The sequence below is a fragment of the Lentibacillus salicampi genome (genome assembly GCF_004565465.1).
GTDB classification, from domain to species: Bacteria; Bacillota; Bacilli; order Bacillales; family Amphibacillaceae; genus Lentibacillus; species Lentibacillus salicampi.
Genome location: NZ_SRHY01000025.1, coordinates 1 through 47536 on the forward strand (window position 1 = coordinate 1; position 47536 = coordinate 47536).

Annotated in this window: 47 protein-coding genes, 2 tRNA genes and 2 other annotated features; of the genes, 23 read left to right on the forward strand and 26 right to left on the reverse strand. The window is 42.2% G+C overall.

Annotated elements, in window-relative coordinates; translation table 11 throughout:
• On the reverse strand, nucleotides 1-1012 hold a 1012-nt coding region (locus E4U82_RS13000), incomplete at its 3' end, for an IS110 family RNA-guided transposase (RefSeq protein ID WP_135110602.1).
• A 309-nt stretch (nucleotides 1013-1321) separates the two neighbouring features.
• On the opposite strand from E4U82_RS13000, the gene E4U82_RS13005 reads away from it, so the two are divergent.
• The 4 genes from E4U82_RS13005 (at nucleotide 1322) to E4U82_RS13020 (ending at nucleotide 3999) form a co-directional block, all read left to right on the forward strand.
• On the forward strand, nucleotides 1322-1810 hold the full coding sequence (locus E4U82_RS13005) for a DUF1189 family protein (protein ID WP_135110603.1): 489 nt from the start codon (nucleotides 1322-1324) through the stop codon (nucleotides 1808-1810).
• 11 nt (nucleotides 1811-1821) lie between these two features.
• Complete coding sequence (modA, locus tag E4U82_RS13010; protein WP_135110604.1) at nucleotides 1822-2613, forward strand: molybdate ABC transporter substrate-binding protein; 792 nt, start codon at nucleotides 1822-1824, stop codon at nucleotides 2611-2613.
• Nucleotides 2614-2688: 75 nt separating this feature from the next.
• Nucleotides 2689-3366 carry a molybdate ABC transporter permease subunit gene (modB, locus tag E4U82_RS13015; RefSeq protein WP_135110605.1) on the forward strand — a complete coding sequence of 226 codons (678 nt, stop codon included), beginning with the start codon at nucleotides 2689-2691 and terminating at the stop codon, nucleotides 3364-3366.
• Nucleotides 3367-3381: 15 nt separating this feature from the next.
• Nucleotides 3382-3999, forward strand: coding sequence for an ATP-binding cassette domain-containing protein (locus E4U82_RS13020; protein WP_135110606.1), 618 nt, complete (start codon nucleotides 3382-3384; stop codon nucleotides 3997-3999).
• Nucleotides 4000-4046: 47 nt separating this feature from the next.
• Here E4U82_RS13020 and rpsR read toward each other — a convergent pair whose 3' ends face one another.
• The 7 genes from rpsR to E4U82_RS13055 all read right to left on the reverse strand — a co-directional run bounded on the left by rpsR (nucleotide 4047) and on the right by E4U82_RS13055 (nucleotide 9145).
• Complete coding sequence (gene rpsR / locus E4U82_RS13025; protein WP_209300574.1) at nucleotides 4047-4277, reverse strand: 30S ribosomal protein S18; 231 nt, start codon at nucleotides 4275-4277, stop codon at nucleotides 4047-4049.
• Nucleotides 4278-4382: 105 nt separating this feature from the next.
• Nucleotides 4383-4871 (reverse strand): single-stranded DNA-binding protein, encoded by a 489-nt coding sequence (gene ssb, locus E4U82_RS13030; RefSeq protein ID WP_135110608.1) that lies wholly within the window; start codon nucleotides 4869-4871, stop codon nucleotides 4383-4385.
• A 17-nt stretch (nucleotides 4872-4888) separates the two neighbouring features.
• A complete protein-coding gene (gene rpsF / locus E4U82_RS13035) occupies nucleotides 4889-5179 on the reverse strand; it encodes a 30S ribosomal protein S6 (RefSeq protein ID WP_135110609.1) in 291 nt (96 codons plus the stop codon).
• A gap of 238 nt (nucleotides 5180-5417) precedes the next feature.
• Nucleotides 5418-6518: a redox-regulated ATPase YchF gene (gene ychF / locus E4U82_RS13040; protein ID WP_135110610.1), complete on the reverse strand. Its 1101-nt coding sequence runs from the start codon at nucleotides 6516-6518 to the stop codon at nucleotides 5418-5420.
• Nucleotides 6519-6733: 215 nt separating this feature from the next.
• Nucleotides 6734-6931 carry a DUF951 domain-containing protein gene (locus tag E4U82_RS13045; RefSeq protein ID WP_135110611.1) on the reverse strand — a complete coding sequence of 66 codons (198 nt, stop codon included), beginning with the start codon at nucleotides 6929-6931 and terminating at the stop codon, nucleotides 6734-6736.
• Nucleotides 6932-6945: 14 nt separating this feature from the next.
• Nucleotides 6946-7851, reverse strand: a complete 906-nt coding sequence (locus tag E4U82_RS13050; protein ID WP_135110612.1) for a mechanosensitive ion channel family protein — start codon at nucleotides 7849-7851, stop codon at nucleotides 6946-6948.
• Between the two features lie 268 nt (nucleotides 7852-8119).
• Entirely contained in the window at nucleotides 8120-9145 is a 1026-nt protein-coding gene (locus E4U82_RS13055; RefSeq protein WP_135110613.1) for a YkvI family membrane protein, read from the reverse strand.
• Between the two features lie 85 nt (nucleotides 9146-9230).
• Here E4U82_RS13055 and yyaC point away from each other — a divergent pair, with 85 nt between their 5' ends.
• On the forward strand, nucleotides 9231-9854 hold the full coding sequence (gene yyaC, locus E4U82_RS13060) for a spore protease YyaC (RefSeq protein ID WP_135110614.1): 624 nt from the start codon (nucleotides 9231-9233) through the stop codon (nucleotides 9852-9854).
• A gap of 41 nt (nucleotides 9855-9895) precedes the next feature.
• On the opposite strand, the gene E4U82_RS13065 is transcribed toward yyaC, so the two are convergent.
• From E4U82_RS13065 to rpmH, 12 genes are all read right to left on the reverse strand, one after another.
• A complete protein-coding gene (locus E4U82_RS13065; protein WP_135110615.1) occupies nucleotides 9896-10600 on the reverse strand; it encodes a DUF554 domain-containing protein in 705 nt (234 codons plus the stop codon).
• 23 nt (nucleotides 10601-10623) lie between these two features.
• Entirely contained in the window at nucleotides 10624-11778 is a 1155-nt protein-coding gene (locus E4U82_RS13070) for an aminotransferase class V-fold PLP-dependent enzyme (RefSeq protein WP_135110616.1), read from the reverse strand.
• Nucleotides 11779-11942: 164 nt separating this feature from the next.
• Nucleotides 11943-12788 (reverse strand): ParB/RepB/Spo0J family partition protein, encoded by an 846-nt coding sequence (locus tag E4U82_RS13075; RefSeq protein WP_135110617.1) that lies wholly within the window; start codon nucleotides 12786-12788, stop codon nucleotides 11943-11945.
• Nucleotides 12769-13542, reverse strand: coding sequence for a ParA family protein (locus tag E4U82_RS13080; protein WP_135110618.1), 774 nt, complete (start codon nucleotides 13540-13542; stop codon nucleotides 12769-12771). The genes E4U82_RS13075 and E4U82_RS13080 overlap by 20 nt, the downstream gene beginning before the upstream one ends.
• Before the next feature lie 203 nt (nucleotides 13543-13745).
• Nucleotides 13746-14606: a nucleoid occlusion protein gene (gene noc, locus E4U82_RS13085; RefSeq protein ID WP_135110619.1), complete on the reverse strand. Its 861-nt coding sequence runs from the start codon at nucleotides 14604-14606 to the stop codon at nucleotides 13746-13748.
• A 267-nt stretch (nucleotides 14607-14873) separates the two neighbouring features.
• Entirely contained in the window at nucleotides 14874-15590 is a 717-nt protein-coding gene (gene rsmG / locus E4U82_RS13090) for a 16S rRNA (guanine(527)-N(7))-methyltransferase RsmG (RefSeq protein WP_135110620.1), read from the reverse strand.
• Between the two features lie 22 nt (nucleotides 15591-15612).
• Nucleotides 15613-17499, reverse strand: a complete 1887-nt coding sequence (mnmG, locus tag E4U82_RS13095; RefSeq protein WP_135110621.1) for a tRNA uridine-5-carboxymethylaminomethyl(34) synthesis enzyme MnmG — start codon at nucleotides 17497-17499, stop codon at nucleotides 15613-15615.
• Between the two features lie 75 nt (nucleotides 17500-17574).
• Nucleotides 17575-18951: a tRNA uridine-5-carboxymethylaminomethyl(34) synthesis GTPase MnmE gene (mnmE, locus tag E4U82_RS13100; RefSeq protein ID WP_135110622.1), complete on the reverse strand. Its 1377-nt coding sequence runs from the start codon at nucleotides 18949-18951 to the stop codon at nucleotides 17575-17577.
• Nucleotides 18952-19869: 918 nt separating this feature from the next.
• Complete coding sequence (jag, locus tag E4U82_RS13105) at nucleotides 19870-20484, reverse strand: RNA-binding cell elongation regulator Jag/EloR (RefSeq protein WP_135110623.1); 615 nt, start codon at nucleotides 20482-20484, stop codon at nucleotides 19870-19872.
• Nucleotides 20481-21245, reverse strand: a complete 765-nt coding sequence (gene spoIIIJ, locus E4U82_RS13110; protein ID WP_135110624.1) for a YidC family membrane integrase SpoIIIJ — start codon at nucleotides 21243-21245, stop codon at nucleotides 20481-20483. The genes jag and spoIIIJ overlap by 4 nt, the downstream gene beginning before the upstream one ends.
• 103 nt (nucleotides 21246-21348) lie before the next feature.
• The gene (rnpA, locus tag E4U82_RS13115) at nucleotides 21349-21693 is read right to left on the reverse strand and encodes a ribonuclease P protein component (protein WP_135110647.1); all 345 of its coding nucleotides are present in this window, start codon (nucleotides 21691-21693) and stop codon (nucleotides 21349-21351) included.
• A gap of 66 nt (nucleotides 21694-21759) precedes the next feature.
• Nucleotides 21760-21894, reverse strand: coding sequence for a 50S ribosomal protein L34 (gene rpmH / locus E4U82_RS13120; RefSeq protein WP_135110625.1), 135 nt, complete (start codon nucleotides 21892-21894; stop codon nucleotides 21760-21762).
• A gap of 561 nt (nucleotides 21895-22455) precedes the next feature.
• Here rpmH and dnaA point away from each other — a divergent pair.
• The 8 genes from dnaA to E4U82_RS13160 all read left to right on the forward strand — a co-directional run bounded on the left by dnaA (nucleotide 22456) and on the right by E4U82_RS13160 (nucleotide 33416).
• Nucleotides 22456-23808: a chromosomal replication initiator protein DnaA gene (dnaA, locus tag E4U82_RS13125; RefSeq protein WP_135110626.1), complete on the forward strand. Its 1353-nt coding sequence runs from the start codon at nucleotides 22456-22458 to the stop codon at nucleotides 23806-23808.
• Nucleotides 23809-23992: 184 nt separating this feature from the next.
• A complete protein-coding gene (gene dnaN, locus E4U82_RS13130) occupies nucleotides 23993-25129 on the forward strand; it encodes a DNA polymerase III subunit beta (RefSeq protein WP_135110627.1) in 1137 nt (378 codons plus the stop codon).
• Between the two features lie 446 nt (nucleotides 25130-25575).
• Nucleotides 25576-25800: a S4 domain-containing protein YaaA gene (yaaA, locus tag E4U82_RS13135; protein ID WP_135110628.1), complete on the forward strand. Its 225-nt coding sequence runs from the start codon at nucleotides 25576-25578 to the stop codon at nucleotides 25798-25800.
• A 15-nt stretch (nucleotides 25801-25815) separates the two neighbouring features.
• On the forward strand, nucleotides 25816-26928 hold the full coding sequence (gene recF, locus E4U82_RS13140; protein ID WP_135110629.1) for a DNA replication/repair protein RecF: 1113 nt from the start codon (nucleotides 25816-25818) through the stop codon (nucleotides 26926-26928).
• 15 nt (nucleotides 26929-26943) lie between these two features.
• Nucleotides 26944-27222 carry an extracellular matrix regulator RemB gene (gene remB / locus E4U82_RS13145; protein ID WP_135110630.1) on the forward strand — a complete coding sequence of 93 codons (279 nt, stop codon included), beginning with the start codon at nucleotides 26944-26946 and terminating at the stop codon, nucleotides 27220-27222.
• A gap of 107 nt (nucleotides 27223-27329) precedes the next feature.
• Entirely contained in the window at nucleotides 27330-29255 is a 1926-nt protein-coding gene (gyrB, locus tag E4U82_RS13150; protein WP_135110631.1) for a DNA topoisomerase (ATP-hydrolyzing) subunit B, read from the forward strand.
• Between the two features lie 162 nt (nucleotides 29256-29417).
• Nucleotides 29418-31910: a DNA gyrase subunit A gene (gene gyrA, locus E4U82_RS13155; protein WP_135110632.1), complete on the forward strand. Its 2493-nt coding sequence runs from the start codon at nucleotides 29418-29420 to the stop codon at nucleotides 31908-31910.
• Between the two features lie 438 nt (nucleotides 31911-32348).
• On the forward strand, nucleotides 32349-33416 hold the full coding sequence (locus E4U82_RS13160) for an HD-GYP domain-containing protein (RefSeq protein WP_135110633.1): 1068 nt from the start codon (nucleotides 32349-32351) through the stop codon (nucleotides 33414-33416).
• Between the two features lie 24 nt (nucleotides 33417-33440).
• On the opposite strand, the gene E4U82_RS13165 is transcribed toward E4U82_RS13160, so the two are convergent.
• Nucleotides 33441-34397: a YaaC family protein gene (locus E4U82_RS13165; RefSeq protein ID WP_135110634.1), complete on the reverse strand. Its 957-nt coding sequence runs from the start codon at nucleotides 34395-34397 to the stop codon at nucleotides 33441-33443.
• A 195-nt stretch (nucleotides 34398-34592) separates the two neighbouring features.
• On the opposite strand from E4U82_RS13165, the gene guaB reads away from it, so the two are divergent.
• The 5 genes from guaB (at nucleotide 34593) to serS (ending at nucleotide 40670) form a co-directional block, all read left to right on the forward strand.
• On the forward strand, nucleotides 34593-36059 hold the full coding sequence (gene guaB / locus E4U82_RS13170) for an IMP dehydrogenase (protein ID WP_135110635.1): 1467 nt from the start codon (nucleotides 34593-34595) through the stop codon (nucleotides 36057-36059).
• 171 nt (nucleotides 36060-36230) lie between these two features.
• Nucleotides 36231-37568 carry a serine hydrolase gene (locus E4U82_RS13175; RefSeq protein ID WP_135110636.1) on the forward strand — a complete coding sequence of 446 codons (1338 nt, stop codon included), beginning with the start codon at nucleotides 36231-36233 and terminating at the stop codon, nucleotides 37566-37568.
• A 30-nt stretch (nucleotides 37569-37598) separates the two neighbouring features.
• Nucleotides 37599-38483 (forward strand): pyridoxal 5'-phosphate synthase lyase subunit PdxS, encoded by an 885-nt coding sequence (gene pdxS, locus E4U82_RS13180; RefSeq protein ID WP_135110637.1) that lies wholly within the window; start codon nucleotides 37599-37601, stop codon nucleotides 38481-38483.
• Nucleotides 38484-38498: 15 nt separating this feature from the next.
• Nucleotides 38499-39092 (forward strand): pyridoxal 5'-phosphate synthase glutaminase subunit PdxT, encoded by a 594-nt coding sequence (gene pdxT, locus E4U82_RS13185; RefSeq protein WP_135110638.1) that lies wholly within the window; start codon nucleotides 38499-38501, stop codon nucleotides 39090-39092.
• Nucleotides 39093-39119: 27 nt separating this feature from the next.
• Nucleotides 39120-39335 (forward strand) — a binding site (T-box leader).
• Nucleotides 39336-39389: 54 nt separating this feature from the next.
• Nucleotides 39390-40670 carry a serine--tRNA ligase gene (gene serS, locus E4U82_RS13190; RefSeq protein WP_135110639.1) on the forward strand — a complete coding sequence of 427 codons (1281 nt, stop codon included), beginning with the start codon at nucleotides 39390-39392 and terminating at the stop codon, nucleotides 40668-40670.
• Nucleotides 40671-40802: 132 nt separating this feature from the next.
• Here serS and E4U82_RS13195 read toward each other — a convergent pair whose 3' ends face one another.
• Nucleotides 40803-41810 (reverse strand): Rpn family recombination-promoting nuclease/putative transposase, encoded by a 1008-nt coding sequence (locus tag E4U82_RS13195; RefSeq protein WP_167751411.1) that lies wholly within the window; start codon nucleotides 41808-41810, stop codon nucleotides 40803-40805.
• A gap of 263 nt (nucleotides 41811-42073) precedes the next feature.
• Here E4U82_RS13195 and E4U82_RS13200 point away from each other — a divergent pair.
• Both E4U82_RS13200 and proC read left to right on the forward strand, forming a co-directional pair.
• Nucleotides 42074-42166 (forward strand) — tRNA-Ser (locus E4U82_RS13200).
• Nucleotides 42167-42334: 168 nt separating this feature from the next.
• Nucleotides 42335-42551: a binding site (T-box leader), on the forward strand.
• Between the two features lie 47 nt (nucleotides 42552-42598).
• Nucleotides 42599-43414 carry a pyrroline-5-carboxylate reductase gene (gene proC / locus E4U82_RS13205; RefSeq protein ID WP_135110641.1) on the forward strand — a complete coding sequence of 272 codons (816 nt, stop codon included), beginning with the start codon at nucleotides 42599-42601 and terminating at the stop codon, nucleotides 43412-43414.
• 528 nt (nucleotides 43415-43942) lie between these two features.
• On the opposite strand, the gene E4U82_RS13210 is transcribed toward proC, so the two are convergent.
• Nucleotides 43943-44626, reverse strand: coding sequence for a deoxynucleoside kinase (locus E4U82_RS13210; RefSeq protein ID WP_135110642.1), 684 nt, complete (start codon nucleotides 44624-44626; stop codon nucleotides 43943-43945).
• Between the two features lie 12 nt (nucleotides 44627-44638).
• Complete coding sequence (locus E4U82_RS13215) at nucleotides 44639-45286, reverse strand: deoxynucleoside kinase (RefSeq protein ID WP_135110643.1); 648 nt, start codon at nucleotides 45284-45286, stop codon at nucleotides 44639-44641.
• Between the two features lie 185 nt (nucleotides 45287-45471).
• On the opposite strand from E4U82_RS13215, the gene E4U82_RS13220 reads away from it, so the two are divergent.
• Nucleotides 45472-45544 (forward strand) — tRNA-Arg (locus tag E4U82_RS13220).
• Nucleotides 45545-45898: 354 nt separating this feature from the next.
• Here the strand turns inward: E4U82_RS13220 and E4U82_RS13225 are convergent.
• Nucleotides 45899-46093, reverse strand: coding sequence for a hypothetical protein (locus E4U82_RS13225; protein WP_135110644.1), 195 nt, complete (start codon nucleotides 46091-46093; stop codon nucleotides 45899-45901).
• The gene (locus E4U82_RS13230) at nucleotides 46077-46697 is read right to left on the reverse strand and encodes a sigma-70 family RNA polymerase sigma factor (protein WP_167751412.1); all 621 of its coding nucleotides are present in this window, start codon (nucleotides 46695-46697) and stop codon (nucleotides 46077-46079) included. The genes E4U82_RS13225 and E4U82_RS13230 overlap by 17 nt, the downstream gene beginning before the upstream one ends.
• 234 nt (nucleotides 46698-46931) lie before the next feature.
• Here E4U82_RS13230 and E4U82_RS20645 point away from each other — a divergent pair, with 234 nt between their 5' ends.
• Entirely contained in the window at nucleotides 46932-47060 is a 129-nt protein-coding gene (locus E4U82_RS20645; RefSeq protein ID WP_167751413.1) for a YvrJ family protein, read from the forward strand.
• Between the two features lie 17 nt (nucleotides 47061-47077).
• Entirely contained in the window at nucleotides 47078-47326 is a 249-nt protein-coding gene (locus tag E4U82_RS13240; RefSeq protein WP_135110646.1) for a hypothetical protein, read from the forward strand.
• The last annotated feature ends 210 nt before the right edge of the window (nucleotides 47327-47536 follow it).

Consider the following 47536-nt stretch of genomic DNA (forward strand, 5'->3'; position numbering starts at 1 on the left):
GACCCTTGAAAATGCCCGACTGGTTCAGCTGAAGATTAAATCCCGCTAATTTAATGATTTGGCGTGGATCTTTATAATTGGATAAATCCCCTACTTCAGCGAAAAATCCGGCAACGGTCAGGACGCCTATCCCTTTTATCGCGATCATTTCACTGGCCCCTGGAACTTGGAGAACAAGTTCTTCCAATCGTGCTTCATGAGCCCTGATACGTTCCTCGATAGCCAAATATTGATCAATTAGGTAGCTGAGTTCCTCGCGCGCCATCGTCAGCCCAACGGTGAGACCTACACTCGTTTCAGCCGCATGCTTAAGTTCCTGAACGCGTTTGATGCCAACCCCGCGTTTCGCCGCCTGTTTTACTTCCACCATTAATGCCTCTTCCGAACAGGAGACGATATCTTCCGGCAGATAGCCTTTTTTCAAAAAGTGAATCGGTGTTTTCTTGGTCCAATCTTTAAAAACAGTTGTAAACTCTGGAAAATAACGATCCAGCGCATTTTGTACTTGTGCTTTAACTGATGACAAATTCTTTTGCATCATGTCGTGAAGTTTCATCCCTTCACGCAATTCAGCATAGATGCCTTCAAGTAAAATTGGCTCATGATAGCGTCCTGCACGTACTACCTGTGCAATCACTTTCGCATCTTTGGTATCATTTTTAGTTGGTGAGTCATCATCCAACTCTTTTGTGCGTTTGACTTTCGTTGGATTAACAACCACAGCGTGTAATTCCAATGCCTTTAAATAGTAAGCCAGATTCAGCCAGTAATGTCCCGTTGGCTCCATCCCAAAAATAAGATTTGGACGATTCGTTTGCTCAGAAAGATTTTGTGTCCAATCCAGCAATTCTTTAAAACCCGTTAGACCATTTTCAAATACCAACCGTTTGGCCAGGTCGCGTCCACGATCATCAATGGCACGCGCAACATGTTTGTGCTTTGCCACATCGATTCCGATGATTAGTGTCTCGTCTGTGATTTGCTCTAAGCGATTATTTTGTGTAAAATCCATTGTAGGAGTCCTCCTTGGTATCTAATTTCGAGGTCATCGCGATGACACTCTCTATCGTACCAAGGGGACTCTATTTTTGTACAACCGATTCTAGCCCCACTTATCCTCAAATTTTTTGATATACAGGAATGCTTTTTATTCCCCGGGAAATATTTCAGGAAATTTGTCGATAATTAAAATTCAGGGAATATTCATAGTCAACAGAGGTTATTAATGGTATTTTAATGATAGGGCATGCATTGATAAATGTGGATCATGCCAGCCTTTGTCATGAAACGATTGGCGATCATATAACCGGAGATGAAACGCGTGATATTTTGGCGGACATTTTTAAACAGCATTCAATTACCGGGCAGACAAGCAGTATTTGGATTAAACCGGGTTGGCATGGACATTACAGTCGTTTATTTGTTTATTCTGCTCTTTTTTGTCTCCCTTCCACCATCGGTTGATCAACTGACGACCGGAGCAGGTACGGAGATGAATTGGCTATTCTTTCTGATTTACTTTTTTATTTTTTATTATTTGCCTTTAATCATTATTATATTTTTACTTATTTCATTTGTGGCGTATGTCGGTACCGGCATTGCCAAATTACTTAAACGCAAGCTCAGGTTTCCGTTGCTATGGAAAATGGTGGCTTACACAACAACAAATCCGTTTTTGTTATATACAATTCTTTCACTCTTTATACCATTTGATGATGTCTTCGTCGGTTTATTTAGCTTGTACGTATTTCTGTCCATGATTAAAATCATTACCGTTTACCCCAGGCGAAAACAAAGAATACAAAAATAGGAGTTTTCCTTATGCGATCGATCACATTTGTTATACTGATACTTGGTGCACTGCTGTTCACTGGCTGCTCAAACCAGGGGAAAACAAACGATACAGAATTAATGATAGCAGCCGCTTCAAGTTTAACCGAAACACTCTCTGAACTTAAAAGTGCATTTGAAGCTGAGCATCCGGAGACCACACTCACATTAAATTACGGCGCCTCAGGCAAGCTTTCCCAACAAATTCGTTCAGGTGCACCGGTCGATGTGTTCCTTTCTGCCGATCAAAAATGGATGGATAGGCTTGCTGATAAGGATATGATTGCAACTGATACACGAACTGATTTTATTCAAAACCGGCTTGTCCTGATATCCAGCCGCGGGAAATCAATCCCGGCCGACCAATTAACTGATTTGCCCAATGTGGATGTGGGGCAAATCGCAATTGGCAATCCGGAGAGCGTGCCGGCAGGTGACTACGCCAAACAAGCATTGCGTGAAGCCGGTGTTTGGCAAGCGCTGCAGGACAAACTGGTTTACACCAGCAATGCACAGCAAACCCTTACATATGTTGAGTCAGGAAATACGGATTTTGGCATTGTTTATAACAGTGATCTGAAGCGCTCTGATCTGGTTAAGAAAATCTTAACGGTTGACGAATCGCTTCATGAACCAATCAAGTATCCGGCAGCTGTGACAGCATCAAGCACATCAAAGGAACAGGCTAAAGCATTTATTCAGTTTTTGCAGACTGACAAGGCGCAATCCATACTGCAGGATAGCGGGTTTATTAGAAAAACTCGGCATTCGCCTCGTCTATAGCGAGTGCCGAAGTTTTTCTTATAAGGTCATCCATAACCTATACTTTCTGACGTTACAGGCTAAAGGGGAAGACAAATGGATTTAACACCTTTACTATTGTCATTGAAAATCGCCGGTATTGCAACGCTCATTGTATTTGTGACGGGCACATTTCTGGCAAGAATCATAACACGGAATGGGTTTCCAGGAAAACGTATCCTCGAATCACTTTTGATGCTGCCACTGGTTTTGCCGCCAACGGTTGTCGGTTTTGGCTTGATCTATTTATTTGGAACCAATGGGCCAATTGGAAAATGGCTCTTGCAGTGGTTCGATGTGCAAATTGTCTTTACATGGACAGGTGCTGTTATAGCAGCTACTGTCGTTGCCTTTCCACTGATGTATCAAAGTGCCACAGCGTCATTTCAAAAATATGATCCGAATATTGAAAATGCCGCATTAACCATGGGCGCATCCAAATGGCGAGTTTTTTGGACCATATCATTTCCGCTTGCATGGCCTGGTTTGCTCGCTGGATTGGTACTAACATTTGCCAGAGCACTAGGTGAGTTCGGTGCCACCCTCATGATCGCCGGCTATATTCCGGACCAGACTGAAACCATTCCGCTGGCTATCTATTTTGCCGTAGAATCGGGCAACAGGGATGCAGCATTATTTTGGGTCATCGGTATCCTGATCATTGGGCTTGTTGCTATTTTATGGCTGAATTGGTGGAGCGAACGGAATATTTTGCGGTTTACAAGAGATAAATGACTGGCGGGATTCATCATGCTATCGGTTAACATACAAAAGAAGTTGACATCATTCATGCTGGACGCCAATTTTAAAGTTGGCGGTGAGATTGCTGTCTTATTGGGTTCATCGGGTTCCGGTAAAACGACCATACTCAATTGCATCACTGGTCTTACCCACCCCGACGCCGGACAAATAACACTAAACGGGCGGCATCTTTATCACGGCAACTCAAAATCAGTTCCCACAGCCAAGCGCCGTATTGGCTATTTGTTTCAGGATTATGCTTTATTCCCGCACATGACAGTTGAAAAAAATATCCGTTATGGCGGGAAAGATGAGCAATTGCTTGACCATCTTGTTCATATGATCGGAATTAGCCATTTACGTAACAGCTATCCTCAGCAAATTTCCGGCGGTGAAAAACAGCGTGTTGCGCTTGTCCGTGCTTTAATGACCAAACCTGAAGCACTGCTCCTGGACGAGCCATTTTCATCGCTGGATCGTGATACAAAAATGGCATGTCACTATGAATTACAACAGCTTCATAAGTCGTGGAACATACCCATTATTCTTGTAACCCATGATCAAGATGAAGCCGAAAAACTTGGCGATCAAATTTTGAGAATCGATAATGGGAAGCTTATGATGTAAAAAACCCGATTAACGCTGATAAAACCGGTTAATCGGGTTTTTCTATTTTATTCCGTGACATATGGCAATAGTGCCATTTGACGTGAAAGTTTGATTGCTTTTGTCAGTTTACGCTGATATTTTGCAGATGTTCCAGTTACACGACGAGGAAGAATTTTTCCACGCTCGGAAATGAACTTTCTCAAAAGATCAACATCTTTATAATCGATGTGGGTTATACCATTTGCTTTGAAATAACACACTTTACGACGTTTTGCACGACCGCGACGAGCTGCCATTAATAACCCTCCTTTTATTGATTAAGAGACAAGAAGTACGGACGTTCGAATCAGAAATCGGTTGGCTCACCAATTTCTGTCCATTCGGTATCCTGTTTCCAACCTCTAAAATGGTAAATCATCGTCTGATATATCAATAGGTTCTCCATTGTCTTTAAATGGATTATTATTGTTTTGATCCGGCTGGTTCTGGTTCTGACTCTGGCTCTGATTCTGATTTTGGCTCGGGTTTGGCTGATATCCTGTAGATGGTTGACTTCTATTTTGTGAAGAACCTTTTGATTCCAGGAACTGAACACTATCTGCAACAATTTCCGTTACAAATGCGGTTCTTCCTTCCTTTGTTTCAAAGGTACGTGTTTGAACACGTCCATCAACACCAACCATACTGCCTTTGCTCATATATTGAGCCAGGTTTTCAGCCTGCCTCCGCCAAACCACACAGTTAATAAAATCTGCATCACGGTTACCCTGCTGATTTGAAAAAGGCCTGTTTACTGCTAAGGTAAAGTTAGCGACTGCCGCGCCATTTGGTGTATAACGCAAATCAGGATCCCTTGTTAATCTGCCAACTAATACGACACGATTTAACATCAGAACCACTCCCTATTTTATTGATCATCTTCTCGAATAGCCATATGACGGATTATATCGTCAGTGAACTTCGCCTGACGGTCAAATTCATTAATGGCTTCTTCATCACCATTGAATTTAATGACAACATAATACCCGTCACGATAGTCATTGATTTCATACGCAAGGCGTCGCTTGCCCATTTCATCAACTTTGTCAATTTCCGCGCCGTTATCTGTTAACACGTTGTTGAAACGCTCAATTAAGCTTGTTTGCGCTTCTTCCTCCATGTTCGGGCGGATGATATACATGATTTCATATTTTCTCATCCGTTACACCTCCTTTTGGTCTTAGCGGCCCTTTTACTGTGAAAAGAGCAAGGAGTAATATTGATTTCATTACTCACAATGGTGTATTATATCAAAATACGCCTGAGAAAACAAGCATTCGAGAGATCCTGATTCGTTAAATGATCCATTCATTCCCTTTTCGGTCTATAAAGTTGATGTCAGCTCAGACCCTTACTTTGCGCCTCTTTATAAATGATCAACCCAGCTGTCATCATACCTAAACATTAAACCGGAAATGGATAACGTCGCCGTCCTGAACAATGTATTCTTTACCTTCCAGGCGAACCTTGCCTTTGTCCCGTGCACCTGCCATTGACCCCGTTTCCATCAAATCCTCATAAGAAACCGTTTCCGCTCGGATAAAGCCACGTTCAAAATCTGTATGGATAATACCTGCTGCCTGTGGTGCTTTTATCCCTTTGCGGAATGTCCATGCACGTACTTCCGGTTCACCGGCTGTGAAGTAAGTTCCCAAACCCAGCAATTGATAGGAAGCCTTGATAAGCTGGTCAAGCCCGGACTCCGCTATCCCTAAGTCTTCCAAAAACATTTCCTTTTCCTCCGGATCCAATTCGGCAATCTCTTCTTCAATCTTAGCGCAGACGACAATCACTTCAGCATTTTCATTAGCAGCGTATTCTCTAACTTCGCGTACTTTTTCGTTTGATTCCGGATCCGTCACATCCTCCTCACTCACGTTGGCAGCGTACAAAGCAGGTTTCGTCGTCAACAAGTGCAAATCTTTTACCATCTTCCATTGATCATCTGAAAAATCGAGCGCTCTTGCTGGTTTCTCTGCCTCCAATCCTTCTTTTAATTTTTCAAGCAGCTGATATTCGGCCACAGCTTCTTTTTCCTTCTGTCTGGCCATTTTTTCAACCCGCTGCAGGCGTTTATCAACGGTTTCCAAGTCTGCCAAAATCAATTCAAGGTTGATCGTCTCAATATCATCGATCGGATTGATTTTACCTGAAACATGCGTGATATTATCATCCTGGAAACAGCGGACTACCTGAACAATTGCATCCACCTGGCGAATATGGGATAAAAATTGGTTGCCCAGTCCTTCCCCTTTACTCGCCCCTTTTACAATTCCAGCGATATCCGTAAATTCAAATGTTGTTGGAATTGTTTTTTTCGGTTTTACCAACTCAGATAATTTATTTAAGCGATCATCAGGAACTTCCACAATACCCACATTCGGATCAATCGTAGCAAACGGATAGTTCGCTGCCTCGGCACCCGCTTGGGTGATGGCATTAAATAATGTTGATTTACCAACATTCGGAAGCCCAACAATTCCTGCTGTTAAAGACATGTCAACTTTCACTCCTTAAGGATTCCATTCATATGAACGTGTCAGTCATTACAATTATAGATAGTAGGCATGAAAATGACAAGTAAACAAAAAGTAAAAACAGGCATTTAACCATACCTGTTTTTACAGATTCCCCCTTTAAAATGACAATTTCCGTTCATGCTACCTCACAAAATGATGATTTAAAGGAGCTACCTAAAATTTTGGACAAATTTTTACCCTTCCGCCTTTGTCAGTATTTTTTTCACCTTTTTTGTAAAATCTTTTCTGGGAATCATAACACTGTGACTGCAGCCCATACATTTTATTCGGATATCCATACCCATACGGATGATTTTCCAGCGATTTTCCCCACAAGGATGAGGCTTTTTCATTTGTACAATATCATTCAGGCCAAATTCCTTATCTGCCATATTGATTTCCTCCCTTACATTTCCCGTTCTGGGTCAATCTGAAGTGAGCTTGGTTCCTGATTTCTTGAATACATAACAAGACGCGGTGCCGGGATTTCAATGCCTTGTTTGTATAGTACTTCCTTAATTTCCTTTCGCATAATACGCGCACCCGCCCACTGATAAACGGGCAATGTTTCCGCTATGAGCCGAACGACATAGTGGGAGGTTTCCAAGGTCTGAACACCAATTATTTCCGGAACACGAACAATTTCCTCATAGTTATCAGGCAGCGTTTGGCAGATATCATTAATAATTTCCTCTGCAGCAGCAATATCACTTTCATATGGGATATTCACATCCACAACTGCAAGTCCGTTATGGGTTGAATAGTTGGTCACCTGGGTAACATTGCCGTTCGGAACGACATGTTGCTCGCCAGTCCAGCTTTGGATTTTCGTTGTCCGCATCCCAATCTCCTCAACGGTTCCTTCCGCGCCTGATGTGAGAATATAATCCCCCACTGAAAATTGGTCCTCAAATATAATGAAAAAACCTGAAATAATATCCCGCACGAGATTCTGGGCACCAAAACCGATGGCAAGACCTGCCACACCGGCACCGGCAAGCAATGCTCCGATTTCAAGACCGAATGCACCATCCAGAATCATTATAAATGCTATAAAATAGACGGTATATTTTAAGGTGTTCTGAATCAGTTTCTTAATCGTGATTTCCCGTCTTTCCGTTATTCGTATCGGTCCTCGTGACCTGCTCTCAAAAAGCCGCCATATAACCTTGTTTCCCACCCGGACAATAATCACGGCAATCAGGAGAATCACAATGGCCTTCAATACCGCCTCACCAATTGTGAGCCAAAGTTTCGGCCCAGTTATATAGGTCCAGAGCTCCATGAATTCATTACTAATAAAATCCACCATCAAAACCTCCGACAATTCAATATAGCTCAATTCCATGAAAATCCATTTTTATCCAGCATTTAAAGATCATGAACCAGCCAAAATACTGGAGTGATGGACCCTAAATGCCCGATCCTGTTCAATTAACATTCAGTGAAGGAAAACACTTCACTGAATAGTGTTCCACTTTATTCTAATTCATGCATTTTTGCCTCATAGATGACGGCATGTTAAATGTATGATAAATAGATTTTACAATATAAGCCCCGTTATGAAAAGAAATGTGCCATCAACTATGCTTGTCTTCTGACTTATTCCACAAAGGGTAAAGAAGTAATCGTGTTAATACATATAAATTTAAAATCCCATATATTGGATATATATAGTTGATCAGCGTCGAAAAGCCCACTGTGGTTAATGGTACCATAGCGATAATGACAACAGTTGCCAGTATCCATACAGGTGCATTCCACCAGCTTTGAATTCTGGAAACAATCCCGAACACACCCGATGCAGCAGTTGTGAAAATAGCAAACCATAATAGAATGGACATAAAAATAAGTATTTCAAAGGGATAATGCTTAAGTATGGCGAATAATGGAATTTCGTATAATAGCAGTTCGTCGGCAATTTGAATTAAACTGCTGTTGTAAATGAATGAAATAATACCCAGTATCAGGCCACTGCCAATTGCCGCAACATAAATTTCCTGTTTCGTCTTCACTTTATTGCCGATTGCACCCAAAACGGCGATTAGCGGCAATATATTTAGTGCGGTAAACGGAAAAGCAGCTGTCCAATTCCGTTGTTCATGCAAATGCGACCATACATTTAGCCCCTGGTCATTCATAAATAATAATAGAATATATAACAGCCCACCGAGCAGTAAGGGGAGCACAAGTTGATTCATCGCGAGTAGCCCGTTGATATCTTTTAAAAACAGGCCAATTAAAGAGACTGTTATGATCACTACACCCCACCAATAGGAAATGTCAAATGCTTGTCCGGTGGCACCGCTCCCTGCAATCATGACAACAGTTGTCGTCGTTAAGTACAAGAATATCATGACATCATATACACCTGTCAGCTTGTCCCCTACAATATCACGAAGCACCGGCAAGTAGTCACTGGATCTTTTCTGATAGCTGACATGCATAATCACATAACAGCATATTGAAAAGAATACGGCAAATAACAAAATAGCAAGTCCGCTTTCATGGCCAAAAAATTGCCATAACTCTCTTCCGGACGCATAACCCGCTCCGATTGTTGTTCCGATAATTAAAAACATCCACTTCAGACCCGCTCGTACCATTACTTCTCCTCCATTGTGTTGATCCACGTATAGTTTGATCATTTTTTCCGTATACTAATACCAATATGTTTGTGGAGGAAAAGCTATGAATCTAATGAACCGTTTCATTACCAAAAATGAAAAACTACAATTAAACTATACAAATCCGGATTTGCCTGGCAAAATGAACGAGCGAATCATGTCCTGGCTGCCGGCAGCACCAAAAGAATATGTGATTGTCTGTGTTGGAACAGACCGGTCGACAGGTGATGCGCTTGGACCTTTAACAGGATCTTTTTTATCAGAATTAAAACCGAAACATTTACATATATACGGTACATTACCTGAACCTGTCCATGCCACCAATATGCCGGACTACATCAAACACATTTATAAGCGGCACCAAGACGCTTTTTTGATTGCTGTCGATGCTTCCCTTGGAAAAGCCGCTTCAGTAGGCTCTATCATAGTTGATACGGGATCATTAAGCCCTGGAGCGGCATTGAATAAGAACCTTCCCGCTATTGGGGATATTCATATTACTGGTGTTGTGAATATCAGCGGGTTCATGGAATTCACCACCTTACAAAATACGAGGCTTTCTCTTGTTGTCGATATGGCAAAACATATTGCCGCTTTATTGGATAAAGTCGACCAGCAACTAACAAATTCAACGCCATTTCCAGCGATTGTTGCACCCGAAAACCAAACGTTGGAAGGAGAAATGTAAAACCTCTGCTAATGGCAGCAGAGGTTTTACAATCGTCTTTCTTAAAATAATAAGTAAACATAATAAACCAACCCCACCGTCAAGATGGCAGGTAACAAATTTCCTACGCGTATCTGCACGACTTTCAATAAATTAAGTCCAATGGCCATGATTAACAATCCACCTACTGCCGTCAGCTCACCAATTAGTCCGTTTAAAAATGTCTCAGGGATCCATTGATTTATTTGTGTCGCAAGTAAAGCAATCGAACCTTGATAAACGACAACCGGAACAACTGACAAAATAACACCAAAACCAAGTGTTGTTGTTAATACAAGGGCAACAAATCCATCAATTACACCTTTTGTGATCAGCACTTCATGATCTCCGCGCAAGCCGCCATCCAATGCTCCGATGACGGATAAAGCACCAATAACAAAAACAAGTGATGCGGTTATAAATCCTTGCGCAACGCTGATGTTGTCGTTTGTTGTCGCAAACTTTTTTCCTATCCATTCTCCAACCCGGTTAAGCCCTTCTTCCAAATGTATAAATTCACCTATAATGGCACCTGTCAATAAACTCAGTAACACGACAATAATCGCTTCCGTTGATAAAGCCATTTGCAAACCGATTAAGATAACCGCCAGCCCAATACCATGCATGACGGTTTCCTTATAGCGTTCCGGTATTTTGGTAAAAAATAAGCCAATTAAACTGCCTGCAATAATACAAATGCCATTAACAATAGTTCCAAATAAAGCCATTCAGCCATCCTCACTTTATTATCCTACAGAAGGTTATAAGATTCCGTCACTTCCCTAATCGCCTGTAAGAATTGCTCCACTTCTTCTTCCGTATTATACATACTAAGACTTGCTCTGACGATACCTTGCCCGGCCGTATCCAGTGTCTCATGTGTTAATGGACTGCAATGGAGCCCGGCCCTGACAGCTATGTCATAGTGTGCATCCAGAATCATGGCAATCTCCTGTGACGGGACATTCAACACATTAAATGCAACGATCGGCATGCGCTGTTCATGTTCATCCGGTCCATAGCACGTAACGCCTTCGATCTGTTTCAACCCTTTTAAAAGTGTTTGACTCAAGATTGTTTCACGTGAAACATTTTCTTGATCACGTGTTTCATAGTGTTTCAATGCAGCTTGTAACCCGGCGATCCCCGGTGTATTTAACGTACCACTTTCCAGCTTTTCCGGCCACTGTGACGGCTGCTCGGGTTTTTCAGAATAACTCCCGGTGCCCCCATGGTGAAGTGGAGACAGTTCCACATCACCTTCAACCATAAGCACGCCTGTCCCCTGGGGCCCAAATAGTCCTTTATGACCTGGCATCACCATCATATCGATTCCCATGTCTTGCATATTTAGTGACATATGGCCCGCTGTCTGTGATGCGTCAACAAGTAATGGTATGTGAAGATCGCTAATGACTGAAGCCAGTCTCTCAACAGGTATAACAGCCCCAGTTACATTGGACGCATGTGTGATTGCAATTAATTTTGTATTCGAATTGATCGATTGTACCACCTGCTGCACAAATGCTTGTTCATGATTATACCAAGGTACATAAGTTACGTTGACGCCATATTCACTCTTGATATACTCCAAAGGCCTGCGTACTGAATTATGCTCACATGATGTGGCAATCACATGATCTTCCTTTGACCATGGCATCCCTTTTATGGCTTGATTTAAGGCAATTGTTGCATTCGGGTGAAACAGGACCCTTTTAGGATCACTGCAACCAAATAGACGGGAAATCGTTTCTCTCGTCTCCGATATGATAGCTGCCGCATGGTTCGCTAATTTATGACTTCCCCTGCCAGGATTGGCCCCTATTCCATTCAATGCATCCATCATCGCTTCCCCTACTTCGGGTGGTTTCGGATGAGATGATGCCGCTTGATCGAAATATATCATAGTTCACACCCTTTAGTCATAGCATTATACACACCTAATTAAATAAATCGACTACATGAGTTCTTCAGGAAGGAAGTAGTTTTTTCAGATAAGACCAGCCATAACGTCTGACGTTAAGAAAAAGACTGACTATATGTAGCTTAACAGAGTCAGTCTTTCGTTCATTATTGATCCAGCGATTCCAATATACGCTCAAGATCGTCATTAGAATAGAATTCGATTTCGATTTTACCCTTACGTTTTCCCCGGTTAATGGAAACCGCAGTACCTAACCGATCGCGTAGTACAGATTCACGTTCCTGCAAAAAAATATCCTTTTTCGGTTTCTCCTTTTTCTTTTCTTTTTCAGGCTTATTATTCAATTGCACAATCAGCTGCTCTACCTGTCGCACATTTAACTTTTCTTGACGTATTTTATGAACCAACGGGAGTATCTTTTCTTCATCCTGTATACCAAGTAATGCCCGTCCATGGCCCATTGACAGTTCACCGTTATTAATATAGGCTGTGACCTGATCCGGAAGTGAGAGAAGACGCACAATATTCGCGATATGTGACCTGCTTTTTCCGAGTCGTTTTGATAGTTCATCCTGTGTAACACCTAGTTCACGCATTAAATTATGGTAAGCGTGTGCTTCCTCAATGGCTGTTAAATCTTCACGCTGCAAATTCTCCAGCAGGGCAACTTCCATCATTTTATCATCTGATAAATCTTTAACGACTGCTGGAATTGTTGTCAATTCAGCTTCTTTAGCAGCGCGGAAACGACGCTCACCCACAATGATCTCATAGCCCTTGATACTTTTGCGGACAATGAGCGGTTGAACAATACCGTATTCCAATATTGAATCTTTTAATTCCTCAATGGCATCCGCATGAAACGTCTTTCTAGGTTGATAAGGATTTGGACGACACTGATCGACTGGAATTTCCTGAATGACATCATCATTCTCCTCTTCCAGTTCAGGCGGAAAGAACGCATTGATTCCTTTACCCAACCCTTTCGCCATTGTTTACCACTTCCTTTGCTAATTCAAGATATACTTCTGCACCCTTTGATTTAGGGTCATACGTGATAATTGGTTGACCATGGCTTGGCGCTTCGCCTAAACGAATATTTCGGGGGATGACTGACTGATAAACTTTATCCTGAAAATACTTTTTAACTTCTTCAATCACCTGAATGCCTAGATTTGTTCTGGCATCAAGCATGGTCAGTAAAACTCCTTCAATCATTAAGGTTTTATTCAAATGTTTTTGCACTAAACGAATCGTGTTCAATAACTGACTCAAACCCTCCAATGCATAGTACTCACATTGGACAGGAATTAACACCGTATCTGAAGCTGTAAGGGCATTAATCGTAAGCAGCCCCAGAGAAGGCGGACAATCAATGACAATATAATCATAAACTTGTTTGAGGTCCTCCAGTGCCTTTTTCAATCTGATTTCACGCGAAATTGTCGAAACCAATTCAATTTCAGCGCCTGAAAGTTGAATAGTGGCAGGGATCATATCTAAATTTTCAACTTGTGTAGGTACACAAACCTCTTCGGCAGGTAAGTCTTCCACTAGGACATTATAAACACACTGATCCATATCAGCCTTGTTAACGCCTAACCCGCTGGTAGCATTACCTTGGGGGTCAATATCAACAACTAACACTTTATTTTTTAATTGCGCCATACCTGCACTCAAGTTTACTGCTGATGTTGTTTTTCCAACGCCACCCTTTTGATTTGCAATGGCCATAATTTTACCCATGCTGTCACCTACCTAACATCTATAATTATTATTCTATCACTTTTCACTGAGATGCGCCTATTAAAATGGCACATTGTTGAAGGAAAGTTATCGTTGCAATATCTTCTTAATATGAGAGGTCGTTCAATTTTTGGATTTAAAAACCACTCATCTTATGTTTTCCTAAGATGAATGGTGTTTATTAAGATATATAATAGAATGTATTATTTCTTTTTGGGTATTTTAATCGTAATTTGATAGAAATCATCACGATCCTCTTCATCTGTTTCCACATCTATTCCTGTATCAGAAACCATACTCAAAGACTGGCGTATTGTATTCATGGCAATCCGTACATCTTTATTGACACCTTTACGCTTTGGACGCTTTTTAACTTGTTTTTCGTCAGCCTGATCCATTTTTTCAATCTGTTCTTCGGTTTGCTTTACATTTAAATCCTTCGATAAAATTCTTTCGAGCATTTTCACTTGCTTTTCCGGATCGCTAATTTTAATTAAAGCGCGGGCATGTCTTTCCGTTATTTGCTTGTCCAATATCGCTGATTGCACTTCTTCAGGAAGCTTTAATAACCTTAATTTATTTGCGATGGTCGATTGATTTTTTCCTAAACGCTGCGCTAATGCTTCCTGTGTCAACGAGTGCAGTTCCAGCAGTTTTAAGTAAGCACCGGCTTCTTCTATAACGGTTAATTCCTCACGCTGAAGATTTTCAATTAACGCGACAGACGCAATTTCAGTATCTGTCATGGTACGGATAATCGCGGGGATATTTTCCCACTCCAGTGTTTGCGCTGCCCGCCATCTGCGTTCCCCGGCAATTAGTTCATATTGATCTTCTCCATCCAGTTTCCGGACCACGATGGGCTGAATCATACCATGTGTATGTATCGTTTGTGCCAGTTCTTTTATTTTTTCTTCATTAAACAATGCCCTGGGCTGGAATCTATTTGGTTCGATTTTCGCAATCGAAAGTTCGGTTACCTCATCCGGATGGTAATTCTCTTCTGATGACACGGGATCACTTTTGTCCCCTCCACCAAAAATTCGATTTAATGGACTTACCACTACCAAACACCACCTTTACAATCATGTTAGTCACCGCAAACCGCCAATCCCCTATTGAACCCTGAACTATTTCAGCAAGATAGATACATAGATAGATAGCACGATAACTTAAAATGTTCCACGTGAAACATTTTTATGTAATCTATTCATTTAAAGAGGAAATTGATCGATTTAATCTAAACAAATCCGTCCAATCCTAAACTCATTTTACCATATATTGCTCTGAATGAGTATGAAAATCACCCTATAAACTTTTGTAGCAAAAGATTAAGCGATTGGGCTTTTATTTGGCAGTCCCGGTTTCCTCGGATATTTCTTAGGTGTTTTTTGTTTTTTATGAATCGAAATGATGGACCGCTCGCTATTTTCCTCTGGTAGATGAAACGTGTGGGTTGTGTCCAGTTCACCGCCCAGTATTTGCACTGCACTTTTGGCATCAGTTATCTCGTCCCCAGCCTGCGAACCTTTCATAGCGATAAACAAACCATTGATTCTCGTCAGCGGTAAACATAACTCGCTTAATACAGACATCCGGGCGACAGCTCTGGAAATAACCATATCAAACGACTCCCTGAATTGTTTGTTTTTTCCAAAGCCTTCTGCTCTGTCATGATAAAAAGCAACATCCTTAAGATCAAGTTGTACAGCCAGTTGATTTAAAAAGTTTATACGCTTTTGCAATGAATCAACGATCGTAACACGTAAATCAGGAAAGCATATTTTAAGCGGGATACTGGGGAATCCTGCCCCAGCACCCACATCACAAATTCTCACATCTCCAGTAAAATCATGATAAAATGCAGCGGAAATAGAATCATAAAAATGCTTCAAATACACATCTTCTACATCTGTTAAGGCTGTCAAATTGATCTTTTCGTTCCACGCTACCAGTGTCCGAAAATAATCAGCAAACTGCTCCTTTTGTCTTTCACTCAATTTGATACCTTGTTCATGCAAGCCATCCACAAATTGTTCTGGTTTCATGAATCGTTGTCTCCTTCAACACCTAGTTCGCTACGCGGGCAATTTTTCCCTGTTCAATATAAACAAGCAGGATGGACACGTCTGAAGGATTAACCCCTGAAATACGCGAAGCCTGACCGACAGACAGCGGACGAACTTTTTTAAGTTTTTCTTTTGCTTCGAAGGCTATGCCATCAATATCATCATAATCAATGTCATCCGGAATCTTTTTACTTTCCATTTTGAGCATCCGATCTACTTGTTCGTTCGCTTTTTTAATATAGCCTTCATACTTGACTTGTATTTCGACCTGCTTTTTGACGATATCTGGCAAATCACCATTTGTTTCGATAACATGCTCAAGCATGTCATAGGTTACTTCAGGCCGTTTTAACATATCATATGCTTTGACGGCTTCTTTTAACGGGGCGCCGTTTGCATTTTGCAGCATTTGTTGAACAGCGTCTCCCGGTTTGATGATTAATTTACCAAGACGTTTTTTCTCTTGCTCAACAAGGCGTTGTTTCTCAACAAATTGATCATAGCGTTCTTCTGTGATCAAGCCGTAGTCATGGCCGATTTCTGTTAAACGTAAGTCGGCATTGTCATGACGCAATAATAAACGGTATTCGGCTCTCGATGTCAGGAGACGGTATGGTTCCTTTGTTCCTTTGGTAACCAGGTCGTCAATCAGGACGCCGATATATGCCTGGGATCTGTCAAGAATCAATGGCTCTTTACCGACAATTTTTGCACCAGCATTAATACCAGCCATAATCCCCTGAGCTGCTGCTTCTTCATAGCCTGATGTACCATTAATTTGTCCCGCCGTAAACAGCCCGGGAATATGTTTTAATTCCATTGTCGGCCATAATTGGGTCGGAATAACGGCATCATATTCAATCGCATAGCCGCCGCGCATAATTTCAGCATTTTCGAGTCCTGGGACTGTTTTAACCATATCATGCTGGATATCTTCCGGCAAAGACGTTGAAAGTCCTTGAACATACACTTCCTCCGTATCTCTGCCCTCAGGCTCAAGAAAGATCTGGTGACGCGGCTTATCATTAAACCGAACAATCTTATCCTCAATCGACGGACAATAACGCGGTCCTGTTCCACGTTTCATACCGGAGTACATTGCGGATGAAGATAAATTATCGTTAATAAGTTGGTGCGTCACTTCATTGGTATACGTCAGCCAGCACGGAATCTGGTCTGTTATAAATTCCGTTGTTTCATATGAAAAACATTGCGGTTTCTCATCCCCTGGCTGCATTTCCGTTTTGGAATAATCGATCGAATGGCTGTTCACCCTTGGTGGTGTTCCTGTTTTAAACCGGGTCAGATCAAGGCCGAGATCCTCAAGATTTTCGGAAAGTTTGATGGATGCCCGCTGGTTGTTTGGACCACTTTCATATTCGAGATCTCCCATCAGCACCTTCCCACGCATGAATGTTCCTGTTGTGACAATGACACTTTCAGCATAATAAGCGGCTTTCGTTTCCGTAACGACCCCTTTGCATACACCATCTTCCATGATCAATTCATTGACCATGCCCTGCCTGAGTGTCAGATTTTCCTGATTTTCCAGGACATGTTTCATTTCTTTTATATAAAGTGGTTTATCCGCCTGTGCCCGTAGTGCCTGGACAGCTGGGCCTTTTCGTGTATTCAGCATGCGCATCTGAATGTACGTTTTGTCAATCACCTTGGCCATAACACCACCCAGCGCATCAACTTCACGAACGACAATCCCTTTAGCAGGGCCGCCAAGTGACGGATTGCACGGCATAAAAGCAACCATATCAAGGTTCAGCGTCAGCATTAACGTTTTCGCGCCCATTTTGGCTGCAGCGACACCTGCTTCCACACCAGCATGACCAGCGCCAATCACAATGACATCATAACGTCCGGCATCATATACCATCATTTTTCACCCTTTCTGTTTGTACCTGTTTCAATCATTATTTCGATAAAGAATCGTTTATATTCGCAGAAACTATTATTTCCCTAAGCAAAATTGTGAAAATAACTGGTCAATTAAGCCGTCACTGGCCGTATCACCAATGATTTCACCCAAAAACTCCCATGTGCGGGTGACATCAATCTGGACGATATCAAGCGGCATTTCCATGTCCAGACTGCTCATGGCATCTTCCAGTGACTGCTTAGCCTGTTTCAGCAATTGGATATGGCGAATATTGGAGACGTACGTCATATCACCTGTGTCAATATCGCCGGCAAAGAATGTTTCAGCAATGGCTGTTTCTAGTTCATCAATTCCCTTTTCCTTAATTAAGGAAGCTGTTATCACCGGTTTACCCTCAGCCAGCTGATTCACTTTGGTTAAATCAAGTTTTTGTTCCAAATCCGATTTGTTCACCATCACGATATAGTCCAATCCCCGAACCGCTTCAAACAGTTTCTTGTCCTCTTCTGTAAGCTCTTCATTATAATTTAAAACAAACAATATCATATCAGATTCTTCCAATACTTTCCGGGACCGGTCAACACCAATTTTCTCAACCATATCTTCGGTCTCACGGATCCCCGCCGTATCCACCAACCTCAATGGCACGCCACGGACATTGACATATTCCTCAATGGTATCACGTGTTGTTCCGGGGACTTCTGTGACAATGGCTTTATTTTCCTGGACAAGGGTGTTCATTAAAGAAGATTTGCCCACATTCGGGCGTCCGATAATCGCAGTGGACAACCCTTCACGCAATATTTTCCCTTGTTTGGCAACTTCCAGCAAATGGTCGATCTCGGCATGCACCTCTTGTGTTTGCGTGCGCATCATCTCATGCGACATTTCTTCAACATCGTCATATTCCGGGTAATCGATATTTACTTCGACATGTGCCACTGTTTCAATCAATTGCTGTCTGAGCCGACCGATCAGTTGTGAAAGCCGCCCATCCATCTGCTTCAGGGCAACTGACATGGCTTTATCGGTTTTTGACCGAATCAGATCCATGACCGCTTCTGCCTGTGACAGGTCAATCCGTCCATGCAAAAAAGCACGTTTGGTGAATTCACCAGGTTCCGCAATTCGCACACCTTGTTCAAGAATAATCTCCAGAACACGGTTCACCGCGATCATGCCACCATGGCAATTAATCTCAACTACATCTTCTCGTGTAAATGTTTTGGGTCCCCGCATGATCGTGACCATTACTTCTTCAGCAGCCTCGTTCGTTTCGGGATCAATGATTTTTCCGTAATGAATGGTATGCGTCTCCGCATCATGCAGATTTTTCCCTTGAAATACTCCTGCCGTAACCGGAATGGCCGCAGAACCGCTCAGCCGAACAATCGATATCGCCCCTTCACCAACTGGCGTTGATATCGCCGTTATCGTATCTGTCTCCATTCATCTCACCTCCATTGCACATCGACTTTAATCTATATAAAAAGCATGATTTTTATCTGTCACTAATATAATAGAATATCACAAAATCCATCAAAAATAAACTTATCCACAGCGTGAATAATAACGGATAAAAACCCATCTATTCACATGTGGATAGATGGGTTTTTATCCGTTATTAACAAGTGGACAGCTGTCCCGCATCTTTTTCTTCATTTCCTTCGAAAAACGCGGACCACTCATCCTTTCGTGAATGGCTGTTTTCTAAAAAATTGCTGTTTTTGACACAAAATCCATAAACAGCGACGTAAGTGCTGGAATGGTTTCTATAAGTACGTCCACTTTTCGCCCCACCGTCCGAGGTCGCTTCGGGCGGATGCTTTCCGCGGGCACGGCCTCAGCCTCCTCGGAAAGCAAAGACCGCTTTCCTGCGGGGTCTTCGGACACGTTGTTCTGAGCAGGAGTCACCGCCCTCCGCTCACCCGGACTAGTGTAGTGGTTTTAAACGTATTTCTATCACGACTCCTGGACCAGACAATAAAACCAGCGGAGGAAATACACGGAGACTCCTGTGGGAGCAGAGGCCTAGATGAGACCCCTTAGTGCTTAGCTCGAGGAGGCTCATCAGCCGCCCACGGAAAGCGACGAGCAAAACATCCGCCGAGTTAGCTGCGAGTTGCGAGGAGTGCTGCTTCCCGCAATCACTTGCAACACGACGAGCACCAAGTGTATTTCCGCAGCGGCAGTTTAACACTCATGGAACATTACGTCGCAGTTTATCTCAACTTCGTAAAAAGCAGCAAAATCCAGAAAAAGAGCCTTGTGAATAAATCGTTTATTATCTGGTCGCCCACAATTGATTTTTCTCACTTAACAAAAAAATCACCCCGTTAAAAACCGTTAACGGGGTGATTGATTTATTCAGGGTTCTATAACGACGTGCCGATGGGGGTCAACGCCATCCGAATGGGTTGATACCTGCTCATTCGTCTGTAATACACTATGGATAATTTTACGCTCAAATGCAGGCATTGGTTCAAGCGCTACCGTTTTATTCAGACTTAATGCTTTATCAGCCATTTTATGTGCAAGTGATTCAAGCGTGTCTTTCCGTCTGCCACGGTATCCTTCTGCATCAACGGTAACCGTGTAATATTGTGTGCCATCCTTATTCAGAACAAGATGAACTAAATATTGAATGGCGTTCAATGTCTGTCCGCGCTTCCCGATTAATACAGCAATTTTGTCACCTGCTAAGTCAAACGTAATATGATTTTCCGAAACCGTAGTTGTCACGTCTGCCTCAACGTTCATCTTTCCGGTTACATCGCGCAAAAAGTTTTGAGCCTCTTCAATTTGATTTTTTACCGTTGTCACCTTAACAAAAGCGCGCTTAGAACCAAATACTCCTAGAAGCCCCTTCTTCCCTTCGTCAATCACTTCAACATCTACATGGTCTCTTGTGGTGTCTAACTGCTCTAATGCTGATTGGACCGCTTCCTCAACCGTTTGTCCACTGGCAGTTATTTCTCTCACTTTTTGTCTCCCCCATTTTTATGATCATTCATCATTGGTTTACGAATGAAAATCGTCTGGGCAACCATAAACACATTTCCTACAACCCAGTACAGAGCCAACGCTGCCGGGAAGAAAAATGCAAAGACTGTAATCATGATCGGCATCACATACAACATGACCATCATTTGCGGATTCTGTGCAGCAGCACTTCCCGCCATCATTAACTTTTGCTGGAAAAAAGTTGCTGCACCGGCAATTAAAGGCAAAACATAATCCGGTGAACCTAATTCGAACCACAGAAAAGGATGCTCTTGAACTTCAGGTGTCCGCATAATCGCATGATACATCGCAATCAATATCGGCATTTGCACAAATATCGGCAAACAACCTGCCAACGGATTCACCCCGTGTTTTTGAAACAGATTCATCGTTTCCTGCTGCAGTTTCTGTTGTGTATTGGCATCTTTTGAAGCGTATTTTTGCTGCAGTTCCTTGAGTTCCGGCTGAATATCCTGCATGGCTTTGGAACTCTTTAACTGCTTCACATTCAACGGCAGAAGAATCAGACGAACAATAATTGTTACAATAATAATGGATAAACCGTAACTTCCATTAAACATATTTGCAAAATACGTTATAACCTGTGATAACGGCCATACAAACCATGAATTCCAGATTCCTTCACTCTCTGAGCTGACCGGTTCTTTTATATCCATACAGCCGGAGAGAAGCACTAATAACCCGATTAAGGTTATAAGCAGCAAAACCTTTTTACGCAATTTATTTCCTCCTAACAAACAAAAAAACAACCTATGTATAAAACCTATTTACTATTTTACCATTAAATCAATAGAAGATTCCATATATATTTAAAAAAGCTCGTTATTTTTTAGCTAACAGCCGTTCTTTTGATAATAAATGCATTAAACTCTTTTTCACCTCGTGAAAATTCATTTGACGCGTTGGATAACGAGCAATAATAATCAAATCTGTTGTCGGCCGGATAGAGCCTTCCAGCTCAAAGAATGCCTGCCGCAAATACCGTTTGATCCGATTCCTCATCACAGCATTGCCTATTTTTTTACCAACAGATAAGCCAATGCGGAAATGCGGCTGCCCAGGTTTGTCTAAATAATATAAAACAAGCTGCCGGTTTGCAAATGACTTACCATGTTTGAAGACATGCTGGAATTCTTTATTATCTTTGACCCGGTATATTTTTTTCAATCCGATCACCTTCATCCATCATTTTTCCCGCTGTAGCGGAAAAAAGACCACTGATATGTCAGTGGCCTATGCAGACAATACTTTTCGTCCTTTACGGCGACGTCGCTTCAGAACCTTGCGTCCGTCTTTTGAACTCATTCGTGCACGGAATCCATGCACCTTTTTCCGTTTACGCGTATTTGGTTGATAAGTTCGCTTCATTTATCATACACCTCCCTGAGGAATTCAAACATAAAATGACATTCTAAAAGCAGTCTATGACATTATAATGAAAAACATTTCTCCCTGTCAACTTTTCATCCGGAAAATCTTATCCACACTCGCTTGTAAATGAAATTTCAACAAAATTTTTTTGTTCACAACGATTATCGACAACTTACTCACAAAATATAGTAGTGTGGATAATTCTTGTCTACAAGCGGTGGGGTTTGTGGATAACTGTCGAAAAAGCGTTGCACAATAGCTTTTTTTTTGGTATTATATTTGTGCTTTGATATGTGTACAAAATAATTATAGTTCCTGTTTTTCCACAGACTGTGGATAATATGTGGATATTCATACACACCTCTGTTTGCGAAACAATCAACAATCGTGTGGATAACGAATATAAGTTAAACGTTTTGTTGCAACGGCCATGTTAAACCATCCACAACCAACTATACACTATTAATAATCAGAAAACCTTTCCGTCTTTCAACATCATGATATGAGAGACCCAGGAAAGGGTTTTTCTCATCTTCAAAATCGAAAGGGGTGAAAGAGTTGGAGAACATCGATGAATTGTGGGTTGCGGCGTTGGAAAAGATTGAAGAAAAAATCAGTAAACCCAGCTTTGATACCTGGCTGAAAAATACAAAAGCCGAATCATTACAAGAAGACACATTAACTGTCATGGCCCCAAACGAATTTGCACGCGACTGGCTTGATGGCAGATATACAGATTTGATTAATGAAATTTTACTGGAAATCACCGGAGCCCGTTTATCAACCCGATTTATTATTCCCGATTCACAGGATCCTGGAAATGACATGGACCCTGCTCCAAACAATGTACCTATGGAAAAGAATCAAGGCAAAACAGATCATACAAAAACCATGCTAAATTCGAAATATACGTTTGATACATTCGTTATCGGGTCGGGCAACCGTTTTGCACATGCTGCATCGCTTGCTGTTGCTGAAGCCCCGGCAAAAGCCTATAATCCGTTGTTTATTTATGGCGGTGTCGGACTCGGGAAAACACACTTGATGCATGCCATCGGACATTACGTTCGGGAGCACAATCCAGAAGCAAATGTCGTTTATCTGTCATCAGAAAAGTTTACGAATGAGTTTATCAACGCCATTATGGATAACAAAGCAACCCAATTCAGAAACAAATATCGCAATGTCGATATTCTATTAATTGATGATATTCAATTCATAGCCGGAAAAGAATCAACTCAGGAAGAATTTTTCCATACGTTTAATACGTTGCACGAGGATAATAAACAAATCATCATCTCAAGTGACCGTCCACCGAAAGAGATACCAACACTTGAAGATCGCCTGCGTTCCAGATTTGAATGGGGTTTGATCACAGATATTACACCACCGGACCTGGAAACACGGATTGCTATTTTGACAAAAAAAGCAAAAGCGGAAGGACTCGACATTCCAAATGAAGTAATGCTTTATATTGCCAACCAGATCGATACCAATATCCGTGAACTGGAAGGAGCATTAATCCGTGTTGTTGCTTATTCATCGCTCATTAATCAGGATATTGATGCTTCGCTTGCAGCGGATGCACTAAAGGATATCATCCCAAGCAATAAACCGCGTACCATTACGATTCAAGGCATACAGGAAGCTGTCGGGGAAAAATACAATATCAAATTGGAAGATTTCGCAGCTAAAAAACGAACAAAATCAATTGCATTTCCAAGGCAGATTGCTATGTATCTATCACGGGAACTCACTGATTTTTCATTGCCTAAAATTGGTGAAGAATTCGGTGGCAGAGATCATACAACGGTTATTCATGCTCACGAAAAAATTGTAAAGATGATGGAAAATGACACGTTATTAGGGCGGGACATTGAAGAATTAAAAGAACAGCTGAAGTCGTTTTAAGTTATAAACATGTGAATCATGTGAATAGCGAATACATGCTTGTAAACATCCTATCCACATGTGAATAACTTTCATATCACAGCGATTTTGGAGATATCCACATAATCACAAGCATTATTACTGTTACTAGTGTATTTTTATAAATAAATAATTATTATATGCATCCAAAAGGAGAATAAATTTCATGAAATTTATCGTACAGCGTCAGCAATTAATTTCAAGTGTTCAAGATGTCATGAAAGCTATCTCATCCAGAACCGCTATCCCAATTCTGACTGGTATGAAAATCGAAGCAAATGCAAATGGAATTATATTAACCGGCAGCGATTCGGATATTACAATTGAATCTTTTATTCCTGCAGAAGAAGACGGTATGATAAATGTCGAACAAATTGAAGAGGGAAGCGTTGTTCTGCAGGCACGCTATTTTCCCGATATTGTCCGGAAATTGCCGGACAATACAGTTGAAATTGAATCTGATGAAAATTTCAATATAACGATCAAGTCAGGAAAAGCTCAATTTAATCTAAACGGACAGGATGCCAATGAATATCCGCATCTCCCCAACCTGCAAGCAGAAAACAGTTTCGACATCCAATCAGACTTACTGAAGGATTTAATCAAACAGACGGGTTTTGCTGTCTCAGCAATGGAAACAAGGCCCATCCTGACCGGTGTCAATATAACAATTGAAAATGAAACGTTGCACTTTACGGCAACAGACAGTCACCGGCTTGCATCACGACGTGTCCCACTCGAAGGTGTGACATCAGACTCATCCAATATTGTTGTGCCAGGAAAAAGTTTGAATGAATTAAATAAAATTCTTGATGATACAGGTGAAAAAGTTGAAATCAGTGTCATGAACAACCAAATCCTGTTCAGAACGAAATATTTACACTTCTTATCAAGACTACTGGATGGGAACTACCCGGAAACGTCCCGGTTGATTCCAGATCAAAGTCAAACAGTGCTTCACGTTAGGACAAAAGAATTGATCAACACCATTGATAGGGCATCACTGCTTGCCAAGGAAGAACGGAATAATGTCGTCAAATTAACAACAAAAGATAATCAACTGCTGCAAATTACCAGCAATTCACCTGAAGTCGGTCAGGTGGCAGAAGAAATTTCTGTCCAGTCACTCGAAGGAGAAAACTTAAAGATCTCATTCAGTTCAAAGTATATGCTGGATGCCTTGAAGGTTATTGAGAATGACGAGGTCATCATTAAATTTACCGGGGCCATGCGGCCGTTTGTTATTCAGCCGGCTGATGATGATGCTATTTTACAATTGATTTTGCCTGTTAGGACGTATTAAAAGATAGAAGGAAATCGGCCCTCCGCTGATTTCCTTTTTCCAAAGATAAGAAAGTATAGAACTTTTGACTATATGAAGCTCTTTATCAACAATAGTTATATCTAGCTCCAGCGCCTACCCCCCTCGAGAGCTTAAGCAACCATTTTATGTGGCAAAACCCGCCACTAGAAATACTTGCTTAAGCTTTTCGTGGGGTGAACAAGGTGCCCTGCGCTTTTCTGATTCACTTTCCGAAACTCGGCCTTTTCCGCTTATTTTTTATAATTCAGACGATACAAGTTATGAATATTCTTATTAAAAGGCTGCTCATTCACTAAAGGACGCGTGAATGTGAGTTTTCTAACAATCATTAAAGCATCTTTCCTTCCCATAACACCAAATCTTTAGTAAAATAGATAGGAACTACAATAAACGTCAATTAATAAGTGAAAAGTTTGGTGATCTGCATGCATGAACCTGAAAAAATAGACATTGAGACGAATTATATCCCGCTTGGACAATTCATCAAGTTACTGAATATATTTGATTCCGGTGGTATGGTGAAGGCTTTCCTGCAGGATCAGGGAGTGCTCGTTAACGCAGAACCCGAACACCGTAGAGGAAGAAAACTTTACCCGGGTGATGTGATAGACTTGGAAGGTATCGGATCTTACATTGTCACGAAAGATTAGTCACGGGGAAAAAGCATGAACATTGAACAATTACAATTAAAAAACTATCGGAATTATGAAATGCTGGATATTTCCTTCAATGACAGGCTGAATGTGATTATTGGTGAAAATGCGCAGGGCAAAACCAACCTCATGGAGGCAATTTATGTCCTTGCCTTTTCAAAATCACACCGCACCCCAAGAGAAAAGGAACTTGTCCAATGGGAGCGGGAATATGCTAAAATAGAGGGCAGGATCACCAAGCGGAATCAGACAATCCCCCTTGAAGTTATGTTGTCAGCGAAAGGGAAAAAAGCAAAGTTAAACCGGGTTGAGCAACGGAAACTAAGCAACTACATCGGTGCGTTAAACGTCGTCATGTTTGCTCCGGAACACCTGTCACTTGTTAAAGGGCCGCCACAGACAAGAAGACGGTTTATTGATATGGAACTTGGGCAAATTCAACCAACATATATTTATCACCTTGGCCAATATCAAAAAGTTTTGAAACAGCGTAATCACTTGTTGAAACAACTGCAACGCCGGCAAATACAGGACAAAACAATGCTTGCTGTATTGACGGATCAGTTGATTCAACATGCATCCCTATTATTGGAACGACGGTTTGTTTTCCTTGATTTGTTACGGCAATGGACCACTCCTGTTCATCATTCAATCAGTCATGGAACAGAAAGGCTTGAAATCAGGTATGCCCCAACGATAGAAGTATCAGAATCAGCAAATAAGGAAAAGATAGAAAGTATGTATACCACTAAATTTCACGAACTGCAGAAGAAAGAGATTGAACGCGGTACGACATTAATCGGACCACATCGGGACGATATGACCTTCTATGTCAATCGTAAAAATGTCCAAACTTATGGGTCTCAGGGACAGCAGCGGACAGTGGCATTATCAGTGAAACTGGCAGAAATTGACCTGATTCAGAGTGAAGTGGGAGAATATCCGGTTTTACTCCTTGACGATGTATTAAGTGAATTGGATGACCAGCGGCAATCCCATTTGTTGGATACCATTAAAGGGAAAGTTCAAACGTTTGTATCGACGACGAATATTAATGGCATCCATCATGAAACACTGCGGGAAGCGCAATTGTTCCGGGTAGAGAATGGTACAGTCGATACATGATTGTGGAGGTGTTCGATGTTTATTCATATTGGCGATGATAATGTCATCCAGTCAAAAGATGTCATATCCATTATCGATCACAGCGTGGTGACATCTTCAGGCATTATGGAAAAGATGGTGGAAAAAGCCACGCAACAGCATAAAACGTTTGGTCCAACTGACGAAATCAAGTCAGTTGTTGTTACGAGAGAAAACATTTATTACAGTTCATTATCCGTTTCAACTCTGAAGAAACGTGCCAGTATGATTTCGACAATCAGCAAACTGGATGACTATTCGGATGAGATTGAATAAATAATGAACAGAGCTTTATATCGTGATGCATTAAAGTATAAGAAAACCTTGGTACTCGGTATTTAATTGTCGAGACATGAGTTTTTCCAGGAAACGTAGGTGAAAAGATGTCAGCAGAAGAGAATGTTTCAAAGAACCAAGCTTATGGCGCTGATCAGATTCAAGTGCTGGAAGGATTGGAAGCAGTACGAAAAAGGCCGGGAATGTATATCGGCACGACGAGTGAAAAAGGGCTGCATCATCTTGTATGGGAAATCGTCGATAATAGTATTGACGAAGCTCTTGCAGGTTACTGCGATAAAATCCAGATCATCATTGAAAAAGATAATAGCATCACCGTCATTGATAACGGACGTGGTATTCCGGTTGACATTCAGAAAAAGACCGGCAAACCGGCACTTGAAGTCATTATGACGCTCCTCCACGCCGGCGGTAAATTCGGTAATGACAGTTATAAAGTGTCTGGCGGTTTGCATGGTGTCGGGGCATCTGTTGTAAATGCTTTATCAAGCAAACTGGATGTTTATGTTCATCGGGACGGAAAAATTTACTACCTTGGTTTTGAAAAAGGTGTGCCACAAGGAAAAATTGAAACAGTCGGTGAAACAGCTATCACCGGGACGAAAACACAATTCAAACCCGATCCGGAGATTTTTACGGAAACAACGGAATTTGACTTGGATACACTTGAGCAGCGTGTGCGTGAATTAGCCTTTTTGAATAAAGGCATCACCATTTCCATCGAAGACAAACGGGTTGACGCGGAACCGGTCGACTATCATTACGAGGGCGGCATCAGTTCGTATGTTGAATTTATTAACCGTAACCGGGAAGTACTGCATGAACCGTTTTATTCTGAAAGCGAAGAAGAGCAAATCATGGTTGAAGTTGCCATTCAATATAATGATGGCTTTGCCAGCAACATTTATTCCTTTGCCAATAATATTCATACATATGAAGGCGGGACACATGAATCAGGCTTTAAATCCGGGCTGACACGGGCGATCAATGAGTACGCCCGTAAGAATAGTCTGTTCAAAGAAAATGATCCAAACTTAAGCGGCGATGATGTCCGGGAAGGTTTGACTGCGATTATTTCGATTAAGCATCCGAATCCGCAGTTTGAGGGACAGACGAAAACAAAGCTTGGGAACAGTGAAGTGAAACGTGTGACGGATTCGACATTCAGCGAGACCTTTTCCAAATTTATGATCGAGAATCCTGATGTGGCCCGTATTATTGTGGAAAAAGGACTAATGGCTTCACGCGCGCGTCTTGCAGCCAAAAAGGCACGCGAATTGACCAGACGAAAAAGTGTCCTTGAGGTATCCAACCTGCCAGGCAAATTGGCCGATTGCTCATCACGGGATGCAAGTATCAGTGAGTTATATATTGTTGAGGGCGACTCTGCCGGCGGTTCAGCCAAACAGGGACGAGATCGGCACTTCCAGGCTATTCTGCCATTACGCGGAAAAATACTAAATGTTGAAAAGGCCCGTCTTGATCGAATTTTATCCAATAAGGAAGTCCGAGCCATGATTACGGCATTGGGAACCGGGATTGGCGAAGAATTTGATATAACCAAAGCCCGTTACAATAAAGTTGTCATTATGACTGATGCCGACGTGGATGGCGCGCATATCCGCACATTATTATTAACATTTTTCTATCGTTATATGCGCCCGTTAATTGAACATGGATACGTTTATATTGCTCAGCCGCCATTATATAAGGTACAGCAGGGAAAGACGGCTCATTATGCCTATGATGATAAGGAAATGGAGCGCATTCTGGAGGAACTTCCCCAATCGCCAAAGCCAGGTCTGCAACGCTATAAAGGGCTTGGTGAAATGAATGCAGAACAACTTTGGGAAACAACCATGGATCCGGAGACACGTACATTTTCTCAAGTTGAACTTTCCGATGCCATGGATGCTGATTATATTTTTGATATGCTGATGGGTGATAAAGTGGAACCACGAAGGAATTTCATCGAGGAAAATGCCCAGTATGTCCAAAACCTGGATGTTTAGGCACATATTTTATATAAAACAGATTGGCAGCTAAGATGTCAACTTCATGGTCAGGCTGGTTTTGACAATCAGCTTTTCGTTGTTTGACCAAACGATTATGAACCGTTTAGCCCGGCACCCGGGAATTTGGGAACCTGAAGGAAGAGTTGGAGGTATTTTTAAATGGCGGATGAACAACGTCCAAGTGTTCAGGAAATTAATCTCAGTCAGGAAATGCGCACATCTTTTCTTGATTATGCGATGAGTGTTATCGTATCACGGGCACTGCCCGATGTACGTGATGGCATGAAACCTGTCCATCGCAGAATTTTGTATGCCATGAATGATCTTGGAATGCATGCAGATAAGGCGTATAAAAAGTCTGCCCGTATTGTCGGTGAAGTTATTGGGAAGTATCACCCTCATGGGGATTCGGCTGTTTATGAGTCGATGGTCCGTATGGCGCAGGATTTCAGCTATCGCTACATGCTTGTCGACGGCCACGGCAATTTTGGTTCAGTTGACGGAGACTCAGCTGCGGCCATGCGTTACACGGAAGCACGCATGTCCAAAATTTCCATGGAATTATTGCGTGACATTAATAAAGACACCGTTGATTATGATGATAACTATGACGGAACAGAACGTGAACCGGTTGTTTTCCCGGCCCGTTTTCCGAATCTGCTTGTCAATGGCGGTGCAGGAATTGCAGTCGGGATGGCAACCAACATCCCGCCCCATAATCTCGGTGAAACGATTGATGCCGTATTAGCTGTCAGTAAGGATCCTGAGATTACGATTCATGAATTAATGGAACAATATATTTACGGCCCTGATTTTCCGACAGCAGGTGAGATACTTGGCCGAAGCGGCATCCGCAAAGCATTTGAAACCGGGAAAGGATCCGTAACAATTCGGGCAAAGGTCCATATTGATGAACAGTCCAATGGCAAATCAACCATTGTCGCGACTGAACTGCCTTATCAGGTCAATAAAGCGAAGTTAATTGAAAAAATTGCTGAACTTGTGCGTGATAAACGGATTGATGGGATTACGGATCTGCGCGATGAATCGGACCGCAATGGGATGCGTGTTGTCATTGAGCTCCGTCGTGATGCCAATGCGAACATTGTGTTAAATAACTTATACAAATACACGGCCTTACAGACAACATTCGGCATCAATATGCTGGCATTAGTTGATGGACGGCCAAAAGTGCTGACCATCAAGCAGTGTCTTGAGTATTATTTGGAACATCAGAAGGAAATTATTAGACGCCGGACAGCCTTTGAATTGCGAAAGGCAGAAGCCCGAGCTCATATTTTGGAAGGTCTGCGTGTGGCACTGGATCACTTGGATGAAGTCATTTCACTTATTCGCAACTCGAAAACGACCGACATTGCTCGTGACGGACTGATGGAAAACTATGATCTTAGTGAGAAGCAGGCACAGGCCATCCTGGATATGCGCTTGCAGCGACTGACAGGACTGGAACGGGAAAAAATTGCCAATGAATATAATGAACTTCTTCAACTAATTGATGAATTGAAGGCCATTTTGGCAGATGAAGAAAAAGTGCTGGAAATTATCCGGGAAGAACTGACGGCGATCAAAGAAAAATACAATGATTCGCGCCGAACCGAAATCGTTGCCGGCGGGGCAGACTTTATTGAGGACGAAGATTTAATTCCTGTCGAAAGTGTTGTCATTACGCTTACCCACCAGGGCTACGTGAAACGTCTTCCGGCTTCCACGTACCGAACACAAAAACGCGGCGGCCGTGGAATCCAGGGAATGGGGACAAATGATGATGACTTTGTTGAACATTTAGTCTCCACCTCAACCCACGACACGATTCTTTTCTTTACGAATAAAGGGAAGGTATACCGTGCGAAAGGATATGAAGTTCCCGAATTCAATCGGACTGCAAAAGGAATACCGATTATTAATTTGCTGCAGATTGAAAAAGGCGAATGGATTAATGCAGTCATTTCAGTTTCTGAGTATAGTGAAGACTACTATCTGTTTTTCACAACAAGACATGGGCTATCCAAACGCACAAAGCTATCGCAATTCGCCAATATACGTAAAGGCGGTTTGATTGCAGTTGGTCTGCGGGAAGAAGATGAGTTAATCTCGGTCAGGCTGACAGACGGTACGAAAGATATAATGATGGGCACACAAAACGGTTATCTGATTCGTTTTCCAGAAGATCAGGTTCGTTCGATGGGACGGAATGCAGCAGGCGTTCGCGGTATTTCACTGCGGCATGATGATGAAGTGGTTTCCATGGAGATTTTGGATGAAGGCTTACAAGTGCTGCATGTGACCAGTAAAGGGATTGGAAAACGTACACCGGAAGATCAATATCGCGTGACAAACCGCGGCGGGAAAGGTATCTTCACCTGTAAACTGGCCAGTGACAATCATGTAGTAGCAGTAAAAGCTGTTACAGGAGAAGAAGATATCATGCTTATAACTGTTGCGGGTGTGCTAATTCGTATTCCGGTTGAAGGTATTTCCCAAACAGGCAGAAATGCCCAAGGTGTCAAACTCATCCGTCTGAATGAAGATGAAGAAGTCGCAACGGTTGCAAAGGTGGAAAAAGACGAAGAAGCAGATCCTGAAGAAATGGATGAATCCGAAACAGATGCAGCAGAAGATCAGGAAACATAAAATGAAACTTCAATTATTGGGGATTTTGTATGCCCCAATGATTGTTAGTTGAACAGAATCGGGCACTTACGGGCAGTATGATCACTTATCCTCTTTGGTTTTACTACATAGTCTTAATGTGGGGTCTTACTGCCAGTTATATGCGGGATAAACAGCTGATATTAAAAAAGGGTGACCAGTACGGATTATAGTTGATTCGTTTTAATCTGCAGGTCACCTTTTTTTAAAAGATAAGAACCTATAAAATTTTTGGCTATATGAAGCTCTTTCTCAGCAATAGCCATGTCCAGGTCCAGCGCCTACCACCTTGAGGTCTTAAGAAGTCATTTTACGTGGCGACACACGCCACTACAAATGCTTGCTTAAGCTTTTAAGGGGTGAACACGTTGCCCTGCGCTTTTCTGATTGAAGGGTTTGATTTAAAGGGGGAAAGGTTTCATGCGGGTAGAGTCATCTCAGCTTATTCCCGGATGTGTGCTGCTAAAGGATGTGATTGGAAAGACGAATAATCCAATCGTTCCGGAACAAACCGTACTAACAGATGAACACATCACCATATTGCATAAATTTTTAGTGGAAATGGTTGATGTCTCACCGAAACTTGCCGGTGGTGAGCCATTTCGGCCTGAATTAACCGACCGCAAACAGGACGTACCTGGACAAACTTCAGGGGGGACGTTTGCAGCTCACTATCAAAATACGGTGGCGGACTACAAACAGCTGTTTGAGAAGTGGCAGAACGGCGCAGTGATTGATATACCTGAAGTCAGGCAGATCCTGATTCCTTTTTTTGAAAACGTGGAAACTGTCGGGTTACCTGTTTATACCTTGAACCAATATGCTGCTGAAAAGAATACGTGTGATCGCAGTGTGTCTGTTGGGGCCTTGGCAGCATTCCTGGCTCAAAGACTAGGCTATGAAAAAGGTGAATGGCTGCAAATCGGGCTGGCCGGCTCCTTGAGTGATTGCAGCATGGCAAAATGGGATGACACGTTGGTTACGAAAAACGGCTCTTTAAGCTTTTTACAATGGGAAATGATAAAAAAACATCCTATCCGTTCCTACAGGATGATTGAAAAAGCGCCTGCCATCAGCCAAGCGGCGAAACTAGCAGTTCTTCAGCATCACGAACGGCTGGATGGGTCTGGTTATCCGTTTGGACTGACGAGCGAAAAAATTCATACGTATTCCCGGATTATTGCCGTTTGCGATATGTATTACAGTCTGATGTTTGAGCGAAAACAGTCAGCTTTCGATGTGATCGGAAAGCTGAAAGATGAGCAGTTTACCACGTTCGATCAACATGTCTTAAAAGCATTCATAACAAGTTTTGCAATTGTTTCAGTGAATACTAAAGTACGGCTTTCAATAAACCGGACCGGTGAAATTGTATTTATGGACGAGCAGCACCCCGCCCATCCGATCGTAAAACTTGATGATTCACATGATATCCTGCCGCTTAGGAACCACCGTGATGTTCACATTGAAGCCATTTTGCATCATTGAAAAAAACTTTATCACAGCTTTATTTCACTCGTTCATTTCGAACAGGAACTTTCCAATTGCCCGGGGAACTTTTTCGGCAGTTATTGTCAGGAAATGTTTAATAAACGGGTAATCTTTATCAGGTTTGACAGCCAGCAGATCTCCCCACCATTCGGATTCGTAGCGACACAGCATGCTCAAATTATAAAGCAGTAAATAGTGGACCATGATTTCGGAAATTGGTAAAAAGTTTTCCCGTTGCACTGGAAAGTAATTTGCCCTGTTCTCTGTATCAGTGAAAAAAGGACTGTCATTTGCCGGCTCGAAAGGCGCTGTTAAATCAATTATCATAAAGCCGGCTTTGGTTTCTGTACGGCTGATTGATGGCAAATAGGGCTTAATACGCTTAATAAACGCGTTGGCTGTTAAGTGAAAGTTATCCAGTAACAAGACTGGGAATTGCAAGCGCATCGCCCCCATTTCCGCTATCTTAACCATGTTTTCCATATGATGAAAATGAAGCATCGGTGCCATTTCAGGAATGAGCGGAAGCAGCTGTGACATCTTTATTTTTTCAAATGGTGGCTTGTGGATCGAAAATAAGTGTTCAGAGAAATAAGGAAACAGCCCATTATGCTGGATTTTCACTTCATCATCCCAAAACGTATATCCCTTTTTCTTACGCTTTCGACTCGAGACGCCATGTGCCAATATCGCCGTTGACTCCGGATAGTCCGGTCTTACCGTCAGAAGTGCTGCCTTTAGTAAATGGACCATCCCGTAGAAAAAAATAAGCGGCTGCATGAGTATTTCCATTTGTTTCCCATTCTCATAAAAACGGATTCCATGGTCGAGATAGTAAATTAACTTATTGCAGTTTTCGAAGCTTTTGATTTGAGCGTCAACCCCTTCCAATGACCGGTAACACTCGTATAAATAATCGCGTGCTGTTTGCTGCGACTGGAGATATGTATAAAAATTGGTTAAATCATGATTCACCATGAAGCCTTGCCCCCTTCTAACTATAACAATTTTCCGAATCAAACTTCTTTTATTACATATCGCTAATGGTATTGAAAAAGCTTGCCGCTTGGCGTATTCTATAAAACAATAGAATCGTTGTTTCATGTGGTTACACGTTTAGGTTCACCAACTGAAAGCATAATAATCATGATACCAATGGACAGGAGGCTAAACATGCGTGAAGATAAGTTTGCGAAAGAAGGGCTGACATTTGATGATGTCTTACTGATGCCTGCTGAGTCAGAAGTGCTGCCAAAGGATGTTGACGTCAGCACCCCATTATCCGGAAAGACCAAACTTAATACGCCATTTATAAGTGCTGGAATGGACACCGTAACCGAAGCGGAAATGTCTATAGCTATGGCCCGGCAAGGTGGATTGGGCATTATTCATAAAAATATGTCCATTGAGGATCAGGCTGAGCAGGTAGATCGCGTCAAACGCTCGGAAAGTGGTGTCATTACAAACCCCTTTTTCCTTACACCGGAACATCAGGTTTATGATGCTGAGCATTTAATGGGCAAATTCCGGATTTCCGGCGTCCCGATTGTGAACCATATTGATGAGCAAAAATTGGTCGGGATTTTGACAAACCGTGATTTACGTTTCGTTCAGGATTATTCAACCCCGATTAAAGATGTGATGACAAGTCACAATTTGGTGACAGCACCTGTGGGTACGACCCTTGAAGGGGCTGAACACCTGCTTCAGAAACATCGGATTGAAAAACTGCCACTAGTCAATGAAAATGAGATTCTTAAAGGTTTAATAACCATTAAAGACATTGAAAAAGCGATTGAATTTCCAAATGCGGCGAAAGATGCACAAGGTAGACTGCTTACCGGCGCTGCGGTTGGTGTAACCGGTGATGCGATGACGCGTATCGAAAAACTGGCTGAAGCAGGCGTTGATGTGATTGTCATTGATACAGCACATGGCCATTCAGCAGGCGTTCTGGATAAAATTCGTGAGGTGCGTGAGGCGTATCCCGAGCTTGATATCATCGCGGGAAATGTCGCAACAGCAGAAGCGACAGAAGATTTGATTAAGGCAGGAGCTAATATTGTCAAAGTCGGCATTGGCCCTGGATCCATTTGTACGACCAGAGTTGTGGCTGGAATCGGTGTGCCACAAATAACAGCGGTGTATGACTGCGCGGTGAAAGCCTCTGAGTATAGCGTGCCGGTCATTGCTGATGGCGGCATTAAATACTCCGGCGATATTGTGAAGGCACTCGCAGCCGGTGCTCATGCTGTCATGCTCGGGAGTATGTTTGCCGGTGTCATGGAAAGCCCCGGCGAAACGGAAATCTTCCAGGGCAGACAATATAAAGTCTATCGCGGTATGGGCTCGGTTGGTGCCATGCAGGCGGGTTCCAAGGATCGTTATTTTCAGGATGCCGAAGATGCAAAAAAATTGGTCCCTGAAGGTATCGAAGGAAGAACTGCTTATAAAGGTCCGCTTGCTGATACCGTTCATCAGCTGATCGGCGGTTTGCGCGCCGGCATGGGCTATTGCGGGACAGGGTCAATTGATGCACTGCGCGACGACGCCCGATTTATCCGAATTTCAAATGCCGGATTAAGAGAAAGTCATCCACATGACGTGCAAATTACAAAAGAAGCACCGAATTATTCGTGAATGAAATCTGTCTGCCGGTCAGTCTCCGATAGTAAATATGACCTATTTAATAATTAATAGATAGGGCTTTCCCCTGTCTATTTTTTCTCTATTTTTTATGGTAAAATATTTAAGACACAAAACAAAAATTACATGAATGTATCATTTCATATAATGGTGGAGGTAGAGAAAGTGAAACCCAACATGAAGAAGCGTTTGTCAATATTGCTTGCCGCCCTGGTACTGCTAACAACAATGACTATACATCCGTTTAAAGTAAAGGCAGCAGACTCAATAGATATTGAAGCAGAATCAGCCATATTGGTTGATGCTGAGACAGGGAAAATTATTTATGCCAACAATCCTGATATGGAACTACCTCCAGCCAGTATGACCAAGATGATGACTGAATATCTTGTTCAGGAAGCAATCAAGGAAGGCCAAATCAGCTGGGACACGACAACACATATTAGTGACTACGCCTACAGCATATCGGCAAACTCGACATTCTCAGGTATCGGTTTGACTCAGGATAAGGAATATACGGTAGAGGAATTATATAATGCAATGGCTGTTTTTTCTGACAACGGTACGACCATTGCACTTGCAGAACTTGTAGCAGGTTCTGAAGGTGAGTTTGTCAAAATGATGAATGCGAAGGCAGAGAAAATGGGGCTGTCTGATTCTAAATTTGTTAATTCAACAGGTTTGGCTAATGCCTCACTTGGTGAAAATGCGCCTGAAGGTACTGATCCGAATGGCAATAACCTATTATCAGCAAAGTCAGCAGCACTGCTTGCCTATCATCTGGTTAATGATTTCCCTCAAGCATTGGAAATTTCCAGCCAAACAACAACTGAATTTGAGGGGTATACGATAGAGAACTTGAACTGGATGCTACCGCACGACTCTGTCAATTTCGAACAATTTTATTATGAAGGGGTCGACGGTCTGAAAACAGGTTTCACCGATTCGGCGGGGTACTGCTTTACAGGAACTGCGGAACAAAATGGCAAACGTTATATATCTGTTGTCATGAAAACAGACAGCGATGCCGCGCGTTTTGAGGAAACAGCCAAACTGTTGGATTACGGGTATGAACAGTTTGAAACGCAGGAAATCTTTCCGGCAGGCTATCAGCTTGAAGGGGAATCAACGCTCCCCGTTTCAAAAGGAAAAGAGGATAATGTCAAGGTTGCCACTAAAGAAGGACTCAGTATACCGGTTAAAGGTGAGCAGGCTAAAAATTACAGCCTCGAATATCAATTGGATGAAGACAAACTGAATGAAGATGGAGAATTAGCCGCACCAATTGAGGAAGGCGAGAAAATTGGTATAGCTAAAGTTGTTTTTAACGGTGAAAATGACTACGGCTATATTTTCCCGACGAGTGGCAAACAGACAATCGATCTAGTTGCCCAGAGTGGTGTTGAAAAAGACAATTGGTTTATGCTGACTCTTGGAGCCATTGGCAGTTTCTTTGGAAATATCTTTAGCACCGTTGCTGATACGGTGAAAGGCTGGTTTTAAATAAGAAACATTCTTATGGGAGGGAACAACATGGCAAATACAGGAACAGAGCGTGTGAAACGTGGTATGGCAGAAATGCAAAAAGGCGGCGTCATCATGGATGTTGTCAATGCTGAACAGGCAAAAATAGCAGAGCAGGCAGGTGCCGTAGCCGTCATGGCATTGGAGCGTGTGCCATCTGATATCCGTGCGGCCGGTGGTGTAGCCCGGATGGCAAGTCCGGAAATAACTGAAGAAGTTATGAACGCTGTATCCATTCCGGTCATGGCCAAAGGGCGTATTGGACACATTGTAGAGGCTCGTGTGCTGGAAGCAATGGGTGTTGACTATATTGATGAAAGTGAAGTGCTGACGCCGGCTGACGAAGAATTCCATTTGAAAAAGTCAGATTATACCGTGCCATTTGTATGCGGCTGCCGTAACCTTGGTGAAGCAGCACGCCGAATTGGCGAAGGGGCATCCATGCTACGGACAAAAGGCGAGCCAGGTACAGGCAATATTGTAGAGGCAGTCCGGCACATGCGCCAGGTTCAATCGGAAATCAGAAAGTTGACTTCTATGTCGACAGATGAAGTGATGACCTATGCCAAAGAGATTGGTGCACCATATGAATTGTTGCTGGAAGTTAAAGAAGAAGGACGTTTGCCGGTTGTCAATTTTGCAGCAGGTGGTGTGGCGACACCAGCAGATGCAGCATTGATGATGCAGCTTGGAGCGGATGGTGTATTTGTTGGATCCGGTATTTTTAAATCAAACTATCCGGAAAAGTTTGCAAAGGCAATTGTTGAAGCAACCACACATTATACCGATTACAAATTAATTGGCGAATTGTCCAAAGATCTTGGAACTGCCATGAAAGGCATTGAAATGGGAACATTGGATGCCTCAGACCGTATGCAGGACCGCAGCGAGTAGAAAGAAGGAATCTTGATGAATACGATTGGTGTCCTGGCATTGCAGGGGGCTGTGCGTGAACATATCCGCTCAATCGAGGAGACGGGCGCTACAGCCATTGAAATAAAACGAAAAGAACAGCTCGCGGAAATCGATGGACTGATTCTGCCCGGCGGCGAAAGTACAACGATGCGGCGATTAATTGACAGCTATGATTTTTTTGAGGCGATTAAGGCGTTTGGCGAACAAGGCAAGCCGGTCTTCGGTACGTGTGCCGGCATGATTTTATTGGCGAATGCTATTGAAGGTCAGGCGCAGGCACATTTAGGATTAATGGATATGAAGGTGGCACGGAATGCATTTGGCCGGCAAATTGCCAGTTTTGAAACGGAATTGGATGTATCTTATGTTGGTGATGCATTTAATGCTGTGTTTATCCGGGCACCTTATATACTGGAACCAGGATCAGATGTGGAAGTATTGACAACCTATCAAGATAGGGCAGTTGCGGCCAAACAAGGGCATTACTTGTGCGCAGCTTTTCATCCTGAACTGACAGATGACAACCGCTTTATTGAATATTTTGTGCAAATGGTGGAACAATCAAAACAGATACTTGCATCTTTTTGAAAGGTCCGATATGATATAGCATAATACGTAACAGTGGTGAAAGGAAATAGTAGCATGTAAGTTTTCTACAGAGAGTCGGTGGCAGGTGGAAACCGATGAAAACAGCTTGCGAATCCATCCTTGAACTGGTTTGCTGAACGGACAGTAGGCAGACCCGGCTAAACGTCGTTATTTTATTTGAGCCGGAAGCGGTAAATGCTTCAATGAGGGTGGCAACGCGGGTAAAACACTCCCGTCCCTGTTTTTTTGCAGGGGCGGGAGTGTTTTATGTAATTTTAAAAAAGGAGATATTTAACTATGCTTGATATGAAGTTTTTACGGAACAATTATGATGATGTCAAGGAAAAGCTGGCACATCGTGGTGAGGATTTGTCAGAGCTGGAGCGGTTCGGGGAACTGGATGAACGGCGCAGAGTACTTATCTCGGAAACAGAAACATTGAAAGCCAGGCGCAATGAGGCATCAAAACAAATTTCCGCCCTGAAAAAGGAGAAAAAAGATGCAGAGCCTGCCATTAAAGAAATGCAGGAAGTCGGGGGAGAGATAAAAGCACTTGATTCGGAACTGAAAGATATTGAAAAAAAGCTGGAAATGATCATGCTGTCAATTCCAAACATCCCCCATGAAAGTGTCCCACTTGGGGATGATGAGGATGATAATGTACTGGCACGCAAATGGGGAGATTTGCCAGTCTTTGATTTTGAACAGAAACCGCACTGGGAGCTTGCAACAGATCTGGGTATCCTTGACTTTGAAAGAGCGGCAAAAGTGACCGGAAGCCGATTTGTATTTTACAAAGGCCTTGGCACGCGGCTGGAACGGGCACTGATTAATTTCATGATGGACTTGCATGCGGATGAACATGGGTATACTGAGATGATGCCGCCGCAGATTGTTAACCGCGGGAGTCTGACGGGAACAGGTCAGCTGCCCAAATTTGCAGAAGATGTATTTAAACTGGAGGAATGGGACTATTTCCTGATCCCGACTGCTGAAGTACCGGTCACAAATTTCCATCGGGATGAAATTCTGGCAAATGCTGACCTGCCGAAAAAATATGCCGCCTACAGTGCCAATTTCCGGTCTGAGGCGGGATCTGCCGGCCGTGATACCCGCGGGCTCATCCGACAGCATCAATTTAATAAGGTTGAACTTGTTCATTTTGCCAAACCGGAAGATTCGTATGACACACTGGAAACATTGACAGGCCATGCCGAAAAAGTACTGCAGCTGCTTAACCTGCCGTATCGCGTCATGAGTATGTGTACGGGTGATCTTGGATTTACGGCGGCGAAAAAGTATGACATTGAAGTGTGGATTCCGAGTCAGGAAACGTACCGCGAAATTTCGTCGTGCTCCAACTTTGAAGATTTTCAGGCAAGGCGGGCAGGCATCCGTTTCCGCAGAGAAGCAAACGGCAAGCCGGAATTCGTTCATACGTTAAATGGATCGGGCCTTGCTGTAGGGCGTACTGTGGCTGCTATTCTGGAAAATTACCAGCAGGAGGATGGCACGGTCGTCATTCCGGAAATACTACGGCCGTATATGGGCGGAAAGGAAGTCTTAGCGGTGCAGTGACACGGCTAAGAGAGAATGAGCTTCTCTCTCCTTTATCCTGTATAATAATGGACAGTTCCCGATTGGCTGTCCGTAAATGTTCTGTTTTCATTATCATTCAGCGGGGAGAACGCCCGCTGAATGAGTTTTATTTTAGTCCTTCATTTGACGCTGATGTTCTTCTATTTCTTCTTCGGAGAGTTCCGTGTATTTCGCGATTTGCGCCACATGCATTCCATCTTTTAGCATTTTTTCAGCAGTTTCCAGTGCAGAGTTCTTTTTTCCTTCCTTATGTCCTTCCCTATGTCCTTCTTTATGCCCTTCTTTATGCCCTTTTTCCCGGGCCTCCCGTTGTTCCTTTTTTAGTGCTTTTTCAAGATTTCTTTCAAATCCGGTCATCATTGTTCCAACCTCCTTTCTTTTTGTCTGAATGATTATTTTTTCAACTTGTTTATGATGCTCCTCAGGCAGTCTTTTTATGGCAATTCCTTTAAGCCATGACTGGAATAATGTAAATTCAGCAGGTGTTAACTTTTCAAGGATATCGACAAGGCGTTTTAACCGTTTGATTAATGCTTCCGTGTCAGACGCGCCCTGATCCAAAAAAAAGATAGAACCCATTAAATTTGAAAGGTGTAATAGCTCCTGTTCGTCATAACGGTTAATATCAAGCAGAATATATTCAAAGTTCAGCACCTGCTCTTTTTCAAACTTTTCCACATGCAGCAGCATATCCTTAAATTGCGTTGGCACTGTCCATTTCCTTTTGCCATTATAAAGAACGATTGGGATGATCACAGGTAAACGAAAGGATTTACGGCCGACCTTTTTTCGTCCCATGTTTTTAACGACATCCCGCCAGATTTCATTCATGTACAAAAGCAGCCGATAAGGCATTTGATAATCGACTTTGGATTGCAGCTCCATTAATATATAGAATATGATTTCCTGGTCTTCCGTTTTCATTCTGTATACAAGATCTGCTTCTTTCTCATTAAAATCCTGCAAAACATAAGATTTGTCCATGAGTTCCAGTTGTGATTCCGCTATTTCATTTACCCATTCTTTTTGGACAAAAGACGTCAGCAATTGAACAAAGATGTGCTTCGCGGACAATAGATACTTATATCCGACATCATGTTCGTTGTTCTGATTTTTCAATATAGCCTCTCCCTTTATTATATGGTATTTTTTTGTGATTTCCACCATTATGAGGCGTTTTCTTGAAGTTGGCAAAAGAGCAAAATTGAAAAATAAAGGGTTGTGAGGGTTCAATAATGGGATTTTTTCATACATAAAGCATTATTATAAGTGGTATTTCAGCCATAAAAACAAAACTTCAAGTGTTTTCATCACTTTCATGAATAAATAAACAAGTTGACGTTGTTAACGATATGTGTTAATCTAATTTTTGTCGTCAATATGGAGGTATACCCAAGTTCGGCTGAAGGGATCGGTCTTGAAAACCGACAGGCGGGTCAAACCGCGCGGGGGTTCGAATCCCTCTACCTCCTCCATTTCAACAATTTAGTAGCAGCTGGATAACATTTACATATATTAAAAGTGAGGCTTTCGTAAAATTTGATTTCATAAAATCTGACGAAAGCCTCGTTTCGTACTTGACAAGTGCCATCTTAGCAGGTATATTACATAAAATACTGTTAAGCAACGATGTTATTTAAAATATTTTAACGAAGAAGAGGTCAGTAGCAAAACGCCTGCCGTAAGAGAGTGGAATTCACCGGCTGAGAGATTCCATGGGTTCAGCTTTTGTGAAACCTGCCTTGGAGTTGTCAGATGAAAACCTGACCGCAGTCCCGCTGCGATAAGAAAACAGAGTGGGCATGCCCGGCATGTCAATGAAGGTGGTACCACGGAAAGACACCCCGATCCGTCCTTTCTACAGGACGAATTGGGGTGTTTTTTAAATCGTTAAAGGAGAGATAAAAATGAGCGAAAAGTTGGCGTTTATAGGTGCCGGATCCATGGCCGAATCGATCTTGACCGGCATTGTTAACAGCGGATTTTTGCCTAAAGAACAAATTTATGTTACCAATAAGTCTGACCGGGAACGTCTGATGTTTCTTGAAAAACAGTATGCTGTTCAAAAAACGGACGATAAGCAGGAAACAGTTCGCGGAGCCGATATGGTCGTTGTCGCCGTCAAGCCCTATGATCTGGAAGCTGCAATCACTTCAGTCAGCGGTTATCTTGATACAGATCAGCTGCTTATCTCAGTGGTGGCAGGTGTTTCGACTGATACGATCTCCGAATTAATTGGCAAAAAGGTCCCCGTCATTAGAGCGATGCCGAACACGTCATCTGCAGCGGGTCAATCTGCCACAGCCATTGCACGGGGAAAATATGCCGAGCAAAAACATCTGCAGGCAGCGCTGGGTTTGTTCGATACAATCGGAACAGCTACCGAAGTACTGGAGGCGGATATGCATACAGTCACCGCCATATCAGGAAGCGGACCGGCCTATATCTATTATTTGGTTGAAGCAATGGAACAAGCGGCGGTGGAATCGGGATTGGACGAGGACACGGCTCATAACTTGATTACGCAAACCATAGTCGGTGCCGGTGAAATGCTTAAAACATCTGGTCTCAAGCCATCTAAACTGCGGGAAAATATCACAAGCCCCGGCGGCACCACCCAGGCCGGACTGGAGACATTAAGCCGGCTGAACTTTCAGGAAGCAGTCATGTCCTGTGTGGAAAGTGCACGGGAAAAATCGATTGAGCTGGGTAAGAAACTGTAAAGGAAGGGATCCCGCATGTAACGGTCAGTAATCCGCCAAAAAACGGCGGCTAACTGTCCCTAAATGTCCGATTCGGCTCAACTATCATTCAGCGGAGAAAACCGCTCCACTGAATGAAGTTTCGCTTTATCCGCCGAGTTCTTTTTCATTTATTGAAACTTGTGCATGCAATACTGCAATCATGCCATAGAGTATATAGAAAGTTCATTTCCCGTTCGAATGGTTGCCATGATTATCCCTTCTTTCCTGTATTAAACGATACTCCAACATCCACTATACCGGAAATGGTCAGCTTAATCGGTGATATAAATCACTGAGATCGGAACCAGGAAGGGTCTTGCAACAATCCTTCTCACCCCCTATAATCGAAACAAATCCGGAAAAGGGGGCATCATCCAGCCAAAAAAGTTTAAATTTATTTTTCATTCGCATGCCCCCAAATGGTGATTCGTATCGATTATAGTTATGAATAGGGGCTGGGCGTTATCCAATGGGAACATTAAAAAGGTCCTCCAATTAAGGAGCACCTTACCTGATCAGTTCTCTTGTTTTCCATTTGCGTGACTGTTGGATGAAATGGCTGATTTTTTCCAGAATCGGCTCAATCGTTTCTTCCGCTTCAAGCAGGTCATAATCGGAAATATCGATGCGCAATATCGGGCATGCGTTGAAGTTGTTGATCCATTCTTCATAGCGGTTGTAAAGTTCTTCCCAATAAGAGACAGGTGTATTTTTTTCCATTTCCCGCCCACGGTTATGGATCCGCTCCAATATATTATCAAATGAACCTTCCAGATAAATCAATAAATCCGGGTGCGGAAAATATGGTGTCATGACCATGGCTTCAAATAGATTTGTGTATGTTTCATAATCTGTTTTGGACATTGTTCCGTTTTCGTAATGCATTTTAGCAAAAATACCTGTATCTTCGTAAATCGAACGATCCTGAATAAAGCCGCCGCCATATTCGAAAATCTTCTTCTGTTCTTTAAATCGTTCAGCAAGAAAATAAATTTGCAAATGAAAGCTCCATCGTTCAAAATCATCATAAAACTTCTCAAGATACGGATTTTTATCAACTTTTTCAAAGGATGTTTTAAAGTCCAGTGCGTTGGCCAACGCTTTTGTCATCGTTGATTTTCCGACTCCGACAGTACCAGCGACGGTAATAATGCTGTCATGCGGAATCTGGTATTTATCACGTAAATTCATGTTTGTTCCCCTTTATTGTTTGGATACTGTTTTGTGGTTACGCATGTGTTGTCTCACCAGACCAATAATTTTATCGAGATCCTCCTGGTGTTGAACAAAGTCCATTTCATCCCCATTGATCCGGATAACCGGAATATCGGGATGAAGCACCTCAAATTCATTCATATAGTCTTCATAATCCTGCGCCAGCTGTGCCAAGTAGGATGCTTTGATATTTTGTTCTACATGTCTGCCGCGAAGCCGAATCCGTTTGAGAATCGTATCAAGACTTGCATGTAAGTAAATCATCATATTGGGTACAGGCATATCGTCTGTTAATATATGGTAAGTTTGTTTATATTTACTAAACTTATCGGGCTTTAACGTTCGTTTAGCAAAAATCATGTTTTTGGATATATGATAATCAGCAATGACCGCTTTCTTCCGGTTAAGATAGTTCTGTTCAATGTCTTCCAACTGTTTAAAACGATTGCAAAGAAAAAACATTTCCGTTTGAAAGCTCCATTCCTCAATATTATCGTAAAACTTTTCGAGAAAGGGATTTTCTTCAACGATCTCTTTTAATAAGTGGAGATCAAAATGGACAGAAAGTTTTTCTGCAAGTGATGTCTTTCCAATTCCGATTGGTCCTTCGATTGTAATGAAGGGGGCCTCTGGCATAACTTTCCCTCCAATCAGTCTATAATACTTTTGACGCTATTCATTGTAGCATATAAAAAACAGCACTTCCATGTAAAATGAAATTCCGCCTTTTCATTTGGCCGGAAATTTTGTATAATGTTTATTGTGTCTTTTTCCACTTTCGGGAGATCTCTCATTGAATTGGACAAGTCTTACCAAAACATGCCCCCGTAGCTCAGGGGATAGAGCAATGGTTTCCTAAACCATGTGTCGCAGGTTCGATTCCTGCCGGGGGCGTAACCATTAAATGCAATTATGGCAAGGGTTTCAGCGATTTGGATTACTTGCCTACTTGAAAGTTTTGGGCCGGGGGCATACGCATGTTGCTTATTTTAAAAACGAAAAGCATAACACGAAAAAGCCTCTCTCTCGAAAGAAAGGGTCTGCCGTTCATAGTAAAAGTTAATGACAGGACAACCTGCATCTCCGGTAACTACACAATGTGTAGCGCGAGGGGAACCTTTCCCACCTCATTAACCCTTACTGTACATTATTATTTCCTTTTTAATTAAACAAGGGCGTCATTCAAATGACACCCTTCCCCAATACATAATTTGATCATTCCCTGTTTTAGCATAAAAATGAAATATATTAATCAAATTGTTCGGCAAACTCCCAAAATCCTGGAGGGTGTTTGAAAACATCGTTGTAATAGCATTCAGTAATTTTTGTCTTTAACTCCTGTTCTAGGTCTTGACGGTCTTGAGGATTGGTGTAGTAAAGTGACTTTTTAATTTTAGGCTCCAATTTATTTAATATTTGTTCCACATTAGCTGCTGTGGTCATAGTTATCTTGCCCCTTTTTTAGATGTTTTTCAAGCTTTTGCAGCGCTTTGCGATGAAGTTTGGATACGTTTTGAGGTGAGTCATCGAATAAATCGGCCATTTCATTGTTTCTTAGTTCATGAACATATTTGTGCGTTAAAATATCCTTTTGTTTAGGCGTTAAGGTTTGAATGGCTTGATATAATTGTGGTTCCTCGATATAGTCCGATATGGTTTCACAGGCAGTCATATCAGCTGTGTTCGGGTTCGGATGATAAAGCATGTCCTTGTGTGTTGTCTCTTTACTATCCTCATGTAATGGCTGATCGAGTGTCAATGCTTCACGCTCATGATGCTTTTTCCTATTTTTATCAAAGTTTATCGCATTAAAGTAAATCGAATTCGATAAATATGTCAGCGCTCTCACTTCACCGTAATGGCTTTGAAATGCTTCATTAACACGTTGTACTTTTTGTTGGGTTGGTGAACAGATCGCCTGTTTGACAAGTTCGAAATGGACTTCATCCTGTAAAAAAGATTTGATGATTGGCTGCTGAAAGAACTTTGGATGGCTTTGTTTAAATGCTTGAAATTTCTTAATACACTCATCTTGTTCTCCCTCCATAAGTATCACCTCACAAATTAAAGAGAAATGGAAGCTGAAAATATCAACCATTTATACTTAAAAAATAGAACATTAGTTCTAAAAAAACTATATTACCAATTTTTTTCTGTTTAAAACAGTGTTTTTTGAAAAAGGTTGATAATTAACGTCTTTTGGCTTCTTTAGAGTAATAGAAGGCGAAATTTAATTAGGAAGGGATATCAGACGTGTAATGATATATCAATTTGGATTTCCTTGCTGGAAGAGTACGGTTTCCCGATTATTATAACTGTTTATTTGTTGCTGCGGTTTGAAAAGAAATTAAGCAGGCCAGCCATAGCACTGGATGAAATGGAAGAGACCGTCCGACACAATGCAAAATAAGAAAGGGGAAAAAGAACATGGAGTGTTATGAACAAGCAATTCAACGGTATTATAGTGTCTTAACGAGTTACCTAGCCCTGGCAAAACGTTTAGAAACTTGTTGTCAAGAGGATACAGAATTTTATCAGCATGTATGCCTGTTATTCGCCAATAAAATTAAAGAAATGCAAGCTGAGCTGGCTGATAGCGGCTTTGTTCTCTGTCAGAGGAGCAATATTTCTGTCCCATGTGAAGAGACTTTTGCAGCAGTAGAAAAAGAAAAATGACATAAACGGTTGATATTTTGCCCCCTTGCTTCTCCTTATAAGAACAGGGGGGCGATGTTTATAAAGCCAGTAATTAAAAAATTGGCTCTTCACCAAAATCTATGGCTGACATTTAAAGGGTAATTATGGTAATCAAACCAAATAAATGAAAAAACACCCGTAACCCTACTATAGTGAAAATATGCACAAAACCACAATAGCGAGGTGTTA

What these genes read in the sequence shown, in the direction of transcription:
- pdxS (WP_135110637.1), top strand. Translation starts at nt 37,599, where the DNA reads ATGGCAAATACAGGAACAGAGCGTGTGAAACGTGGTATGGCAGAAATG.
- remB (WP_135110630.1), top strand. Translation starts at nt 26,944, where the DNA reads ATGTTTATTCATATTGGCGATGATAATGTCATCCAGTCAAAAGATGTC.
- E4U82_RS13055 (WP_135110613.1), bottom strand. Translation starts at nt 9,145, where the DNA reads ATGGTACGAGCGGGTCTGAAGTGGATGTTTTTAATTATCGGAACAACA.
- mnmE (WP_135110622.1), bottom strand. Translation starts at nt 18,951, where the DNA reads ATGGAGACAGATACGATAACGGCGATATCAACGCCAGTTGGTGAAGGG.
- E4U82_RS13210 (WP_135110642.1), bottom strand. Translation starts at nt 44,626, where the DNA reads ATGAATTTACGTGATAAATACCAGATTCCGCATGACAGCATTATTACC.
- yaaA (WP_135110628.1), top strand. Translation starts at nt 25,576, where the DNA reads ATGCATGAACCTGAAAAAATAGACATTGAGACGAATTATATCCCGCTT.
- E4U82_RS13050 (WP_135110612.1), bottom strand. Translation starts at nt 7,851, where the DNA reads ATGGTGGATTTTATTAGTAATGAATTCATGGAGCTCTGGACCTATATA.
- modA (WP_135110604.1), top strand. Translation starts at nt 1,822, where the DNA reads ATGCGATCGATCACATTTGTTATACTGATACTTGGTGCACTGCTGTTC.
- E4U82_RS13225 (WP_135110644.1), bottom strand. Translation starts at nt 46,093, where the DNA reads ATGACCACAGCAGCTAATGTGGAACAAATATTAAATAAATTGGAGCCT.
- gyrB (WP_135110631.1), top strand. Translation starts at nt 27,330, where the DNA reads ATGTCAGCAGAAGAGAATGTTTCAAAGAACCAAGCTTATGGCGCTGAT.
- E4U82_RS13080 (WP_135110618.1), bottom strand. Translation starts at nt 13,542, where the DNA reads ATGGGTAAAATTATGGCCATTGCAAATCAAAAGGGTGGCGTTGGAAAA.
- gyrA (WP_135110632.1), top strand. Translation starts at nt 29,418, where the DNA reads ATGGCGGATGAACAACGTCCAAGTGTTCAGGAAATTAATCTCAGTCAG.
- recF (WP_135110629.1), top strand. Translation starts at nt 25,816, where the DNA reads ATGAACATTGAACAATTACAATTAAAAAACTATCGGAATTATGAAATG.
- proC (WP_135110641.1), top strand. Translation starts at nt 42,599, where the DNA reads ATGAGCGAAAAGTTGGCGTTTATAGGTGCCGGATCCATGGCCGAATCG.
- E4U82_RS13070 (WP_135110616.1), bottom strand. Translation starts at nt 11,778, where the DNA reads ATGATATATTTCGATCAAGCGGCATCATCTCATCCGAAACCACCCGAA.
- rpsF (WP_135110609.1), bottom strand. Translation starts at nt 5,179, where the DNA reads ATGAGAAAATATGAAATCATGTATATCATCCGCCCGAACATGGAGGAA.
- ychF (WP_135110610.1), bottom strand. Translation starts at nt 6,518, where the DNA reads ATGTCTTTAACAGCAGGAATTGTTGGGCTTCCGAATGTTGGTAAATCA.
- rsmG (WP_135110620.1), bottom strand. Translation starts at nt 15,590, where the DNA reads ATGAAACCAGAACAATTTGTGGATGGCTTGCATGAACAAGGTATCAAA.
- rpmH (WP_135110625.1), bottom strand. Translation starts at nt 21,894, where the DNA reads ATGAAGCGAACTTATCAACCAAATACGCGTAAACGGAAAAAGGTGCAT.
- E4U82_RS13065 (WP_135110615.1), bottom strand. Translation starts at nt 10,600, where the DNA reads ATGGCTTTATTTGGAACTATTGTTAATGGCATTTGTATTATTGCAGGC.
- rpsR (WP_209300574.1), bottom strand. Translation starts at nt 4,277, where the DNA reads ATGGCAGCTCGTCGCGGTCGTGCAAAACGTCGTAAAGTGTGTTATTTC.
- serS (WP_135110639.1), top strand. Translation starts at nt 39,390, where the DNA reads ATGCTTGATATGAAGTTTTTACGGAACAATTATGATGATGTCAAGGAA.
- E4U82_RS13230 (WP_167751412.1), bottom strand. Translation starts at nt 46,697, where the DNA reads ATGGAGGGAGAACAAGATGAGTGTATTAAGAAATTTCAAGCATTTAAA.
- E4U82_RS13165 (WP_135110634.1), bottom strand. Translation starts at nt 34,397, where the DNA reads ATGGTGAATCATGATTTAACCAATTTTTATACATATCTCCAGTCGCAG.
- E4U82_RS13045 (WP_135110611.1), bottom strand. Translation starts at nt 6,931, where the DNA reads ATGGCAGATAAGGAATTTGGCCTGAATGATATTGTACAAATGAAAAAG.
- dnaN (WP_135110627.1), top strand. Translation starts at nt 23,993, where the DNA reads ATGAAATTTATCGTACAGCGTCAGCAATTAATTTCAAGTGTTCAAGAT.
- modB (WP_135110605.1), top strand. Translation starts at nt 2,689, where the DNA reads ATGGATTTAACACCTTTACTATTGTCATTGAAAATCGCCGGTATTGCA.
- mnmG (WP_135110621.1), bottom strand. Translation starts at nt 17,499, where the DNA reads ATGGTATATGATGCCGGACGTTATGATGTCATTGTGATTGGCGCTGGT.
- E4U82_RS13075 (WP_135110617.1), bottom strand. Translation starts at nt 12,788, where the DNA reads ATGGCGAAAGGGTTGGGTAAAGGAATCAATGCGTTCTTTCCGCCTGAA.
- pdxT (WP_135110638.1), top strand. Translation starts at nt 38,499, where the DNA reads ATGAATACGATTGGTGTCCTGGCATTGCAGGGGGCTGTGCGTGAACAT.
- guaB (WP_135110635.1), top strand. Translation starts at nt 34,593, where the DNA reads ATGCGTGAAGATAAGTTTGCGAAAGAAGGGCTGACATTTGATGATGTC.
- E4U82_RS13160 (WP_135110633.1), top strand. Translation starts at nt 32,349, where the DNA reads ATGCGGGTAGAGTCATCTCAGCTTATTCCCGGATGTGTGCTGCTAAAG.
- E4U82_RS13020 (WP_135110606.1), top strand. Translation starts at nt 3,382, where the DNA reads ATGCTATCGGTTAACATACAAAAGAAGTTGACATCATTCATGCTGGAC.
- ssb (WP_135110608.1), bottom strand. Translation starts at nt 4,871, where the DNA reads ATGTTAAATCGTGTCGTATTAGTTGGCAGATTAACAAGGGATCCTGAT.
- E4U82_RS13215 (WP_135110643.1), bottom strand. Translation starts at nt 45,286, where the DNA reads ATGCCAGAGGCCCCCTTCATTACAATCGAAGGACCAATCGGAATTGGA.
- yyaC (WP_135110614.1), top strand. Translation starts at nt 9,231, where the DNA reads ATGAATCTAATGAACCGTTTCATTACCAAAAATGAAAAACTACAATTA.
- E4U82_RS13240 (WP_135110646.1), top strand. Translation starts at nt 47,078, where the DNA reads ATGGAGTGTTATGAACAAGCAATTCAACGGTATTATAGTGTCTTAACG.